The organism is Bradyrhizobium sp. UFLA05-112 (genome assembly GCF_053572325.1).
In genome coordinates, this window is sequence record NZ_JBANBK010000015.1 from 57672 (window position 1) to 115342 (window position 57671).

The window sequence follows — 57671 nt, forward strand, 5'->3', positions numbered from 1 at the left end:
GCTAACGCCTTGCGAGGCCGGTCGTTTAGCAAAGCGATCCTGGGAAGGCAAGCGATGTGGACGAGGTTTTCCAAGGCTTCGTCCGATTTCCGGGAAAAGCAAAAAGCCGCCGGATTCCAGCGGCTTCGTGCGCATTTATCCGGGGAATCCCGGTCCTCTTACAGGCGTCCGCCGTCCCGATCCGGCCCGCCATCCCGGTCGCCGCCGTGGAAGCGGTCCATGCCGCGGTCCATCATGCGATCCATGCCGCGCTCCATGAAGCGGTGGTGCCAGCCGCCTTCGCCGCCGAACGGGCCCTGGTGGCGGGTCAGGACGGCCAGACGCCGCTTCTGACCCTCATCCAGGGTCTTGTAGAGGGGATCGGCGGCATCGGCGATCTTCTTCAGCGCCGCGGACGTCGCGCCCATGTCGTCAGCGCGCTGGCGCAGGCGGGCGACCGGATCATCCGTCCTGTCGGCATCGCCCGGGCCAGCGTTCATTCGCGCATTGGCGCGATCGATGCGTAGCTTGGCGAAGTCGCGCACGGCGGCCTCGACAGGCGGCCACAGCTTCTCCTGGTCGGCATTCAGCTTCAAGCCGGCATGCACCGCCGCGATGCGCGCATCGACCAAGGCGGCACGGTCTTCCGGATTCATGCGCATGTGACGCATGTGGTCGGAGAAGCGATGATATTGCGCGTAGACAGCGCCGGAGCCGGCGATGCTGAGCACCGCGATAGCGGCGATGGCGAACTTCCTCATACGAACCTCCTCTTCCAAGGTTCCCTGAAGATGGGCGCCATTTGCACCGTGTTCAACTTACAACTTCGATAGAGAGGCCAGTCTTACCAAGATGTAATCAAGACATATCCAAACACCGCATTGCAAACACCGCTTCCATTGTCGCAGTTTGAAATCATTCGCAACAATGGTCGCCAAACGAATGAAGGGCTTCCGCGGCGCACGCGGAAGCCCTTCTATAATCGCAGGCTATCTCAGTTCGTCGCGCTCTTCGCTTCCTTCTGGAATTCGTCGATGAGCGGCTGGCCGACGCGGCTCGCGGCATCCTTGTAGACCGGCTCCATCGCCTTGCGCATCGCCTCGTCCTGTTCCGGCGTCAGCGCAATGATCTCGTTCTTGCCGCTCTTCTTGATCTCGGCGAGCGCATCGTCATTCTCCTTCTGCGACTGCGCGTTGTTGAAATCGGTCGCTTCCTTCATCGCCTTGGCAAGCTGGTCGCGGACATCGGTTGGCAGGTCGTCCCAGAACTTCTTGTTCACGATCACGACGTAGCCGATGTAGCCGTGATTGGTCTGGGTGATGAACTTCTGCACCTCGTGCATTTTCTGGGTGTAGATGTTGGACCAGGTATTCTCCTGCCCGTCGACGACGCCGGTCTGGAGTGCTTGATAGACCTCGGAGAACGCCATCACCTGCGGCAGCGATCCCAGCGCCTTGAACTGAGCCTGGAGCACGCGCGAGGACTGGATACGAAATTTCACGCCCTGATAGTCGGCCGGCGTGATCAGCTTCTTGTTGGCACTCATCTGCTTGAAGCCGTTATCCCAATAGGCAAGGCCGGTGATGCCCTTGGCGTCCAGCAGCTTGAGCAGTTTTGCGCCGAGCGGACCCTCCGTCACTTTCCGCAGCGTCTTCAGGTCAGGGAGGATGTAGGGCAGATCGAACACCTCGAACTCGCGGATGCCGAGCGGGCCGAACTTGGAGTTCGACGGCGCCAGCATCTGCACGCTGCCGAGCTGGAGCGCCTCGAGCTCTTCCTTGTCCTTGTAGAGCGTCGAGTTCGGATAGACCTCGACCTTCACCTTGCCGCCGGTATATTTCTCGGCAAGCTCCTTGAACTTCTCGGCCGCCTTGCCCTTCGGCGTATCGGTCGCGACGACGTGGCTGAACTTGATGACGATCGGGTCGGCGGCTGCCGAACCGGCAAGCCCCAGAACCAAAGCCGCGACGGATGCCGCGATCGCGAAGGTGCGCATGATGTCTCCCTTGTTATTGTTTGGGCCGCCCGGTGCGCGGGCGGCCCATCCTTGTGCTGGCTGCATCAATACAGGCCGGCGCACACCGGTGCTATTGGCCGTTAGCAGGGCAGGTATTCGGCGTCATTCCGGGGCAGTTCGAAGAGCCGAACCCGGAATCTCGGGATTCCGGGTTCGTGCTTCGCACGCCCCGGAATGACAAGCCAACGTTCGTCAGCTCGCCGCTGCCGTCTGCACCGTATCGCGCTGGCGCTTCATGACGATCTTATTGAGCGCGCCGAGATAGGCCTTGGCGGAGGCCACCAGCGTGTCCGGATCCGCCGCGCGTGCCGTCATTGATCGGCCGTCATGGGACAGACGGACCGATACTTCGGCCTGCGCGTCGGTGCCTTCGGTGACTGCGTGAACCTGGTACAATTCGAGCTTGGCCTCGTGCGGCACCAGCGCCTTGATGCAGTTGAAGACGGCATCGACCGGACCGTTGCCCTCGGCTTCCTCGATCCTGGTCTGGCCGTCGACATCGAGCTTCATGGTCGCGCGCTGCGGACCATGGGTGCCCGCGATCACGGTCAGCGAGGTCAGCTTGATGCGGTCGTGGGAGGCCGCCATTTCCTCGTCGACCAGCGCCTCGATGTCCTCGTCGTAGATGTCCTTCTTGCGGTCGGCCAGCGCCTTCATCCGCGCAAATGCATCTTCCAGCTGGTTCGGGCCGAGCTTGTAGCCCATCTCCTCCAGCTTGTGCACGAAGGCGTGGCGGCCGGAATGCTTGCCGAGAACCAGCGAGGACTGCTTCAGGCCGACCATCTCCGGCCGCATGATTTCGTAGGTCGAGGCATCCTTCAGCACGCCGTCCTGATGGATGCCGCTCTCATGCGCGAACGCGTTCCGGCCGACGATCGCCTTGTTGTACTGCACCGGGAACGAGGTCGCCGCAGACACCACCTTCGAGGCGCGGGTGAGCTGCGTGGTGTCGATCTTGTTCCAGTACGGGAATTTGTCGTTGCGCACGTTGATCGCCATCACGATCTCCTCGAGTGCGGCGTTGCCAGCGCGCTCGCCGATGCCGTTGATGGTGCACTCGACCTGACGCGCGCCGCCGACGACGCCGGCCAGCGAATTCGCAACGGCCATGCCGAGGTCGTTGTGGCAGTGCACTGAGAACACCGCCTTGTCCGAGTTCGGCACGCGCTCGATGAGCGTCTTCATGAAGTGGGTGTACTCATCGGGCGTGGTGTAGCCAACGGTGTCGGGGATGTTCACCGTGGTGGCGCCGGCCTTGATGACGGCCTCGACGATGCGGCAGAGAAAGTCCATCTCGCTGCGGGTGCCGTCCTCAGCCGACCATTCGACGTCGTCGATCAGATTGCGGGCGCGTGCGACCATGGCGACCGACGTCTCGATCACCTGCTCCGGCGTCTTATTCAACTTCACCCGCATATGCAGCGGCGAGGTCGCGATCACGGTGTGGACGCGGCCGCGCTTTGCAAATTTCACTGCTTCGGCGCAACGATCGATGTCGGCCGGATGCGCGCGCGACAACCCGGCGATGACGGCATTCTTGGAGCGGCGGGCGATCTCGCTGACCGCCTGGAAGTCGCCTTCGGAGGTGATGGGGAAGCCGGCTTCGATCACGTCGACGCCCATATCGTCGAGCAGCTCCGCAACTTCGAGCTTCTCCTCGAACGTCATGGTCGCGCCGGGGCACTGCTCGCCGTCGCGCAGCGTGGTGTCGAAAATAATGACGCGGTCCTTCTCGGACTTGTTCACGGGGGCCATTTCGAAATTTCCTTTAAGGTGGTGCGCCCTTCGATTGGCTCGAGCGCTTGAGGTGTCCGGTGATCTCGTACAACCCCTGAGTGCCCAGGCGCGTTTCGCCCAGCCGGCCCTCAGGGGCAGGTAAGAAGGAGCTCGCCAAGAAGGAGGGTGGGCAGGATCGCGGACCGGGACGCGGCGGTGCCGACGGCCAGAGCCGCCTCCCCCGAGATCCCATTTTTTTGGCCGCGAATCAGCATTGCCAGACCCTTTGAGCCACAAATCCTCGGCCAAAACCGTTGACGGTTCATTGCCGGGAGGCCCGTTGAGGCGTTTCTAGACGAGAAATGGCTGAAACTGCAACGCCAAAAGATGGTCAGGATAACTGACCTGATTGGAGCCTGACCTTGCCCTCGCCGGCTCCGCAGGCGAATGGAGCGAGCTGGCGGAGAAGATGCGGTGGATGCCCTCACCGCGCCCGCACGCGTTCGAACTCCGCCTGCGCCCGCGCGAACTTCTGATTGAACAGCCACATCGCATCGAGGATTTCACGGAAGCTCGCTGACGTTCTTGCCCTGTCTGCGCGTCCATAGGCAAAGATGCTGTTGTTGCGTAAGTATTTCATGACCGTCGGGTCAGAGACTCGGCTCCGAAGTAAGTTGCCCGACTTCAGCGCGGCTCGCGTCGCCGTCGGGATGATCTGGATGAGTTCGAAGAATTTCATCTGGTCGATCGGGTCCGGCAGCGTCTTGGCGATATCGGGGATCGCCGCGAAGAGATCCGCGTGGGCGTTCATGAGGCCGTCACGCACCGCGGTCCAGTGGTTGAGCCGATGGTCGAGGCTGACGCGCGCCTCCTCCTTGTCGTCGCGCGCGATCAGTTTCGGATCAAGTGAGGCGATGGACGGCCTGATCGCTTGCCATCGCTTCCGGCCATTGCGGTCTTCGGACGGGCCGGTCTGAAAGCTGCCGATATAGGTGTTGGAGCGCCCATTGCCGACATTCTGCTTGCCGTTGGTCTCGGCGAAGAACAGCCCCAGGCTGATACGGCCGGCCGCGTCCGCCCCCTTCGTATCCAATCCTTTCGCGCGCGCGATCGCAGTACCGAGATCGACGACGTCCTTGAATGGCGTCGGTGAGGCCTGCGCATTCGCGGGCGGCGCCTCCATGACGTCGAAAAGATTTCTGTACTCGTCGATCAGCGGTTCGATATCAGCGTCGAAATACGCCGCTGGAACCTCGTATTTGTTGGGCCGTCCGATCCGCGACGGAAGTACATCGGTGAGATCCTTGTAAGTGCTCATGACGTCGACGCGCGCCAGGTAAAGGGCTTGTCCCGGCAGGTTCGGAAGCGGCTCGTGCGCGTCGATCTGGCGGCGTCGCTGGCTGAGGATCGCCTTGAAGTCACTCAACGCCCGATTGTAGGCCTCGAGCGCTCCTGACTGCTTCGCGGTAAGCGCGGCTGGCTGCGCGTGCGCCGATGAGCCGACATTCACGACCCCACTCAAGGCGATTGCAACGGCAAGCGCCACGCTTGCGATGATATGGCGTCTCGCTTCCATGTCCGTCTTCAGCTCACGCGCTCAGCCTGTTGGCTTAATCGTAGTCATTGGGAACAAGGCCTTGAAGCGCCACCTCACGACAAGTGTCAGATGTTTGCAACACTGCAAACCTATTTGATCGGCGCCACAATCGCGCCGCAGGAATTTCCAAATCGAAAACGCAAGGTACGCCGGTGAATGCAACATCAGGGGACACTGATGCAAAAACTGCGGGCGATCGACGGCGATGCGGAGCGGGTCGGCTTCACCTTCTCATTTCAGATAGCGGATGGCGGCAAGCGGCGGGCCTGCTGTGTCAGGGTCGACGCCCCGAACTTCCACGACGCATCAGCGCTGTTCCGCGAGCGGTGGCCCGCCATCGAATCGGTGGCGCGCGACAGCATCAGATCCACGGATAGCGGCGACGGCGTCATCGCGCTCGAGCTACCTGTGGCCTGATGAAATCCGCACATCACGGCTTCCGCTGATCAGTTGCCCGCGTCCTTTGTGGCCAAAATCTGGTAGAGGATGATCGCGCCGAAGGTCGCAGTGCCGATGCCGCCCATCGTGAATGCGCCAAACTTCAGCGTGAGATCGCCGGCACCGGCAGTGAGCGCAACGGCGACCGTGATCAGGTTGCGCGGATTGGAGAAGTCGACCTTGTTCTCGACCCAGATTCGCCCGGCCATCGCCGCGATCAGACCGAACAGGACGATCGACAGGCCGCCGATCACGGGACCCGGGATCGACAGAATCAGCGCGCCGAATTTCGGCGAGAAGCCGAGCAGGATCGATACTATCGAGGTCACCGCGAAAAGCATCGTCGAATAGACCTTCGTCGCCGCCATGACGCCGATGTTTTCGGCATAGGTGGTGACGCCGGTGCCCCCGCCGCAGGCGGAGACGATCGTGGCAAGGCTGTCGCCGAGGAACGCGCGGCCGAGATAGCCATCCAGGCTTCGGCCGGTCATCACGCCAATGGCTTTGATGTGGCCGAGATTCTCGGCAACCAGGATGATCGCGACGGGCGCGATCAGGAAGATCGCGTCGGCATGGAAGGTCGGCGTCGTGAATTTGGGCAGGCCTATCCAGGGCGCAGCGGCGAGTTGAGTGAAGTCGACCGGTTTGCCGAGACCCAGGCCATTGGCAAGCAAGAGATAAAGGAGATAGCCGCCAACGGCACCAACGATGATCGGCAGCCGCCGCCACAATCCCGGGGCTGCGACCGCGGTCAGGCCGATGATCAGGACGGTCAATAGTCCGACCCAGGTGTCGAACGCGCCTGCGCTCACGGCCTTCACAGCCACAGGCGCGAGATTGAGACCAATCGCGGCGACCACCGCACCAGTGACGACCGGCGGCATCAGACGCTCGACCCAGCCGACGCCGGCCCACATCACGATCAGCGCGATGATGCCATAGAGCGCGCCAGCGCCGACGATGCCGCCGAGCGCAACGTCGATATTGGGATTCGGTCCCTGCCCGGAATAGCCGGTCGCAGCGATGACGACGGCGATGAAGGCGAAGCTGGAGCCGAGATAGCTCGGCACACGTCCGGCTACGACCACGAAGAAGATCAGCGTGCCGACGCCGGAAAAGAACAGTGCGAGATTTGGGTCGAACCCCATCAGCAACGGCGCGATGATCGTGGCTCCCGACATCGCGACGCCGTGCTGGAGGCTGGCGATGATCGTCTGGCCCCAGGGCAGCCGTTCCTCGGGCAGGATCACGCCCGAGGTCTTCAGCTTCCAGCGTGGAAAGTAGCCGCTACCTTGCTCGTTAGAGCCCGTGGCCGTCGACATGATCCCCCTCCCCGATTGCCGCTTGTGTCACGCGCTGGCGCGCCCTTCGGGTTGACGCGGAGTGTAGCAGACGTCGGGAGTTCTAGCTCGCCCAGTTCTCGCGGAATTCCCCAAACAGCGTAATACCCCCGCAGGCGTAGATGGTCTGACCGGTGATGTAGCTCGACTCGTCCGAGGCGAGGAAGGCGAACACCGCGGCGATCTCGTCGGCCGTTCCAACCCGGCCGAGCGGGATGTGACTCTCGACGTCCGCGCGCTTTTTCGTATCCCCGGTCCAGGCTGCGTTGATCGGCGTGTCGATCGCGCCCGGCCCGACGGCGTTGACGCGAATGCCGCGGCCGGCAAATTCGAGCGCGAGCGTGCGGGTCAGATTCGCCATGCCGCCCTTGCTGATCGAATAGGCGAGATAGCCGGGCTTTGGAACGATCTGATGCACGCTCGAGCAGTTGACGATGGTACCGCCGCCTCCCCGGCTCACGAAATGCGCCAGCGCCTTCTGCGCGCAGAGCACGGCGCCGTTGAGATTGACGTCGATGATGCGCCGATAGGCCTCGATGTCGAGCGCCTCGCTCGGCGATTCCTTCTGGAAGCCGGCATTGTTGACGAGGCAATCGAGCCGCCGCCAGCGCGACAGCACCGTTTCAAACATCCGCGTGATGTCCGCCTCGACAGCGACATTGGCCTGAATGACGACATGATCCCGGTCGCCATGGCCGCGCTCGCGCGAGGCCGCCTGTGCAAGCGCAAGCGTGTTCTCCGCATCCGTACGGTGTTCCAGATAGTTGATGGCAACGGTCGCCCCTTCCTGCGCGAAGCGAACGGCGATCGCACGCCCGATCCCTTGGGACGCGCCGGTTATAAGTGCATATCGTCCAACGAGGCGGGATGCGAACGAGGTCGATGAATCGGATTGCTGCATAGGCGACGCACTCATGGGGGTTCTGTCGAACGGCACATGCCGCCGATCACAAACGCCTCCCGTCTTGCAGCGTTCCAGCGCCGCCCGCAAGGGGCGGCGCCGGCAAAGGCGATGCCGCTTACTGCGTGCGATCCGAGGTCCAGCCCTTGTAGTCGGCGACGTTGTCGCGCGTCACGAGCTTCGACGGCAGCAGTTCGACGGTCGAGGCGGGCTTCTGCCCGCCCAGGATGCCGACGCCGACCTGCACGGCACGGCGTGCCATGAAGAACGGATCCTGCGAGGCCGAAGCCTGGATCTGCGGCGACTGCGGATCTTTCAGCGCGGCCTCGATGTCGGGGGCGCCGTCGACGGCGGTGATGATGATGCCGGAGCGGCTCTGCTGGCGCGCGGCCAGATCAGTGCCGATCGCCTGCGGATCGTTGATCGCGAAGATGGCATCGATCTTCGGGAAGCGGGTCAGGTAGCCTTGCGCCACTGTGAGGCCACCTTCGCGCGAGCCCTTGCCGTCCTGGTCGCTGGACAGAACCTTGATGCCGGGGTTCTTGCCGAACACGGTCTTGCAACCGTTGACGCGGTCGATCACCGCGGAGACCTGCGGCCCGTTCTCGATGATCACGTCGCCTTTGCCGCCGAGCTTGTCGACGATGTACTGGCAGGAGATCTCGCCGGCCTGGACGTTGTTCGTGGTCACCGTGGCGTCGGCGCCTTCTGCCGCGGTATCGACCGCGACGACGATGATGCCGGCGGCCTGCGCTTTCTTGATTGCCGGGCCGATCGCCTTGGGATCGCCGGGGTTCAACAGGATCAGATCGACGCCGGCGGCGATGAAGTTGTCGATCTGGGTCACCTGCTTGCCGAGATCGTATTCGAAGCCGACGGTCGTGACCTTGACGTTGGGATTGGTTTTCTTGGCTTCGAACTCGGCGCCCTTCGACAGCGCGACGAAAAACGGGTTGCCGAGTGAACCGAGCGAGACGCCGATGGATTTGAGCTCCTTCGCCTGCAGCGGCGTGGAGCTCAGGGCAAGCGCCACGGCGGCGCTGGTAAGCGAGATCGTCTTCAACATTGGCTTCCTCCCTGGTCTGATTTGATGTCCCGCGCGGCTGACCAGTTGCCGCAACGGAGTTCCACAGCGCGAGTGGCCGTGCCTTCGCGCACCGATCGTCAGGTGCGCGCCGAGCCTTGAAGGCGGTAACGATCGAGCGCGACGGCGCCGATGATCACCAGTCCCTTGATGACGTATTGCCAGATGTCGGATACGCCGACCAGGATCAGGCCGTTCGACAGCACGGCGATGATCAGCGCGCCGACCAGCGTTCCCCAGATCGAGCCGATGCCGCCGACGAAGGAGGTGCCGCCGAGGATCACGGCCGTGATCGCATCGAGCTCGTAGCTTTGTCCGAGCTGCAAGCCGTTGGCTGCATAGAGCCGCGCCGCCTGCATCGCACCGCCAAGGCCGGCAAACAGTCCCGATACCCCGTAGACGAAGATCAGCACCGCCCAGACCTTGATGCCGGCAAGCCGCGCCGCGCTTTCATTGCCGCCGACCGCGTAGATATGCACGCCGAGCACGGTTCGGCGCAACACCAGCCAGGAAACGAGGATCACGAGCAGCGCAATCACCGATAGCCAGGGAATCGAGATCACGCCGGGAATGAGAGTAAGCGAGCCGTTGCCGATGAAGGCATAGGGAATGGAAGGGTTGAACACGGTGGTGTCGGCGCCGAGCAGGCGCGCCAGACCGCGCACGGCGGTGAGCGAGCCGAGCGTAACGATGAAGGGTGGCAGTCGCAGCAGCGCGATCAGCGCGCCATTGACGACGCCGAAGCCGAGCCCGGTGAGAACGGCGGCCGGCAGCCACAGCGCCCCGAGCTCGGGCAGTTTTGACAGGGTCAGCCCGGCCATCGCGGAGGCCGCCAGGATCGAGCCGACCGACAGGTCGATGCCGCCGGTGAGGATGACGAAGGTCATGCCCGCCGCCAGCACGGTGTTGACCGCGGCCTGCTGCAGCACGATGCCGAGATTTTGGCCAGTGAAGAAACGGCCGTCCGACAGGTAATGAAAGCCGGCGCACAGCAGCAGCAGCACCGGCAGCATGCCGGCCGCCTGGATCAGGAGCCTGACCCGCTGGCGTTTCGTCTCCTGGGCAGCGGCAAGTCCGTTTGCCGTGGCCGCCTTTGTTGGTGAAGATCCCTGATCAGGCATCGAGGTGCTCCATCCCCGTCGCAAGTGCCATGATATCCTCCTCGGTCAGCGGCTGTGTCGCGGTTCGCCTGATCTCGCCTTCGACGTGCCCCAGTCGCATCACGATGACGCGGTCGCAGATGCCGATAATCTCGGGCAGATCGGACGAGATGATGAGGATCGCCGTGCCAGCCTTGGCGAGATTGTCGATGATCGAATAGATTTCGGACTTGGCCCCGACGTCGACGCCGCGCGTCGGCTCATCGAGGATCAGGACTTTGGGGCCGATTGCAAGCAGCCGCGAGAGCAGCACCTTCTGCTGATTTCCGCCGGACAGTCCGCCCGCGGGGACGCCGGCGTTGGCGGCGCGGATGCTTAAGCCCGCGAAAGCCCTGTCGGCGCGCTCACGCGCCTTGTCGCGATCGAGGAACCAGCCGAGCTTCGCATCGCGCCCAAGCACGGCAAGGTTAATGTTATCCTGGCACGACATGTCCAGGAACAGGCCGAGCGCCTTGCGGTCCTCGGTGAGGTAGGCGATGCCGGCCTCGAGCGCCTCGCCGGGTGTGCGGATGTCGATTGGCTGGCCTTCGAGTTCGACACGGCCGGAAATCTTCGGCGCGGCGCCGATGATCAGATGTGCAAGTTCGGTGCGGCCTGCGCCGATCAGGCCGGCCAGTCCCACGACCTCGCCCGCATGCACGGTCAGCGAACAGCCCTTGACGCGCTGCCCGTCGGACATATCGGTCGCGGTGAGTACCGGATGCCCCTTTCCAGCCTCGGGATCGTGGTCCTTCTTGTAGAAAGACGAGACGTCGCGCCCGACCATCATGCGGACGATGCTGTCGGCGCGGATGTCAGACTTGTCGAGCGAGCCGACCAGACGTCCGTCACGGAGCACCGTGACGCGATCGCCGAGCGCATAGACCTCGTCCATACGATGCGAGATATAGATGATGGCAAGCCCTTCGGCGCGCAGTTGCCGGACCAGCGCGAACAGCCGCTCGCTCTCGCCGGCCGACAGCGCGGTCGTCGGCTCATCCATGATCAGGATTTTGGAACGCGCGTGCAGCGCACGCGCGATCTCGACCAGCTGGCGCTGGCCCATGGAAAGATGTGCCACCAGCGTCGACGGGGTGAAGTCGGCGCCCAGCCGCTCCAGGATCGGGCCGACACCGACGCGCATGTCGCTGCGCGCGAGCAATCCAGAACGTGAGACCTCGCGGCCGAGATAAATATTCTCCGCGACGGTCAAGTTGGGGGCCAAGGACAGTTCCTGATAGATGATCGAGATGCCGGCAGCGCGGCCGCCGAGCGGGCCTTCGATCCGTACCGGCTTGCCCTCGATGCGGATCTCGCCGCCGGGATCGGGCCGGTAGGCACCCGATAAAATTTTCATCAGGGTTGATTTTCCGGCACCGTTCTCGCCCATCAGGGCGTGGACCTCGCCCGCATAGACGGTAAGGTCAACGGCGCGCAGCGCCTTGATACCGAAGAAGGATTTGGAGACCCCGCGCATCTCGAGGATCGGATCGTTCATCGTGCCTCCCGGCGCACAATGCGTTTCCCACCCGCGTCTCTTTCGTTGTTAGCGCGGTTCGACCATTAAACAAAAGGCGGCGGCGCAGGGCAATACCGAACCGACAATATCGAAGAGGTGCACATGCGGAACGCACGACGCTAATGGTGCGGCCGGTACAGCTCGCGCCATGCGGGCAGACGTTCGGCGTAGGCATCGGCGAGCGCCCGCTCGGGTTCAAAAGTCTCGACGCGCCGCGGCGACGTGCAGACGGCTGCGATCGCCTCGCCGGTGACAGCAAGGCGCCCCAATCTCGCCGCACCGAACGCGGCGCCGGTCTCGCCTGCTGCAAAGCGGTGGATCGGAATATTCAGCACGTTCGCCAGCACGGCGAGCCAGAAAGCGGACCGCGAGCCGCCGCCAATCACATCGGCCTCCGAAACTACGAGGCCGGCAGCCGCGAGCGCATCGCGGCAATCGGCCAGCGCAAACGCGACGCCTTCAAGAACCGCCTGCACGATATCAGCGCGATCGGTGCCGTGGCTCAGACCATCGAGCATGCCGCGCACATTGGGGTCGTCATGCGGCGTCCGCTCACCGGCAAGGTAAGGCAGGAAACTTATCGGCGACGGTGCCTGCGGGCATGCACCGAGCGGCGCCAGCAGCTCGGCCTCCGGGGCGCCGAGTAGCCGCGCCATCCAGGCAAGGCAGGACGCGGCCGACAGGATCGCGCCGGCCTGAATCCACATCGCGGGGATCGCATGCGCGAAGGTATGCACCACGCGATCCGGGTTCGCGGCAATCCTGTCGGTCGGCGTCAACAGCGCGCCGGATGTGCCCAGCGAGATGAACGCGGTTCCCGGACGGATCGCGCCGATGCCGACCGCACCGGCCGGGTTGTCGCCGGCACCCCCTGCGATCATCGGCCGTTTCACCATGCCCCAGCGTTCGCTGAGCTCGCGCGTCAGGCGCACCGATGGCGCACAGCCTTCGACCAGCCGCGGCATGTGCGCGCGTGACAGGCCCGTTGCGGCAAGGCCCTCATCCGACCAGGCGCGCCGCGCGACGTCGAGCCACAGCGATCCCGAGGCGTCAGAAACGTCCTCGATCGCCTCGCCCGTCAGCACCAGGCGCAGATAGGCCTTCGGCAGCAGCACGAGTTTTGTCGCCGCAAAGATCTCGGGCTCGTTCGCCGCGATCCACAAAAGCTTCGGCGCGGTGAAGCCGGGCATCGCCTTGTTGCCGGTCGTGGCGCGCAAGGTCGGCCAGCGCTCTTCAAGTTGACGGCACTCGGCTGCAGAGCGGCCATCATTCCAGAGAATGCAGGGGCGGAGCGGCTCGAGATTCGCGTCGAGCAGCGTGGCGCCATGCATCTGGCCGGACAGGCCGATGCCCTCGACCGCGGCCAGCTCGCGCGGATGATCCGCCTTCAGCTCATCCAACGTCGCAAACGCCGCCTCGATCCATTTCCGCGGATCCTGCTCGGAATAACCGGGTCGCGGCGAGGCCGTCGCGAGCGACCGGCTCGCGCTTGCGATCACGTGCTGGGTGTCGTCGACGAGGACCGTCTTGACCGCGGAGGTGCCGAGATCGATTCCGAGATACATGATGCTTTCGCCTGACGCGATGACGGCCGGTTAGACCTCTACTCGTCGAAAAAGCCGGGATGCTTGGCGACAAAGGATTGCAGCTCGCGCGAGACGCGGTCAAGATGATCCGCCATCTCACGCCTGGCCTGATCCGGCTTGTGGGCGGCAATCGCGCGATAGATCGCTTCGTGCTCGCGGAACGTCCCCTCGGGCCGCCCGGGCTCGGGAAGCAGAGTCCTGCGTACGCGCTCAAGATGAGTGCGGATCGGATCAAGCACCTCGCCAACCCGCGCAAGATTCAAGGTTTCGGTCATCTGGCGATGAAACCTGGTGTCGAGTTCATGAAAGCCTCCAAGATCACCGCTGGCGATGGCGGCTTTCTGATAGGCGAGATTCTGACCAAGCGCCGCGATCGCCTCGTCCGACATGTCGGCGGCACAGACCTCGACGACCTCCACCTCCAGCGCGCGACGCATCAGCATCCATTGCCGCACATCCTCAAGGTGAATCCGCGCGACATAGGAGCCGCGCTGCGGCTCGACCACGACGAGGCCTTCGAAGGCAAGCCGGTTGATCGCAGTCGTGATCGACAGCCGCGACACGTCGAAGGTCGCGCACCACTCATTCTTGTCGATTGGTGTTTCGGGCGCGAGTTGTCCCGATACGATCGCGCGCTTCAACGCGAGGTACGCCTGATCGACTTTCGACCCGCCTGCCCTGCGCCCTCGCGCTGCAACAGTTCCGCCGCCCCTGAACCCGCCGATTGAATGCATGCTTTGATCCCAGGCTGATTTTCACTTTTTCGGTTGGCGAAGTCCAATTGCGCGGACGAAGGCTTGACGAACGACGACTGATATAACTAGCATATCAGCAAAACAACAACCATCACCCCCTGCGGCTCAATGTTGGTCAAAGACTGAAGAGTCGGGGCTGGGAGGAGCAGCAATGGAAGCACGCGTCGGTGCTCTCGGAGCGCAGGATGAATCACGCGCGTCCTCCCGCGTGATCGAGCTTGGCGCTCGCGCCGGCGCGCCGAGCGGTCACGTCGCTCTCTCCGCCGAACAGGTCTCCAAGTCCTTCGCTGGAGTGAAGGCTCTCCACAATGTCGACTTCGATCTGCGCCCCGGCGAAGTGCACGCACTGATGGGCGAGAACGGCGCCGGCAAGAGCACTCTGATGAAGATCCTCGCCGGCGTGCACACGAGCTATGACGGCACCATTCAGGTCGAGGGCCAGGCGATGTCGTTCGCCGGCGTGCGCGACGCCGAGGAAGCCGGCGTCGCGATCATCCACCAGGAGCTCAATCTCGTCCCCGAGCTGAGCGTGGCCGACAACATCTTTCTTGGTCGCGAGCCACTGATCGCGGGCCTGCTGATCGATCGCCGCCGCATGGTCGAGGCGGCCGAGCGCCTGCTGGCCCGGCTGGGCGTGAGGCTCGACGCGGAGAGTCGCGTTGCCGACTTGCGTGTCGGCGAGCAGCAGCTGGTGGAAATCGCCAAGGCGCTGTCGCTCGATGCCCGTATCCTCATCATGGACGAGCCGACCTCGGCGCTGTCGTCGTCGGAATGCGAGACGCTGTTCAAGATCGTGCAACAGCTCGCAGCCGAGGGCGTCGCGGTCATCTACACCTCGCACCGCATCGAGGAGGTGCTCGAGCTCGCCGACCGCGTCACCGTGCTGCGCGACGGCAGGCGGGTGGTCACGGCCCCAATCGGCGAATTGTCGCGCGGCGCGATCATCTCGGCGATGGTCGGCCGCGACATGGCCGCAAGCGACCGCGGTGCGGCGGCGGCGGATGGCGCGGTCATCCTGTCGGTCAAGGACTTGACGCTCGACACGCTCAGTCCGCGCGGATGGCGCCGGATGCTGCACGGCGTCAGCTTCGAGCTCAGGCGCGGCGAGATTTTGGGTATCGGCGGCCTGCTCGGCTCCGGACGGACCGAGATTCTGGAATCCATCTTCGGCGTCGCGCGCGGCTGGTGCGGCGGCACCATCACGATCGACGATGAGACCGCCGACATCAACGCGCCGGCGGATGCCTATCGCCTCGGCCTTGCGCTCGTCAGCGAGGATCGCAAGGAGCGCGGCCTGCACCTTGCCGCCTCGATCTGCGACAACATCGCGCTGCCGTCGATCGGGGTATTGTCGCAATTCGGCCTGCGCTCCTTCGCACGCGAACGTGCATTGGCTCGCGAGATGGTCGGCCGGTTGTCGGTCCGCTGCACCGGCATTGGACAGGCGGCCGCAACGCTGTCGGGCGGCAACCAGCAGAAGGTCGTGATCGGCAAGTGGCTCGCCACCGAGCCGCGCATTCTGCTGCTCGACGAGCCAACCCGCGGCATCGACATCGGCGCGAAGCAGGAAATCTATCGCCTGATCTTCGATCTCGCCGCACAGGGCCTCGGCATCATCGTGGTGACCTCGGAAATGCCCGAACTTCTCTTGTTGTCCGACCGCATCCTCGTGATGTGCGAGGGACGGCAGACCGGCCTCCTGACGCGCGAGAATGCGACGCAGGAGGCGGTGATGCGCCTTGCCGCACCGGGCATGGCGGCGTGGTCGCAGGAAGAAGCATCATGAAGGCACTCAAACTCCTCTCGCAAACCAAGCTCTATTGGGGGTTGCTATTGATCTGCCTGATCGGCGCCCTCACCTCGCCGCACACCTCGTCCGGCAACAACATCTTCCTGTCCTACGGCAATCTCACCGACGTGCTCCGTCAGGTCTCGATCACCGGACTGGTCGCAACCGGCATGACCATGGTCATCCTGCTCGGTGGCATCGATCTGTCAGTCGGCTCCGTCATGGGTTTTTCGACGGTGATATGCGCAATGCTGCTCACCAAGCCGGGCTGGACGGCGGCCTCGGCGCTGGGCGTGCCGGCGGCCGTGCTCGTCTGCGGCGCGGCCGCCGCGCTGGCTGCGCGCTTCATATTCGCAGGCCTTGCCCGCGGCCGCGATGTCGGCGCCGGGCGGCGCCGCGACATCGCGCTGTCGCGCTGGCACAGCGTCGGCATTCCCACGCTGCTCGGCCTGATCGTCGCGATCGCGATCGCGTGGTGGACCGCGAGCCAGGTGGCCGGCAAGTTCGGCGTGCTCGGCGTGCTCCTGGTGGCGCCTTGCCTCGCATTGCTACTCGGAGCCCTCAACGGGCTCCTGATCGTCGCCGGCCGGATGCAGCCCTTCATCGTGACGCTCGCGATGATGGTCAGCGCACTCGGCATCGCACGATTGACCGCCGGATCGGACAATGCCGTTGTGCCGGTCTACACCGGCACGAACGCCACCGAGGCCTTCGAGCTGCTGCGCTCGATGCTCTGGGGCGTGCTGCCGGTGCCGAGCGTCTTCTTCCTGGCGGCGATCGTCCTGTTCGGCGCGATCCTGCGTTTCACGACGTTCGGCCGCTATGCGTACGCGATCGGCGGGAACGTCGAGGCTGCCAAGCTCTCGGGCATCAAGGTCGCCCAGGTCCAGCTTACGGCCTATCTTCTGTCCGGACTGCTCGCCGGAATCGCCGGCGTGCTGTTCGTCGCACAATACAGGCAAGGCAAGCCCGATGCCGGCGCAGGCCTCGAGCTCGACGCGATCGCTGCGGTGGTGATCGGCGGCACCAGCCTGATGGGCGGTCGTGGCGGCCTCGCCGGCACCTTCGTCGGCGTCCTGATCTTCGGGCTCCTGTCGGACATTCTTCAGCTTCAGAATATCGACTCCAACGTCCAGCTCCTGATGAAGGGCCTGATCATCGTCTGCACCGTGCTGGTGCAGGAACAGAATCTCGGCCAGCTCATCTCGCGATGGCGGTTCAACCGGTCGCGGGACGTCCATGCCGATCCGAAAACAGCCGAAGCCTATCGGCTGCCAAACGCCGCAAAGGCGCAAGCAAAAGCAAGGGAGGATCTCGATGAAGCGTCGTGAATTCTTGAAACTGTCGACCACCATGGCCGGTGCGGCCATGACCGTCTATCTGCCGGCCGGCTGGAGTCCTGCCAAAGCCGCGGGCAAGTGGAAGGTCGGCTTCAGCCAATGCACAACGCTCGAACCATGGCGCGTGCAGTTCAACAAGGACATCCAGGCCGAAGCGAAGAACCAGCCGGACGTCGACCTCGTCATCACCGACGGCCAGGACAAGACCGAGAAGCAGGTCGCCGACTGCGAAAACCTCATCGTGCAGCAGGTCAACGTACTCTTGATCTCGCCCAAGGAGTCCGCGGGACTGACCGGCGTCGTCGAGAAGGCGATCGACGCCAAGATTCCGGTCATCGTGCTCGACCGCAACGTCGACACCAAGCGCATCACCCAGTTCATCGGCGGCGACAATGTCGCGATCGGCAAAGCCGCCGGCGAGCACGCGGTGAAGCTGCTCGGCGGGCCAGGCAAGGCAACCGGCAACGTCGTCGAGATCTGGGGCGGCATGGGCACCCAGCCCGCGCATGACCGGCACGACGGCTTCCATGCCCACACCGACAAGGAGTCGGGCATCAAGTATCTGCTCAACAACCAGTCCGGCGACTGGAAGCAGGACAAGGCCTACAACATCATGACGACCGCGTTGCGCAACAACGAGAAGATCGACCTGGTCTACGGTCACAATGATCCGATGGCCTATGGTGCCTATCTCGCCGCCAAGGACGCCGGCCGCGACAAGGACATCAAGTTCATCATCGGCATCGACGGGCTGCCGGACGAAGGCGTCACCTGGGTCTCCAAGGGTCAGCTGACCGCGACGTTCCTCTATGCGACGCCCGGTGCCGAAGGCCTGCGGCAGGCGGTCAAGCTGCTCAAGGGCGAAAAGCTGGAGCCGGTCATCACGTTGCCGACGATGCTGATCACCAAGGAGAATGCCCCGGAGATCCTGAAGAAGAACGGGCTGCTCTGACCGGCTGGGGCTTTGAGCGCACCAACGGAGTCCGGTTCAAGCCGACTTGAACCGGACTGTGGACTTTACGTCGATATGGACGGCAGCGCCGTGACGTTGGATAGTCGTCAGCCTAAGAAACTGACCTATGTCCCGGGAGGCGTTGCATGCTGAAATCGATCGACCCGTTTCTAAATGCCGATGTTCTTTACGCGCTGCGGTCCATGGGACACGGCGACGACCTCGTGCTCTGCGACACCAATTTTCCGGCCGATGCGGTGGCGCGCCAGACCGTGCTGGGCAAGCTCATTCGCATCGACAATGTCACCACTGCACGCGCCGCGCGCGCGATCCTGTCGGTGCTGCCGCTCGACAGCTTTGTCGACAAACCGGCATCGCGCATGGAGATCGTCGGCCAGCCCAACGAGATTCCGCCCGTGCAGCGCGAGGTGCAGGCCGAAATCGACGCGGCGGAGGGGAAATCCTCCCCTATGGGCTCGATCGAGCGCTTCGCCTTCTACGAGCTCGCAAAAAAATCCTATTGCGTGATCCAGACCGGGGAGCGGCGCTTCTATGGCTGCTTCATCTTCAAGAAGGGCGTCATCCCGCCCGATGCTTGAGCTAACGAGGAAAGGGCTGCGCGGCACGTTCGGCATGAATATGACATCGAGATGATGTCGCGCGCGAGCATCCATCTTGCAGCGCGGCATCGCGAGAATTCTCTTCGTCATTTCTGATTGGTGGCAGGCGGCTTCAACTCCGCGTGCTTTCGTTGACATTGATGGGCGCCGCTGCATACTCGAACGCGGCATCAGTCACCCATCACGACGACACTGAAGTCCACGAGCCTCACGTCCTCGGTGTGCTTCGGCTACTCAGACTTCACATCAAGAAAGTCAACAAGGGAGGGTATCGCGATGAAACAGCAAGACTATGATTGGCTTTCCGCACTCCGTCCGAACCGGCGTACGGTGCTGAAGGGTGCGGCAAGCGCCGCAGCATTGGGCACGAGCGGAGCGCTCGGCACGTTCTCGGAGATTGCGCTAGCACAAAACAATCTTCGCGCGCAGATTGGGCAAATTCCAGGCGTGGGCAAGGGCTCGCCAACCGACGCCGACTGGCAGAAGGTCGGCGAGCTCTGCCTCGGCCCGACCAAGGCGAGCATCAAGGAAGGCGAGTTCAAGGGCGTCGAGCTCTCCTTCATGGGACTGAATAATCAGAACCTGCATAACCTCCTGTTCCGCGGCTTTCTCAAGCCGTGGGAGGCCTATACGGGCGCAAAAATCTCCTGGATCGATCTCGCTCAGGCCGACTACAACCCGCGACTCCAGCAGGCGATCGCGACCGGCACAGTCGATTTCGACATCCTGGAGATGGGCGCGCCGTTCGAAGGCGATGTCTGTGGCAAGGGCCTGGCGTCAGAGATGCCGGACTGGGTCAAGAAGCAGATCGATATCGATGATTATGTCGACTATCTGAAGCCGCCGGTCGGCACATGGAACGGCAAGACCTATCGCGTCACGATCGACGGCGACTGCCACAACTTCAACTATCGCACCGATGTGTTCTCGGACGCAGCGCTCGCCAAGGCCTGGAAGGAAGCCGGCAACACCGGCGAATGGGGCGTGCCAAAAACCTGGCAGCAAGTCCAGGCGGTGACGAAATTCCTCAAGGGAAAGAAGTTCAAGAACCAGAACGTCTATGGCTATCTCGATGCACCAAAACCCTGGGGCGGGTTCGGCTTCTATTTCCTCGGCAGCCGCGCCTCGGCCTATGCCAAGCATCCCGACGACAAGGCCTGGCTGTTCGACATCGACACGCTGAAGCCGCGCATCAACAATCCGGCCTGGGTGCGCGCCATCCAGGACGTGATCGACGCGCTGCCATCCGAGCCGGCCGATCAGCTGAATGCCGACCCGAACACCACCGGCTTCCAGCAATTCCTGGCCGGCATCGGCTCGATGATCCCCTGGTGGGGCGACATCGGCCAGGTGGCGAAGGCGAGCGACACCTCGGTGATCGGCGACGTCGTCGGCTTCGACATCCTGCCCGGCTCGGACGATGTCTACAACGCCAAGACCGGCCAGTGGGACAAGCTTGCGAGCGGTCCGAACCATGCCCCGAACTGCGCCTATCTCGGCTGGGGCATCTATGTGATGGCGCGTGTCAATGGTGACGAGAAGAAGCACAAGGCCGCCTGGAGCGCAGCCGCGCATCTCGGCGGCAAGGACCTCTCGTTCTGGATGGTGCTGTACCCGTCGGGCTTCCAGGCCCACCGGACCAGCCACTTCCAATACGATGAGTGGGTGGCCGCGGGCTACGATCGCAAGTACATCACGTCCTACCTGAACTCGCAGCTCGGCTCCTACAACCACCCGAACCGCGCCGTGGAGCCGCGCATTCCCGGCATCTTCCAGTACTACAGCATTGCGGAAGACGAGCTGACGAAGATCTTCGCTGGCAAGGTCGACGCGCAGACCGGGGCGAACAACATCGCGGCGGCCTGGGAGAAGCTGACCGACCAGATCGGGCGCGAACGGCAGATCGGGCTCTATAAGGCCTCGCTCGGCGTGTAGCGCGCCCACGCAAGATCATCTACCCTCGGCTGGCGCCCCACGGCGCCAGCCGAAAACTTGCCCGGCGCCGGAACCGGCACTGAATGCGACTGATCTCGATGCAGAATTCCGTACCCGTTAGCGATGCGCACCACCAGCCGGCGACGAAGCGCGCTCCCGGCAGCAGGAAAGCCGCCGGCCGCGCGCTGGTTCTGCTGGCCTCGCTCGGCTTCCTGCTCGTCGTCCTCATTCAGGTCTTGCACACGACCGGCACAATTACGGCCGGATTTTCCGATTGGCGGCCGATCCTCATCGCTTATCTCGTCTGGGCCGTCGCTTTTGGCGTCGGACAAATTTTGACCCGTGGCGAGCGTGGCCAGCGCGCGCTGTTCCTGCTGCCGGCGGTGTTCTTCACCGTCGCCGTCGTGATCTTCCCGACGATCTTCGGGATCTACATCGCCTCACTCGACTGGAATCTCAGCTCGATCGAGGGCCCGCGCTTTTCCGGCTTCGACAATCTGAAGGGAATGCTGAACGACACCTACTACTGGAATGCGCTCGGCAACATGGTCTTTTATACCGTCGCGGTGCTCGGCGAGTACGCGATCGCGTTCGGCCTGGCGCTCTTGCTCAGTGCCGAGATCCGCGCGAGAAAATTCTTCCGCGTGGTCTTCCTGTTGCCGATGATGCTCAGCCCCGTCGCAGTGAGCTGGATGATCGGCAAATCGCTGCTGGAATATCGCTTCGGCCCGGCGGCGACGCTGGCGCGCTATCTCGGCTGGGACAACCCGGCATTCTTCGCTTCGCCCTGGATGGCGCGCTTCAGCATCCAGGCGATGGACGCCTGGGTCTCGATCCCCTTCATCATGATCATCCTGCTCGCAGGCCTGCAAGCGATGCCGAAGGAGGTGCAGGAAGCGGCCAAGGTCGACGGCGCAAATGGCTGGCAGTCGTTCTGGCACGTCACCTTCCCGATCATGCTGCCGGTCAGCATCACGGTCCTGATCATCCGTATCATCTTCAAGCTGAAGCTCGCCGACATCGTGATCAACGTGACAGCCGGCGGCCCCGGCGGCGCGACCGACACGGTGTCGAGCTTCATCTACCGCGTCTACCGCGACCGCTCGAACGTCGGATACGGCACGGCGCTCGCCATGGTCTATCTGCTGCTGATCATCGTGCTGCTGACGCTGATGTTGCGCCTTTCGAGGCGCTGGACGCAGAAGGTGGTCTAAAGCGATGAGATTAAGAAGAATCATCATCGCGCTTCAGGTTGTTGTTTTGGCATGATCTTTTCGGAAAACCGCTGCACACTTTTCCGGATCATGCTTTAGGTTCGAAACGGAGTTACACGCTTGTCCATGTCGATCGCGACATCGAAACCCGTTCCAAGACATCCCGCTGGGCCACGTGCCAAGCGCATGCTCGGCCGCACGCTGATCTACGCCGCATTGCTGCTCTGGACCTTCATCTGCCTTTTTCCGATCTACTGGACCGTCACGACCTCGTTCAAATCGGCGGTCGATGTGACGCAGGCGCACCTGATTCCCTGGGTCGATTTCCAGCCGGACTGGAAAGGCTGGCGCTCGCTCGGTCTGTCGCCCGATACGCTGTTCGGGACCTCGACCGCGCGCTCCGAATTCATGAACCGTTTCGTCAACAGCATCCTCACTTCGGTCGGCGCATCGCTGCTGGCGCTCGTGCTCGGATCGCTCGCCGCTTACGGTTTGAGCCGCTTTCGCTACAAGTTCGCCTGGATGCGCAATGACGACATCCTGTTCTTCTTCATGTCGCAGCTGATCCTGCCGCCGGTGGTGCTCGCGCTGCCGTTCCTCGTGCTCTACAAGGCCCTGGCGCTGCTCGACACGACGTTTGGCCTGATCCTGCTCTACACGCTGACTGTGCTGCCGATCGTCATCTGGATCATGCGTGACCAGTTCAACGCGATTCCGATCGAGCTCGATGAGGCCGCCTTCGTGGACGGCTTGTCGACCTGGGGCGCGTTCCTGCGCATCATCTTGCCGCTCGCGGTGCCCGGCATGGTCGCCGCGTTCATCCTCTCGCTGGTGCTGTGCTGGAACGAATATTTCTTTGCCGCTCTACTCACCAGCACCGACGCGAAGACGCTGCCGGTGATGGTGGCGAGCCAGACCGGCTCGCAGGGCATCAACTGGTGGTCGATGGCGGCACTGTCGACGGCGGCGATCGCGCCGCTCGTCGTGGTCGGCATCTTCCTCGAACGCTACATCGTCAGCGGCCTGACGACGGGCGCTGGAAAATAGCGGCTATCAACGCGCTCACGCGGGCACCGGCGCATCCGCGTCGAGCAGGCGCGCAGACTTCAGATCGGCCCAGAGCGCGCTCGGCACCTTGGTCGTAAGCGCTGCCACGTTGCGCTCGACTTCCTCTGGACTATGCGCCCCCAGCACCACGCTCGCTACCGCCGGATGGCCGAGCGCGAATTGCACGGCGGCCGTCGGCAGCGCGACGCCATGGGTCTCGCAAACGCGCTGGATCTCGGCGACCTTCGCCATGATCTCCGGCGGCGCATCCTGATAGTTGTACTTGGCGCCCTTGACCGCACCGGTGGCGAGAATGCCCGAATTGAAGACGCCGCCGAGCAGCACGGCAATTCCCTGGTCAAGCGCCAGCGGCAAGAATTCCTTCAGCGCCGGCTGCTCGAGCAGCGAATAACGCCCGGCCAGCAGCATCACGTCGAACGTGCCGGCTTTGGCAAAGCGCACACACATGTCGGCTTCGTTCACGCCGATCCCTATGCCCGCGACCACACCCTCCGCGCGGAGCTTGTCCAGCGCAACATAAGCGCCGGACATCGCCTCGCGAAACCGGTCCTCGATCGCGGCAGCACCGTGCGTCCAGACGTCGACGTCGTGGATCAGCAGCAGGTCGATCCGGTCGGTGCCGAGCCGCAGCAGCGACTGCTCAACCGACCGCATCGTGCCGTCATAGGAATAGTCGACCACGGGGCGGTGCGGCTGCCCGCCAACAAAGCCCGCCCGATTTTCCGGCTGGCGAAACGGGTCCATCCAGCGACCGACCTTGGTGCAGAGGATGACGTCCTCGCGGGCCACGCGCCGCAGCGCGGTGCCGCAGCGGTGCTCCGACAGCCCGTAGCCATAGAGCGGGGAAGTGTCGAGCAGATTGACGCCAAGCTCGAACGCCCGCTCCGCGGCGGCGATCGCCGTCTGGTCGTCAAGCCTGAGGAAAAGGTCGCCCAGCGGCGCGGTCCCGAAGCCGAGGACTGACACGTCAAGCCCAGCCCGGCCAAGGGTGCGGCGCGGTAGTACTGATTGTGAACCCATGGTGGATGTTGCTCTTTTCTGCGCGGCTTTGCGCCGGTCTCATGTTCGGTCGCGTGCAGCGTATGACTTTGTCGCCGTGTGTCAACGCGCACGAGCGCACGTCACGCGAGAATTCAACTCCGAATTCGTCGGCGTTTCCTGCGAACGCTCTGTCGTCAGCGGATCGACGACGGGCGTGGGAAAGTGGGACGGAGCGGCGAGAGCGACGATGCAACAACACATCGCTCACTCCGACCGCCTGCGCGGCCTCGCTGTGTCGAAGACGCCGGTCTCACAAGGCTTCGATTTCAAGTGGGCGCGGCCTGGAATCCGGACGCGCCAAGGGCATATTGCCCTGGGCAACGGCAAACATCTCCATGGGCTGATCGTAGCCCTTGATAGTTTGCTTGCCGATCGAGACAAGGGTGATGGCATCCCTGACTTTTTCTGCGACGGCTGTGTCGGTCAGGATTTGCGTATCTTTTGCCAGCCCGCATAGCCGAGACGCCAGGTTGACGACATTGCCGAGGGCCGTGTAGTCGAGCCGTCCCTCATAGCCGACGGTTCCGACCGTCGCCGTTCCCATTGCGATACCGACGCCGAAGCCAATCGCGTGACCGGCGGCGCACCATTTTCCGGCAATCGACTGCACCGCGACCTGCAGATCGATCGCGAGCTGAACAGCGTGGTTTGCGGGCTTGTCGCAGGCAACCGGCGCGTTGACGAGAAGCATCACACCGTCTCCGGCGAAGCGGATCAACGTGGCCTCGTGGCGAGTCGTGACAGCTCCCACTGCCGCATAGTATTCGCGCAGGACGGCCATGATGACGTCCGGTTCGGCGCGCGCGGCGAATGCCGTGAAGCCACGCAAGTCACCGAAAACCACGACGACTTCACGCCGCTGTCCTTCGAGCAGTTCGGCGGAATGTTCGACGAGTTCGGCAACTTGGGGCGCAAGAAATTGCTTCAGCCGGTCTATGCGGACGGATTTCTGCTGCGAGATCGCCAGCTCCGACGCCATCTCGTTGAAACGGACCGCCAATTGCTCCAATTCGTCACGACTGGAAATCCCAATGCGGTGGTCGAAATGTCCGGTACCGATCCGCTCGACGCCCTCCTCCAATTGCTTGATCGGACCGGACATCCGGTGGGCCCGCCAGTAGGCCAGCGCGAGCGCGATCAGCACACCGAACGCAATCAGAAGCGACGAGCGCCACAATGCCGCGCGGATCGGTGCGAATGCCTCCAGGACCGGCTGCATCGCAATCACCGTCCAGCCGATATCGGGTGCATGCACCGAGAGTGCGACGACGGGATTACCTTTGTCTCCCGAGATGACGGCACCACTACTCGTGGTGCCAACGAGCTGCTTGATCCGGCCGAAATCAACGGAACCGGCACGGCCGCGCAGGACCAGGCTGATGTCTGGATGGGCGATCAGCTGCCCGGAATCGTCGACGATCATGGCATAGCCGGTCTGACCGATCCTTATCGCGGCAATAACGTCCCAGATCAGCTTCAGGTTGACCTCGGCGATGGCAACCCCAGCGGCCGGAAGGTTTCCGGCGACCGCGATCCTCATATATGGCTCGGACTCGTGCTGATACTGGATGGGACCGTACCAGAGCTTGTTGGCGCGCGCGCCGATCACTGCGGGATCCGCGGATAGGTCGATCCCTCGGCCGGTCTTGTTTAAACGCAGCCTGGACACAAAAACGCGCTCGGTCCCGCTCTCGTCGAGCAGCGAGACGGAGACGATTGCCGGCACCTGCTGCAACAGACGCAACGCGTCGATCCTGTGCCGGTCATCGTCTCCCTGTGCCCACGGAAATTGCACGACCCAGCCCAATTGATCGCTTATTTCATCCGTGAAGGCCTCTATCCTGCCCGCCGCACCACGAGCCTCGGCCTGCAGAACCTCGCTGATATGGCGGCGCTGGTCGCGATAGCCGAACGATGCTTCGATCACCGCCCCAAGGATGAGAGGCACGACGGCTGCCACGAACAGGGTCGCGAAGTACTTGCAAAACAGAGAGCGGTGCGGCCGCTTCGCGTCGCCACGGACAGTCAACGAAGATTGTGCAACGAATTTTGACATAGCGATCTCAGGCAATCACCTTGTTGGCGCGAAACAGGATTGAAGATGTATCCAGCTCTACGCCAAGGTGCCGAGCCGTCTTCAGATTGATCACCAGTTCGAACTTTTCGGGCCGGATGACGGGAAGAACGGCAGGATCTTCGCCGCGCAGGATCCGGTCGGCGTAATTTGCAAGCCACCGATAGGTCGCGCGCTGGTTGGCGCCGTAACTCAAAAGTCCGCCGGCCTCGCAATACTCGGACCAGCCGAACATCGAAGGGAGCCGCTGCGCCAGCGCGAACTCCGCGAGTGTCGTCCGATCAACCATTGTCACAACATCGGGAAACACGAGGATGGCGTCGGCTTCCGAGCCAGCCGCAACCTCGAGCGCATTGTTAAGCTCGCGCGCGCCGGAGAAGGGAATATAGACCGGCAGGATGTCCAGCCCTGCGCATGTCTGTTGGGTCGCGCGCCACTCCGAGGGTTCCCCCGGATGGTCCGTGTTCGAGAGAACGGCGAGCCTGCGAATTCTGGGATAGATATCCTTGAGCAGCTCAACGCGCTTTCCCGCTAGCTCAAGCGAGAGGAACGTGCTGCCGGTGAAATTGGTGCCAGGTTGCGCCAGGCTTTTGACCACCCCCAAAGCCACCGGGTCGCCGCTGAGAGCAAACAGGATGGGGATGTCCTTGACGGTAGCCATGGCACGCGTTGCCGGGCCACTGGAAACCGCAAGGTCGACCTCACCGCGTCTCAGTTGCGAAATGATCTGGCGCAGAGCCGAAGGAGTTCCATAGTGCTTCTCGAGGGTGACGTTCTTGCCTTCGACATAACCCAGGGCGCCCAGCCCCTCGCGAAAACCGTCCAGGAACGGATCCGGTTCGGAGCCCGTGGAGATCCAGAGGATGCGATAGACCTTCCGTGCCTCTTGCGCGCGCGCAATCGCAGGACAAGCTACTGCGCCGGCGACAAGCCGAATAAAGTCCCTTCGTTTCATGGCGACCACCGCTACGACCAAGCTGTACGGAACAGGCCATCCAGTGGTCTTAATTTGCACTTGGACTTCCAAGGTCCGCCGTGGCTAGGGGACCGACAGGGGTATTGATCCCAGTTCTCTCGCGCCCTGGATGCTGAACTGCCAAAGGAGCGATCTCTGTCGTTAGTCGATAGAACCGTCCCAAGAGACTGGCCGTTCATGTATTTTTGGCTTTAGAAGCGCTTGATTTTTTCTTGAGGTCGGTATTTCCCGGAACCAACACGTCAATAAGGCTTACTCGCTCTCTCGCGTGCCTACCGGTGCACAAATGTCTCGCCGACGGTGCGAATTCACCGACGAAAATCGTTCGCATCAATGTCATGCTGCATTTCACGCCCGTTGATCATGAAGGAGAACGGCCGCACTCGTAACTCGAGGCCGGTCGGACTAACCTGCGGCCGCTCGGCCGGAATCAACCGGCCGGCGGAACCCCCACCCGGAGGAAGCGATGACACGCCAACTGTGCGATTCCGAGCAGCGCGATCCAGACACCACGCTTTCACGACGATCACTCGTCCAAGGCCTTGCGATCGCTGCAGGCGCAACGATGACGGGTGCCGGCGCCGCACTGGCGCAGAACGCGCCGGCGGCACCGCCGACGACGATCACAAATCCGCCCCGTGACTTCAGCTCGCGTGGCGCGCCGACCACCTATTTCTGGGACCCCGACATCATCGCGGTCGATCCGTCCTTCAACGACCTCGCGCAACCGAACACGGCGATCAAGCGGCTTCATACCGGACTGCTCTGGGCCGAAGGGCCGGCGTGGAACTCGCAAGGCCGCTACCTCCTGTGGAGCGACATTCCCAACAACCGGCAGATGCGCTGGAGCGAGGATGATGGTCATGTCAGCGTATTCCGCACGCCGTCCAACTACAGCAACGGCAACTCCTTCGACTTCCAGGGCCGCCAGCTCTCCTGCGAGCATCTGACCCGTCGCGTCACCCGCTACGAGCATGACGGTACCGCCACGGTGCTCGCCGACTCCTATCAGGGCAAGAAGCTGAACTCGCCGAACGACATCGTCGCGCATCCCGACGGCAGCTACTGGTTCACCGACCCCCCCTATGGCGGCCAGCTCTATGAGGGCGAGCCGGATGGTCCGGGCGGTCCGAGCAACGCCGCCGGCAAGCTCAATCCGCGGATCGGCCAGCCGGCCGGCTTCGCGCCGGGCAAGCGCGAGCTGCCGACCAATTGCTATCGCATCGACCCCAGTGGCCGCATCGACCTCGTGGTCAGCGAGGACCAGGTGCCCGATCCCAACGGTCTCTGCTTCTCGCCCGACTTCAAGAAGCTCTACGTCGTCTCGACCGGCAAGGGTCCAGGCGATACGGGCGCCGGTGGCAAGGGCGACGTGCACGTCTTCGACGTCGGCAGCGACAACAAGCTCTCCAATCAAAAGCTGTTCAGCGACTTCACGATCGACGGCGTGAAGTGCGGGCCGGACGGCGTGCGCTGTGACGTCAATGGCAATGTCTGGGCCTCCAGCAACGCCGGCCGCGCCGTCGGCTATAGCGGCGTGACGGTGTGGTCGCCGGAAGGCAAACTGCTCGGCCGCATCCGCCTGCCGGAGGTGTGCGGCAACGTGTGCTTTGGCGGCCCCAAGCGCAACCGCCTGTTCATGGCCGCGAGCCAGTCGCTCTACGCCGTGTACACAGCGACGCAAGGCGCCGGGCCGGGCTGAGACAGCGCGAGCCGGATCACGACGAGGCGCCGGCGTGCCCCGCCGGCGCCGAATTGTTTTGATAGTCGCCTTGGTGCGTGACGGGATTGCCAGGGAAAGACACCATGCGCGTTGTCATCTGCGGCGGCGGCGTGATCGGCGCCTGCGCCGCCTATTTCCTCAGCCGCCGCGGCGCCGAAGTCGTCGTCGTCGAGCGGACCGAAGTAGCCGCCGCGGCATCCGGCAAGGCCGGGGGATTCCTCGCGCTCGACTGGTGCGCCGGAACGCCGCTCGATGCGCTGGTGCGGCGCAGCTTTGCGCTCCACGCGCAACTACCGCACGAGATCACAGGCGATTGGGCCTACCGCCGCATGACCGCCTATGGCGGCTTCGTTGCCAGCGATGACGCGCAGCGTGACGCACCATCCGCGCTCGGCTGGCTGTCCAACGGCGTCGTCATCGCGCACCGGCTCGGCACGACGGATACGACGGCCATCGTTCATCCGCGCAAATTCACCTCGGCGATGATGAACGCGGCGCTCGCGCAAGGCGCCGAGCTGCGCCGGGGACGTGTCAACGGCGTCGCGCGCGATGCGGGCGGAACGACCGTGAAGGGCGTCGAGATCGATGGCGGCGTCGTCGAGGCGGATGCCGTTGTCATCGCCATGGGACCATGGTCGCTGCTGGCGACCCAATGGATGCGACTGCCCGCCGTGTACGGGCAGCGAAGTCCAAGCATCGTGTACGACACCGGCACGGACGTTCCGGCCGATGCATTATTCCTGGAGTATGAGCAAAACGGCAGCACAATATCGATCGAGGTTTTTCCGCGCGCGGACGGCAGCACCCTGATCACAGCGTTCTCTGACGTCGCGCCGCTACCGGTTGACCCCGCGGCCGTAACGCCGGATCAGGATGCGATCGATCGCCTGCAAGCGATCGCTGAACGGTTGTCACCGCTGTTTCGCAGTGAGAGGATCATTACCCGGCAGGCCTGCTTCCGTCCGGTCACGCAGGACGGCCTGCCGCTGATCGGTGGCGTGCCGAACAGCGAGGGACTCTACGTTGCGACCGGACATAATGTCTGGGGCATCCTCAATGCGCCCGCAACCGGCGAAGCGATGGCAGAATTGATGACTGAGGGCGCAACGCGCAGCGTCGATCTGATGGCGTTCGATCCCGCCCGGCTTCGACCGCTCGATCCCTCGCTGCTGCAAGCACGTTGATCGCTAGATGCTCAGGCCGGCACAGATTGGCCGGAGAAAGCGGCCTCCGCCTCATCTCGCAGCCGGTCCGGCGTCTCCAGATAGCGCGGAGAATAATGAAACGTGGTCATCCGCTTCACGCCCGCCTCGCGTGCGAGGTAGCCGGCCTGCGCCGCCGTCAGGTGACGGCGCACAGATGCGAGTTGCGCGTCGTCGCCGGCGAAGGCTGCCTCGATGAACAGGTGATCGGCGCCGCGCGCGAGCGCGACGATCTTCTCCGCGTTGGCCGGAGTGAAGGCGGCGTCGGTCACGTAGGCGACGCGCTGCCCGGGCGCGAGCTTGAGCGCGTGCCGGGTCAGCTCGCCGAGCCGGATCGTCTGGCCGCTATCGACCACGATCAACGTGTCCGGCTGCGCGCCCATCCGCACCGCGCTCTTGGCCGCATTGAGCCACGGACCGACCTGAAGGCCGAGTTCGGCGAGGCCGGCTGTCCAGACATTGACGCGCAGGGTTTCCTGCAACGCAAACCCAAGGCAGGGAATCCCGTGATCGAGGGTTGTCGCCTCGATCCGTAGATCGCCGTCCGCAAACACCAGACCCGGCGCAACGGATGGCGCTTCAATCGGCGCGCTACGAAACTGCCGCCTCGCAGAGAAGCCTACCCAGTCGCCGAGCCGGCCGTCGCAGAATTCGGCCGCGGCGACCTCGAAATCCGGCGACTCCTCGTTCAGCAGATTCCAGCTATACGAGGCCAGCTTGCCGGCGATGCCCGCGACGAGACCAGGCGGCCCGATCACGCGCAAACGGCCCGGCTGATGATGCCTGACCCGCAGCAACTGATCGAAGCCGGCAAAGTGATCCATGTGACGATGGCTGACGAAGACGTTGCTGATGCGCAGCAATTCCCGATTGGCCAGGGAAGATAGATCGCCAAGGTCGAACAACATGGCGCGCCGCCCGAACCTGAAATCGACCAGCACTCCGGGATCGGCGAATGGCTCGTTGACGAGGCGGCATTGAACGAGTTGAGCCATCAATAGGACCTTCCTGCGCAGCGCGACGTTATCCCGACGATGTCAGCCAGGCGACCGCCTTCGCGTCGATCGCTCGTTGTCGCGTCGCGGGCACACCGGCGCATGGCGGACGCGAACGCATGCCCGCCAGCGGATTCTGCATGACTGCAACGATCGTGGTGCACTCTATTTGCGCAGCGCTAGACTTTAGTCCGGCTCTCACAATCCTGAATGCAGTTTCACTTGCCGAGATTGTCGTCGCCGTTATAGTCGCGCCCAATAGCTCAAAAGAGGCTTGTTTAAGAGGAGAGAAACAGAATGAATAACATACTCCCTGGTGCATTGCGGATATTCCTCGGTGCGGCAGCATTCGGCGTGCTGATGACCGGATCAGGCGCGGCACTTGCAGCAGATCCCATCAAGATCGGTGTGATCGCGGAAGCGCAGGCGATCGCCGGCGCGTCGATCCCGCAGGCTGCGCAGCTTGCCGCCGACGAGATCAATGCCAAGGGTGGCGTAGACGGCCGCAAGATCGAGATCATCTCCTACGACAACCACTCCTCATCCGCGGACTCGGTGCGCGCATTCCAGCGCGCGGTCAACGAGGACAAGGTCAACGCCGTCATCGCAAGCTATATCAGCGAAGTGGTGCTGGCGCTGGAGCCCTGGGCTTCGCGCCTGAAGACGCCGTTCGTCACGCCGGGTGCCGCCTCCAACGAGATCAGCAAGAGCGTTCACGCCGACTACGAGAAGAACAAGTACACCTTCCACGGCTATCTGACCTCGGCTGCCCTGGCGCTCTCGGTCTGCGACGCCGCCAAGGACCTGTTGGTCGACAAGATGCACATGAAGTCGGCGGTCATCATGAGCGAGGACGCCGCCTGGACCAAGCCGCTCGACGTCGGCTACGAAGAGTGCCTGCCCAAGATCGGGCTGAAGGTGCTCGACCACATCCGCTTCTCGCCCGATACCACGGACTTCACGCCGATCTTCAACAAGATCGAGAGCGCCAAGCCCGACGTGATCATCACCGGCATCTCGCATGTCGGCGTACAGCCGACGGTGCAGTGGAAGAACCAGCAGGTGCCGATTCCAATGTTCGGCATCTCCTCGCAGGCGACCAACGAGACATTCGGCAAGGACACCAACCAGGCCGCCGAGGGCGTGCTCTACCAGGGCGTCTCCGGCCCCGGCGTGGCGGTGACACCGAAGTCGGTGCCGTTCGCGGACGGTTTCCGGAAGAAGTACGGCAACTATCCGTCCTATGCCGGCTACACCGCCTATGACGAGGTCTACTACATCGCCGACGCCGTGAAACGGGCGGGCTCGACCGATGCCGACAAGCTGGTCGACGCGCTGGAGAAGACCGATTGGGAAGGCACCATCGGCCGCGTCCAGTTCTATGGCAAGGACGATCCGTTCACCCACTCCATCAAATATGGCAAGGGCCTGATCACCGGCCTGATGCTGCAATGGCAGGACGGCAAGCAGATTGCGGTCTGGCCGAAGGACGTCGCCAAGACCGACGTCAAGTTCCCGAGTTTCATCAAGCTCACGACCAACTAGTCGGAACTGCTCCCGGGCCACCTCCCGGGAGCTTTCACATGCGGCGTACGCAGCACCTTCTCTCCAAAGAGGCAGTGAGACTGCCTCTCGTAGATCAGATTGCCAGTCATAGATGCGAGCATTCCAGATTCTGATCGATGGCTTCGCCATCAGCGCCCTCTACGCTCTCGGAGCCACCGGATTCACGCTGATCTTCGGCGTCTCCGGCGTGCTCAACCTCTCCCACGGGGCCATCATGGTGGCCGCAGCAGTGGCGGCCTGGGCCGCCGCCAGCATCCTGCATGTCGACACCTATTTCGGCGCCCTGATCGGCGTGGCCGTCGCTCTCGTCACCGCCTTCGCCACCTACTTCGCAGTGGTGAAGCCAATCCAGGATTCCCGCCGCATCCCCAATGAGGAAAAGGAGATCTTCGTACTCACCGGCACGCTGCTCTGGGGCATCATGATCCAGGAGCTGATCGCCTATTTCTTCACCAACAACGCCAAGACCGTGCTGCCGATCGTCGAGGGCGTCGTCGACATTCTCGGTGTGCGCACGCCGCGCAACGAGATCTTCACCGCGGTGGTGTGCTGCCTCGTCATCGCGCTCCTGTGGCTGCTGGTGAACCGCACCCGCACCGGCAAGGCGGTGCTGGCCGCATCGATGAATCCGCGCGGCGTCACCCTGCTCGGCCTCGAGCTCACCAACATCTACATCGTCGTGTGGGCGATCTACGGCATCCTCGCCGGGATCGCCGGCGTGCTGCTCGGGATGTTCTTGGGAGTCAGTTCCTACAGCGTCGGGCCGCTGACGGCGAGCGCGTTCTCGATCGTCGTGCTCGGCGGCCTCGGCAGCGTCTCCGGGTCGCTGATCGCGGCATTCGTGGTCGGCTATCTCGAAACCATCACGGCCTATCTGGTCTCGCCCGCCTATCGCACCATTCCGGCCCTTCTGCTTTTGGTGGTCGTCATGTACATCCGGCCCCAGGGCCTTCTGGGGAGGCGCTGAGATGTCCGGATTTTTCACCTCACGCCTGTTCTTCGTTTCGCTCGCGCTCGTCCTGATCGCAGCAACGCTGCCGCTCTACGTCTCCGGCTATGTGCTCGGGCTACTCACCGTCGCGTTCTATTTCGGCGTCTTCGCGATGGCCTGGGACCTGTTGTTCGGCTTCGCTGGCGAGGTCAACTTCGGACCGACGTTCCTAATCGGCGTCGGCGCCTACACCGCCGGCATTCTCAACAACCAGTTCGGCTGGTCGGTCTATCTCTGCATCGTGCTCGGCGCGCTCGCCTCCGTCATCGCCGGCCTCGTACTGGCGCTGCCGGCCCTCAGGGTGCGGGGTCCGTATTTCGGCCTGACGACGCTGGTTGCGGTGCTCATGCTCCAGAACTTCATCGTGGTATTCGCCGATCTCACCGGCGGCGAGATCGGGCTGACCATTCCCGATGTCATCACCATCGACGCGGGCGCCAATTACTGGATCGCGCTCGGCTTCATGACGATCTCGGCGGCGATCCTCTACGGGCTGTCGCAATCGCCGATCGGGCTCGTGCTGCAGGCAAGTGGCCAGGACCCGGTGCAGGCCGGCGCCCTCGGCTTCAACATCGTCAAGCACAAGCTGGCCGCGTTCGTCGTCAGCGCGTTTTTCTCGGGACTGTCAGGCGCGCTGCTGGTGTTCTATTTCGGCACGGCCTCGGTCGGCACCGTGGTCGACGTCGCGGTCGGCGTCAATGTCATCGTCTCGGCCGTGCTCGGCGGCCGGCGCACCGTGCTCGGCGCGGCATTAGGCGCGATCTTCCTGATCGTCGCGGGCGAGTTCTTGAGGCCGACTGGCGAGCTCGCGACCTTCATCGTCTCGGCAGTCGCGCTGCTTGTGGTGCTTTTCTTCCCCGGCGGTTTCCTCGGAGCGGCCCTGTCACGCGAGGCGCGTTCATAATGGATCAGACCGTCACCACCACATCCGTTCTCGCCGTTCGTGGCCTGACCAAGCGGTTCGGCGGTCTGACGGCCGTGAAGAATCTCAGCTTCGACCTGCGTGGCGGCGAGATTTTTGGCCTGATCGGGCCAAACGGTTCGGGCAAGTCCACCGCGATGAAGAGCGTGATGGGCATCGAGCGCCCGAGCGCGGGCGAAGTGATCTTCGAAGGCGCGAACGTCGCCGGCCTTCCCGCGCACAAGATCGCGCGCAAGGGCTTTGGCATGGTGTTCCAGCACTCGCGGCCGCTGAACCGGCAGACCGTGCTGGAGAACATCATGGTCGCGTTGTTGCCGGACAGCCTGTTCATGCTGTTTCCGGACAAGGCGCTGGTTGAGCGGGCCAAATGGATCGCCGACCGCGTCGGACTTGGCGCCGTGATGAATCGCCGGCCGCCGACGCTGCCTTTTGCCGATCTGCGCCGGCTCGAGCTTGCCAAGGCGATCGCCCGCGACCCGAAGGTGGTGCTGGTCGACGAGCCCTTCGCCGGGCTGACGCGGGCCGAGGTCGACGTCTTCTCCAACCTGATCCGCAGCTTTCGCGCTGAAGGCCGCGCGGTGATGCTGGTGGATCACAACGTCAAGGGCGTCGCCGCGCTCGTCGACCGCGTGCTCGCGATGTATCTCGGCGAGGAGATCGTCACCGGCAAGGCCGACGAGGTGATGAAGAACGAGACCGTGCGGCGGGTCTATCTCGGCGGCGCCATCGAGACCCATGCGCGGCCCGAGACCACCTTCAAGGACAAGGTGCCGCTGCTGCAGGTGGAAAACGTCAGCGTTCATTATGGCAAGGCGCAGGCGCTGGAGAACGTCTCGATCCACGTCCACGAGGGCGAGTTCGTCTCCATCGTCGGCCTGAACGGCGCCGGCAAGACCACGCTGTTCAACACAATCTCCGGCTTCCTGCCCTATGACGGCGAGATCCTGCGCAGCGGGGAAAAGCTGCGTGGCACGAGCGCGGCAAAAATCGCGCGCAGCGGGCTCGTGCAGTGCCCGGAATCGCGCGAGCTATTCGGCGAGATGACGGTGCGGGAAAACCTCGATCTCGGCGGCCAGCATCTCACCGACGAGGCTCGCGCGGCGCAGCTTGCGTGGCTTTTCGAGCTGTTCCCGATTCTGAAAGAACGCCAGGGCCAGTTGGCGCAGACGCTCTCCGGCGGCGAGCAGCAGATGCTCGCGATCGGCCGCGCGCTGATGATGCAGCCGCAAATCCTGATCCTGGACGAGCCGACCCTGGGGCTCGCGCCCGTCATCCTCGAGCAATTGTCCAAGGCACTGGAGAAGCTGCGGCAGACCACGTCGATCACCGTGCTGCTCGGCGAGCAGAACGTGACCTTCGCCCTTCCCCACGCCGACCGCGTCTATGTGCTCGAGCATGCGCGGATTGTCTGGGAAGGAGATCCTGGACGGTTCGCGGCGGAAGCCGGCGCCGGATATCTGTGACGATTGCCATAACGGTAACAAGCAAAGGGAGACGACCATGCGACTACCGACGTGTCCGAGCAATGCCCTCCTTCTCGCTTCTGCGCTGGCGCTGTGCCTCGCAGCGCCCGCTTATGCGCAGTCCAATGATCCCATCAAGATCGGCGTCATCGCCGAGGTACAGTCGATCGCGGGTGCGGCGACGCCGGGCGGCGCGCAGATCGCCGCTGACGAGATAAATGCCAAGGGCGGTGTGCTCGGCCGCAAGATCGAGATCGTCACCTACGACAACAAGAGCTCTTCGGCCGATTCCGTCCGCGCGTTCCAGCGTGCGGTGAGCGAGGACAAGGTTTCCGCGGTGATCGCAAGCTATATCAGCGAGGTCGTGCTGGCGCTCGAGCCGTGGGCGGCACGGCTGAAGATGCCGTTGATCACGCCGGGCGCTGCGTCGAACGAGATCACCAAGGCGATCCATAATGACTACGACAAGAACAAATATACATTCCACGGCTACCTGACCTCTGCCGCGCAGGCGCAGCTCGTCTGTGATGCCGCAAAGGATCTGCTCGTCGACCAGCTCAAGTTCAAGACGGTCGCGATCATGAGCGAGGATGCTGCCTGGACCAAGCCGCTCGACGTCGGTTACGAAGCCTGTCTGCCCAAGGCCGGCCTGAAGGTCGTCGAGCATGTACGCTTCTCGCCTGACACCACCGACTTCACGCCGATCTTCAACAACATGGAGAGCAAGAAGCCGGACGTGATCGTGACCGGCATCTCGCATGTCGGCGTGCAGCCGACGGTGCAGTGGAAGAACCAGCAGGTGCCGATCCCGATGTTCGGCATCAGCGCGCAGGCCTTGAGCCCGACCTTCTGGAATGACACCAACGGCGCGGCCGACGGCGTGCCATCGCTGGCGGTCGCAACGCCCGACGTCGCGGTGACGCCGAGGACGAAACCGTTCGCGGCGGCCTTCAAGGCCAAGTTCGGCACGCCGCCGGCCTATACCGGCTATACCGCCTATGACGAGGTCTACATCATCACGGATGCAATCAAGCGCGCCGGCTCGACCGATCCGGACAAGATGGTTGCCGAGCTGGAGAAGACCGACTTCGAGGGCACGATCGGTCGCATCCAGTTCTATGGCAAGAGCGACGAGTTCACCCACGGCATCAAGTCGGGCCCCGGTGCGGTGACCGGCCTGGTCTTCCAGTGGCAGGACGGCAAGCAGATCACGGTCTGGCCGCAGAAGATCGCGGAAGGGAAGCTCAAGTTTCCCAACTTCGTGAAACTGTCGCAGTAACGGCTGTACCCACTCAAACACGTCATGCCCGGGCTCGTCCCGGGCATTTGCATTCTTTTCTCAGCACGTTGCTCCGATGAAGCGCCACTTGCAAATTTCGCAGGGTCGATCAGAGTGACCGTCAACAGCACGCAGGCGTCTCAGAACCTGCGGCGCGCAGTGCGCTATGGCTAGGGGACGCGCCCGACGACTAGGCGCGTCCCAAGTTATCATCGCGGAGGACCCATGCTCCCCTATGTCACCCACGACCCGCGGTTCGAGCGGCTCGTCATCGGTCATGTCAATATCGAAAAGCTTTTCACTGGCTGCCGCTGGGCCGAAGGCCCAGCCTATTTCCCGGCCGGTCGCTACCTCGTCTGGTCCGACATTCCCAACAACCGGATGATGCGGTTTGACGAGACCGATGCATCGGTGTCGGTGTTCCGCTCGCCCAGCTTCAACTCCAACGGCAATACGACCGATCGCCAGGGACGGCTGGTCAGCTGCGAGCATTTCATGAGGCGCGTCACCCGCACCGAGCACGACGGCTCGGTCACCGTGCTGGCCGACCAGTTCGATGGCCGCCGGCTCAACTCGCCCAACGACGTCGTGGTCAAGTCCGACGACTCGATCTGGTTCTCCGATCCGACCTACGGCATCGACAGCGACTACGAGGGGCAGCAGAGCCCGTCCGAGATCGGCGCCAGCAACGTCTACCGGATCGACGGCAGCACCGGCGCCATCACGCGCGTCGTGTCCGACCGGGTGCAACCCAACGGACTGGCCTTCTCGCCCGACGAGACGCGGCTCTACGTCGCCGACACCGGCGCCACGCATGTCCCCGGGCTGCCCGCGACGATCTGGTCCTACAAGGTGGAGGGACAGCAGACGTCCGGAGACGCCACACTGTTCGCCACCTGTCAGGAGGGTCTCTACGACGGCTTCCGCTGCGACATCCACGGCAATATCTGGACGTCGGCAGGCCGCAGCGTGTTCTGTTACGCGCCTGATGGCACGCATATCGGCACGGTTCCGGTCGGTGAAATCGTCGCCAACGTGTGCTTCGGCGGCCCGCGCCGCAACCGGCTCTACATCTGCGGCCAGACTTCGCTCTACTCGATCTATCTCAACACGCGCGCGGCAGTTTAGGGAGTGCCGCGAAGCTCGGCGCAACCACACAAAAAAATATCGAAAACAACCCCATGCAAAGTAGCCGGTGGCGAACGGCGTGATGATTTACGATTTTGCGAAATCATTTGACACGTCGGGCAAAGGGGCATGATGCCATCATCGGGCCGTGGGATCAGACGTAGCTTGGGGTTGCAGGGAGAAGGCTGTTCTCCTCGCTGTTCAGGCTGTCCGCGACGGCTTGTGGCCGCCATTCGCGCGAGCGGTGTTACACGGCTACTCGCGCTGCATAGTGCGAGGCATCGTGTCTGCCGGCTTGATGCGCGTCGGCGTGCGGAGCGCTCGCGCGCTCTTTGATGTGGTCCGCAACAAACTCTGCATCTCGTCCGACGCCGACAAACCGGCCCGAGCCCCAGGTGTGGAGCCATGGCAATCCGATGACATAGGCGCCGTCGACCGACGTGATGCCTCGCTTGTGGGTTGGATAACCGGTGCCATCGAACATCGGCAGGTCGACCCACGACCAATCGGACCGGAAGCCGGTCGTCCAGATGATGCTGGTGATGCCGCTCTCTGCGAGATCGAGCTCCGTCGGCGCCGCAATGGGAGACCACACGGGTTCATAGTGAGGCGTCACAGGCGCCGCGATTTTATTCTTGGCGATGTGTTCGTCGATCAGTCGGCAGATGCCATTGTACACCCGATCGGCATTGTCGAGATTGGCCTGAAGATCATCGCCAAGCTGCAAGGATGTCCCGTGGCCGTCCCCGAGACGACCGTAGAGCTTCATACCCTCGAGGGCGAATTTGCGCAGGTCGATGTCGCGGCCCCCGTCCCGTCCGGTCAAATAGTGGTTGGCGTTCTTGCGAACCCCGTCTTTGAGCGAATGCTGATCGACCGGCAGGTTATACTGGCCGAGATCGTCAAGCCAGTCGACCGCATCGCGGCCGCGATAGAAGCGCGGGCATCGCGGCGCGCTGCCGACGGCCAGATGCACCTTGCGGCCGCCCAGATGCAGGTCTTCGGCGATCTGACAGCCCGATTGCCCGCTTCCCACCACGAGGATCTCGCCCGGTGGCAACTGAACCGGTTTGCGGTAGGCCGATGAATGGATCTGCGTGATAGCTGGATCGAGGCGCTGCGCAAACGGCGGCACTTTCGGGATGTGATAGCCGCTGACGGCCAGCACGACGTGGTCAGCGGCGATCTCGCCGGCGTTCGTCTCGAGCCTGAATCCGCGACCTGCCTGCCTCAGCCGCGTGACGGCGACACCTTCGCGGATCGGCGCACCGATGTGTTTCGCAAAATCCTCGATATAGGAGACGATCTCGTCGCGCAGCATGAAACCGTGCGGATCCTTGCCGGTGTAAGGAAAGCCGGGAAGCTGGCACTGCCAGTTCGGCGTCACGAGGCAGAACGCGTCCCAGCGCTGCGTCTTCCAGGAATGGGCGATGGTGTTCTTCTCCAACACGACATGCCCGATGCCGTGCTTCTTGAGCTGCGCGCTCATCGCAAGGCCGGCCTGGCCGCCGCCGATCACGACGACCGGATAGTGAGTATGAAGGTCAGACATGATCAGCTCCTGCTATTCTTCGAACGAGACGATGGTGACGGACGCTCCGGGCGTGGCCTCGAACCGGGTTGCCATTGCTTCGATGTGGGCCAGCTGCCCGAGCGCGCGCGAGCAGAGAAAGCCGTACCTCTCGCGGACGCGCTCAGCCGCGATGGTCAGCGCGGTGCGGCTGCGCTCGCGGAATTCGGCGAGCGTATAGGTCGCGCCCGGGACGAAATGATCCTTGATGACGAGCGAGGGCGAATAGCAGGCCTCAATTCGCGCATCGGGCCAACGCACGTTGAAGTGCATCTCAGGCATAGTGCACCTCGCACATGTCCTGATAGGTCGGCACGTGAGCCTTGGCGGTACGGCTCCAGTCATGACGCCGGACGAGTCTGGTGCCGTTCGCGATCAGACGCGAGCGAAGGGGGTCCGTGAGCGCACTGAGGACAGCGTCCGCGATCGAGCCCGCGTGATGCGGATCGCACCAGGCGACGTCGTCGGGGCCAAGATATTCCGTGAATGGCTCAATGTGCGACACCACCGCCGGCACGCCGCTGGCCATCGCTTCCAGCACCGCCAGGCCAAAGCCTTCGCGCAAGGACGGAAACACCAACGCATCGGCAAGGCGATAGAGCGACGGCATTTCGGCATCCATCAAGGGGCCGGTCTCGATCACGGCGTCCGCCGGCAATCCGGCATCCCGCAGCCGTGACTTGAACTGTTGCCGGTAGAGGCCATGGTCGAGAAGCGAAGCGCCGCCCGCGATGACGACCTGCGCGGACCGGTGCACGGCGTGCACCTGCCGGAAGGCATCGAGAATGCCGAGCGTATTCTTGCGCTGCTCGACGCCGCCGATCGAGAGCAGGATCGGGGCTCCGCGAAGGCCGAGCCGGGCGCGCAGCACCTCGTCGGCGGATGCCGACGCGGCCGAATAGCACACCGTGTCGACACCGTTGCCGACCAGCGTCGCCGTACGGGACATCTCTGTCTTCAGTTGCTCCTGCCAAAATCGGCTGACGACGAACAGGCCGTCGGCGCGGACGATCGAGCGACGGTCGAGCTCGCAGAGCCGTTCGTCCCCGAACGCATCGATGTGATGGACCGTACGCACATAGCGCCGGATCAGGCCGCGCTGCTTCAGCGTCGCGAGCGCATTGCCGGAGATGCCGTCCTGGGCGTGGAAGACGTCATACTGCCGATGCGCCAAATCCTCGAAATGCCTGACATAGTCCGCAATGCGCGTTTCGACCATCGCAACGACGTCGCCCGAGACGGGCGATGCAGGCACTGAGCACGTCGAGGCGACGGTGCGGCGGAAGAAGCCTCTGCCTGTGGGGTCGGGTGCGTGCACGACCGGCCTATGGCCGAGCTGCGCCAGAGCGTCCGCAAGCGCGAGCGCGTGGACCACGCCACCCCGTGGATTGATCGAGTGCGTGAGGATCGCGATGCGAAGCTGGGACGAACCGCCACTCATGCCACGCTCCGTTGCGGGCTGCTCTGGCGAGGCGCACAGCCGATCAGCGGCTGCTCCGAAAAATCCCAGACCGTTGCGCGGCCGGAAGCCGTGTGAATGTCGACGGTCGCTCCAGCAGCAACCTCCCCGATGTCCGCTGCCGCGATGCCGCGTCGCTGAAAGCGCGAGATCGTCTCATCGACGTATTCGGGCTTCACCGACAGGAGATAGCCGAAGCTGGGGAACGTCAGCAGCCAGCGTTCGAGCGGTGCACCGGCGGGAATCGGAATCGCATCAACATCCAGCGTGATGGCGACCTGCGAGCACTCGGCGAGCATCGCCGCGGTCCCGACGATACCGCCCTGGCTGATGTCCTTGGCGGCGAGCGCGAGCCCGGACTCGGCGATGGACGGAAGGATTTCCAGATCGCCGCGGAGCCGCTCCGCGGGCGCGTCGGTCGCAGCTTCCCAATTCGCGAATGGCTCGCGATAACGGCCGCGCAGATCGATCGCCGCGATGAGCTTGTCACCGGCCCGAGCGTCGAAGCTGGTGAGAACCCTTTTGGCACGGCCGAGAATTGCGACGGCAAACTGACTTTGGCTGCTGCGCACATTGGTGTGCCCGCCGATGACGGGTACGCCAAAGGTTTTTGCGGCGGCCTTCAATCCTTCGAGAATGGGCGCTGCCTTGTCCGCACCATTGGACCAGATCGCGTTGACGATCGCGGTCGGCCGTCCGCCCATCGCGGCGACGTCGGAAATGTTGACCATGGCGCCGCACCAGCCGGCGAACCAGGGATCGGCGGCAACGAATTCGTTCATGAAGCCTTCGATGGCGAACAGAGTGTAGCCGTCGCCATCCGGGATGGCCGCACAGTCATCACCCACCGCGATGGCGTCGCTGCCCGACAGATCGAGCGCGGCCGCGACGGCCGCAATGTCGGCCTTCGCCGCGATGCCGCGACTTCGGCGGAGCCTTTCGGCAAGACTTTTGAGTGCGGCATCCGTCAGCATGATCAGGCCGCCAGTCTTGCAAGCGACAGGAAGCCGGTCTCGGGCGTCCGGAACGGCGGATAGTGATCGAGGTCGGCTTCCATCCGATGGTGCGGCCGGCCATGGAGCTCGAATTCGCCCAGCGAATGCCAGTGCATGTGCTGGAACAAAAGCGCGTTCTGGCTCTGCACATTCGCAAGGAAGCGCCGGCAGCCACGCGCGTGCGCAGAGGAGACGGCGAGCCGGATCAGGCCAGCCCCGACGGCACTGAGCCGGCGATAGTTCTTTTCGACGGCAAGCCGGGAGCCCCACCAGACATCCGCTTCGTGTTCGTCGGCGTGAATGCGCACGGTGCCGACGACATCATCCTCGACCACACCAAGCAGTGACACGGCGACGAGCGGAATGGCGACGTCGTCGACCGGGTCGCGATCATCGCCTGAAAAGACGTGCTGCTCTTCGCAGAAGACCTTGCGCCGCAAAGCGGTAGCGGCAGCGAGCTCCCAGGTTTCGGTTACGAACTTGACCTGGAATTCGGGTGCGATGAACGGTTTGAACGGCTCGAATATCATGCGCTTGCTCCGCGCTCATAGGTTGATAGTGCCGAGCAGGCTCCGCATTTGCCGCAGCCTGCCTTGATGTCGATTGCGCGCAAACCGCCCACGCGCAGCATTTCGGCGAGCGGGCGCAGGATCTCGTGCATGAACGCCGGAGACGGCGTCGGATGGCTCTCCAGCGGCGTGCCGGCGATCGGCACGAACGGGACGACGAAGGGATAGACGCCGATATCGATGAGCCGGCGCGATAGCGCGAGAATTTCAGAAGGCTCATCGCCAAGCCCGGCGAGGATGTAGGTCGAGACCTGGCCGCGCCCGAAGACCGGGACGGCAGCAGCGAAAGCGTCCATATAGGCCTCGATCGACACCTGCGCCTTGCCCGGCATGATCCTCTGGCGCACGTCAGGCCCGATGACTTCCAGATGCATGCCGAGCGCGTCGACGCCTGCATCCTTCATGCGCTGGAACCAGGCGATATCATCCGGCGGCTCGCATTGCGCCTGGATCGGCAGGTCAACGGCGGCTTTTATGGCCTGCGCACTTTCCGCAAGGATGCCGGCGCCGCGGTCGGACGTATGTGGCGTACCCGTCGTCATGACCATGTGGCGAACACCGTCGAGCTCGACAGCCACCTTTGCGACTTCTGCAAGCTGCGCCGGTGTCTTGCGCTCGACCGTGCGTCCCGCCGCGAGCGACTGGCCGATGGCGCAGAACTGGCAGGTCTTGGTGCGACTCTGGTAACGAATGCAGGTTTGCAGCACGGTCGTGGCGAGCACGTCGCGCCCGTGCAGCGTCGCGATCTTCCAGAAGGGAATGCCGTCCTCGGTCACGCGGTCGTAGAATTTTGGCCGCAGCGGAAACGAGACGTCTGCGAGCGCCACGCCGTCGCGCGAGATGCGGCTGCGCCCGGCCTCGTCCGGCCGCTCGACGAGATAGGGACTCTCGAAGGCCGGCGCATTGTGGACCGGAATCATCACGGTCGCGCCGTCGATCGTGAACGGCGTATGGTCCGACGGCCCGGCACCGCCGCGGCGGCCGGTGGCCCCGGTCTTGGGATCAGCGAGCCGGACTCCGAAGGACTGCAATTCGTTGATCAGCTGCTCGGTCGGGATCGCCTTGGGTTGCGGCATCTGCGGTCTCATCTGATTGGTCTCCCGGAATGGGCATGAGGCGGTTCGGGTGAAGGCCGTGCATGGGGCGCGCGGGGCGGTCGTTCAGCACCAGCGACAAAAGCTCCGGCCGGGCGTAGTGCCCGACCGAGTCCATCATCCGTTTGCGCTTGGTGATCAGCGCGAGATCGAGATCGGCGACGAGGATCCCCTCGCCGCTGGTTAGCGGCGGCACCAGATGATTGCCTTCCGGCGATACGATCGCGGTCATGCAGCCGCCGCGGAGGCCTTTGCGCAGGCCTTCCTCGGGCGAGATTTTCGCAATCTGCTCCTCGGTCAGCCATCCGGTGGCGTTGACGACGAAGCATCCGCTTTCCAGCGCGTGATGCCGGATTGTCACCTCGATCTGGTCGGCAAAGACCTGACCGACCAGCGATCCCGGAAACTGCGCGGCGTGGATTTCTTCATGCTGGGCCATCAGCGCGTAGCGGGCCAGCGGATTATAGTGCTCCCAGCAGGCCAGCGCGCCGACACGGCCAACCGCAGTCTCGATCACCTTCAACCCCGCGCCATCGCCCTGCCCCCAGATCATGCGCTCGTGGAACGTCGGGGTGATCTTGCGGCGCTTGAGCAGCAGGGCGCCGTTCGCATCGAACACGAGCTGGGTGTTGTAGAGCGAACCGTGATCGCGCTCGTTGACGCCGAGCACCACCACCATGCCGTGACGCCTGGCCGCCTGTCCCACCGCATCCGTGACGGGACCGGGCACGACGACGGCGTTGTCGTAGAGCTGGATATGCTCGGCGCCGCTCAGGACCGGCGGACGAACGAAGGAGAAATACGGGTACCAGGGAACGAACGTCTCCGGAAAAACGGCGAACTCGACTCCTTTGCCGGCGGCCTCTGCGATGGCGGCCAGAATCCGGTCAACCGTTCCGGTCGGCGTGTCCAGATCCGGCGCGATCTGAATCGCGCCAGCTCGGACCGTACGTTTCGCTGTCACTGTGCTTCCTCCCTCGTCCGTCGTGTGGGCCAACCGAGGTCAGACGGTCCAGGTGTGGATCATGAACGCGTCGTCCCTGCGATGAAGCAGGATGAGATCGAGCACATCGAGCGGATTGATCGGACGGATGCCGGGAATGAGCGACGGCTCGCCATGGCCGTAAAGCGCTTGCAGCGCGAACCGGCAGGCATAGACCTTGCCGCCTTCATCCATGAACTTTGCAAGCTGATTGTTGAAGTTCTGCGCGCCGGGAAACGCTTCGTCACCGATCTTCGGGAAGCCACGCTGAATGCCGAGCGTGACGCCGGGACCATAAAGCAGAACCGAGGTCTCGAAGCCCTTCCGCTTCAGGCGCAGCGCCTGGAGAATGTTGACGAGACCGATGGAGCCCTCGAACGCGACGGTGTGGAAGGTGACCAGCGCCTTCTCACCCGGCTTTGCTTTGATGTCCTCGAAAACCTTCTCTTCGTAATCGACAAGAAAGTCGCCCTTCTGTCGCGCGGGCATGTTCACTGCTGGCATAGACACCTCCTGTTCACGTCCGGGCCTCCCGGATCGAGATCAGGTTTTTGCAATCAATGTGCCAAGCGACGTTCTGCATTACAAATCATCACAACATACAATTTGCATCCAATTATGCAGTCATGGTTGACTGGAGACCTGACTGGATTTGGATATGCCTCCACTGCGCGTGAAAAAACTGCCTGAAAAATGCTGTGCAGCGCGCTTGATCGTTGTGCAATCCATTCCGCGGAGCGGAGACCTCAGGCGATGCGGAGGTGCGACGCAATTGCGTTGAAACTTGCAACAATATACAGTCAATTCTACTGACGTAATCTCCTGGGACTGAACGCAATGGCCGATTGGCGACCCGATCTATCGAACAGCGACAAGCCTCGCTATCTCGCAATCGCAGACGCAATCGCCGATGATATTGCCGCCGGACGGCTTGTGATCGGTGACCGTTTGCCGCCGCAACGAAAATTGGCGAAGCGCCTCGATGTTGATTTCACCACCGTTGCGCGCGGCTATGTCGAAGCCCAGAAGCGCGGGCTGATCGAATCGAAGGTCGGACAGGGAACCTTCGTTCGCGACAAGCCGCGACCGCGGCGCTCGGCGGCGACGAGCTTCCCGCCCCGTCCGGTCGACCTGTCGATGAACCTGCCCCCCGAGCCCGATGATCCCGAATTGATCGAGCGCATGCAGGCCGGCGCCGAATATGTGCTGCGCGACATCGTACCGCTCCTACGCTATCAGGGTTTTGGCGGCACGCAGGCCGACAAGGATGCCGCATCGAGCTGGCTCGGCCGCCGTGCGCTAGTGCCGGCACAGAGCCGCATCTTCGTCTCGCCGGGGGCGCATCCGGCGCTGCTCGGCATCCTCTCGATCCTTGCGAAAGCGGGCGAGGTGGTGCTGTGCGAGGCCATCACCTATCCCGGCATCAGGTCCATCGCCGCGCAGCTCGGCATCACCCTCGTCGGCCTGCCGATGGACGCTGACGGCATCGATCCGGAGGTGCTGACTAACGCGTGCAAGAAACTGAAGCCCAAGGCCATCTACCTCAATCCGACGCTGCAGAATCCTACGACCCTGACGATTCCTGATCCGCGGCGGCGCGAGATCGTGGCGATCGCGCGGCGATTCAAGCTGCCGATCATCGAGGATGATGCCTATGGCTTCATTCCCGAGCACGGCCACGGCCACGCGCCTTTTGCCGCGATCGCGCCCGATCTGACCTGGCACGTCGCGGGACTGGCGAAATGCATCGGAGCGGGCTTGCGAGCCGCCTACGTCGTCGTGCCCGATACGCGCTCGGCCTGGCCGTTTGCCTCTGCGCTGAGATCGGCGACCGTGATGGCATCGCCGCTGACCGTGGCGATCGCCACGCGGTGGATCGAGGACGGCACCGCGGACACGATGTTGCGCTTCATCCGCGCCGAGACCTCGGCGCGACAGAAGCTCGCCGCCGAAATCCTGCCCAAGGGGTCCTATCGTGGCGATCCCCTAAGCTTCAACCTGTGGGTTGCGCTGCCCGAACCATGGAATCGGTCGGCTTTCGTGGAGCATATGCGGCAGACCGGCATCGGTGTCGTCGCAAGCGATGCCTTCATCGTGAGCGATCCGCCTCCCGAGGCCGTGAGAATATGCATCGGCGGTCCCGCGACCCGGGCCCAGATCAGGGTCGCACTCGAGTACACCGCTCATGCGCTCGTCGAAACGCCGGCTCTGGCGTCGTCGTTTCTCTGATCCGAGACTAGCTCGTAACCCGTTCGCCGCGCCCATAGACCAGCAGCATGAAGATGATGACGAGGCCATAGATCACCTGCCGGCCGGCCTCGGGCATGTCCATGATCGAAAGCACGCTGTTGAGCAGCACGATCAGCACGACGCCGATCAGCGTGCCGAGATAGCGGCCGCGGCCGCCCAAAATGTTGGTGCCGCCGATCACCACCGCCGCGATCGCCGGCAATAGATAGGCATCGCCCATGCCCTGATAGGCTTTCGTGGAATAGCCAGCGAGCAGCACACCGGCGAGCGCAGCCGCACCGCCGCAGATGACGAAGCAGATCACGGTGACGCGGCGCGTGTCGACGCCGGCCAGGTATGCGGCCGCTTCCTTGTTGCCGATGGCATAGATGTAGCGGCCGAGCGCGGTGCGCTGGAGCATGATTGCGACCAGCACGGAAACCGCGGCCCAAACGAACAGGGCGTTGGGAATCCCGAGCGTGCGGTCGGCGGCGAGCGACCGCATCAAATCGGTGGCGGCCGTCTGCGGCGCGTAGCCGCCGGTATGGGCAACCATCAGGCCGCGCATCACCGCATTGACACCGAGCGTGAAGATCATCGAGGGCACGCGCAAGTAAGCAACGCCGATGCCGTTGACGAGCCCGACCAGAAGCCCGATCCCGAGCCCGACGGGAATGGCGAGCGGTCCGCCGATCGACGTCGCCATCATGGCGGCGGCTGCCAGCGTCCATGGCACCGACAGGTCGATCTGGGCGATCAGGATCACGATCATCATGCCGGCCGCCACGATGCCGAGGAAGGCACCGATCTGGAGCTGCTGCAACAGATAGGTCGGCGACAGCAGCGGCGCGCTGCCGAAACGGGCAAACGTATAGACGGTCCCCGCCACGAGGATGACGAGGATGAACAGCGCCGCAATCAGGATCGGGCGGTCGTCGCGCGAGAGGCTGAGAGAGGCCGACGTCATCGAAAGAGCTCCAGCGTGTTCCTGACGCGCAAGACGCCGAGCGCGCCGATGCTCACCGCCGCCAGCAGGATCAGGCCCTCGAACAGCGGTTGCAGCAGGGGCGCGATGTCGAAGATGCGAAACAAGAAGGAGATCACGCGCAGGATCATCGCCCCGAAGATCGAGCCGATCGCGCTGCCGGTGCCGCCGAGTAGCGAGGTGCCGCCGATCACGACGGAGGCGATGGAGTTGAGCGTATAGGCGCCGGCCTGCGGGATGTCGGCATTGCCCGAGGAGGTCTGGATCGCCAGGAAAAGACCGCCGCAGCCGGCGAAGAAGCCGGCGAGCGTGAAGGCCGCGATCTTGGCGCGGTCGATCGGCAGTCCTGACATGTAGGCTGCGCCTTCGGCCGAGCCGACCGCATAAACGGCGCGGCCGAGAACGGAGCGGCGGAACGGCACCCAGACGAGGAGCGCGATCAGGACGAGCAGCACGAACGGCACCGGAATCCACGCCACCGGCGCAAACCAGCTTGCGGCACCATCGTCGAAGATATGCACGGTCGCGGCGAAATCGCCGAGCGAATTGGTCAGCGCCCAGTTGAGATCCTCGTCGATCTTGCCGCCCGGCGTCGGCCGCAGGAACAGCGCGATGCCGATATAGACCGCACCGGTCGCGAGCGTGGCGATGATCGGCTGGATGCGTCCATAAACGACGACGCAGCCGTTGACGAAACCGGCCAGCGCGCCGATGGCGAGGCACACGACGATCCCGAGCAGGATGCCGCTGATGCCTCCGGGAAATGTGCCGAGGAAGAGATGCAGGCCGAAGATATCCAGATGCAGCGGCGTGCCTCCCGCCGTGCCCGTGAGCAGATAGCTCGCGAAGCATCCCACCATGGTCATGACGGCGCCGACCGAGAGATCGAGCCCCGACGCCAGCACGGGGACGGTCTGGGCCATGGCCAGCATGGCGAGCGCAAAGATCTCGTCGCCGTTCTGCACCAGCACGGCCGAGGAGAAGCCCTTGGGGTGCGCAAGGTTGTAGAGGACATAGAGGACGCAGAACAACAGGACAGCGGTGACGATGCCGACGTTCTGACGGGCGCGGATGGCAACATCGTCAAGCATGGACGGCCCCAGTGCCAGCCGGCGCTGCGGCGTCGATGTTCAACGCGCTCGCTATGATATTCGTCTCGGTGAGCTCGCTGCCCTCGAGCTCGCGCACGATACGGCCGTCATACATGATCGCCACCCTGTCGCAACAGCCGATCAGCTCGTCATAGTCGGTCGAGTAGAACAGGATGGCGGCGCCCTGGTCGGCGAGCTCGCGCATCAACCGGTAGAGCTCCTGCTTGGTGCCGACGTCGATGCCGCGGGTGGGATCGTTGAGCAGGATGATGCGCGGCTCGGTCATCAGCCACTTGGCGAGCACCACCTTCTGCTGGTTTCCGCCAGAAAGCGTCGAGACCGCATCGCCGGGCGCGCCGATCTTGATCTGGAGCCGCGCGATGGCGCGCTTGACAGCTTCGTTCTCCTTGGCACGGTCGACCAGAGGCCCGGTCGAGATTGCGTCGAGCGAGGCGACCACCAGATTGTCTGATATCGACATCGGCAGCATCAGGCCTTCGGTCTTGCGATCCTCGGGCACCAGCGCGATGCCGACCGACTTCGCAGCCGCGGGTGAGCCCGGCCGCACCTCGCGGTCTTCGACCGTGATGCGCCCGGAAATGCCGCGCAGCACGCCGAACAATGCGAGCAGCAGGGATTTCTGGCCCTGGCCGTCGAGGCCGCCGAGACCGACGATCTCGCCGGCGCCGACGCGCAGCGAGATGCGATCGAGACGACCTTCCCAGGACAGGTTGTCGAGCGCCAGCATCGGCTTCACCGAGGTACGGGCCGGCTTGGCAGGATATTGAGTCGCGATGTCGCGACCGATCATGAGCTGAACGATCTCAGCGGTCGAGCGCCTGCCCTTGTCGAAGGTTTCGATATGGCGTCCGTTGCGAAACACCGAGGCACGGTCGGCGAGCGCCTCGACCTCGTGCATGCGATGCGAGATGTAGAGAATGGCAACGCCCTCGGACTTGAGCCGCGCCAGCATCGCATAGACCTTCTCGACGTCGGCGCTGGTGAGAGCCGAGGTCGCCTCGTCCAGGATCAAAAGCTGCGGCTTCTTGCCGAGTGCCTTGGCGATCTCGACGATCTGACGGCGCGACAGCGGCAGGTCACGGACGCGCATCAAGGGGTTGACGTCCTCGCACCCGATCTCGGCCAGCAGCTCCTCGGCGCGGCGGCGCTGCGCCCGCGCGTCGATCAGGCCGAACCGGCGCGGCGGCGAGGCGATCGAGATGTTGTCCGCGACCGAGAGGTCGGGCATCAGCGACAGTTCCTGGAAGATGCAGACCACACCGGCGGCATTGGCAGCCGACGGCGTCGCGAAGCTCACGTCATGTCCGGCGAGGCGCATGCGGCCGCTGTCAGGCTGCACCACACCGGCGATGATCTTGATCAGCGTCGATTTGCCGGCGCCGTTCTCACCCAGCACGGCGTGGATCTTACCGCGTTCACAGGCGAAGTCGACGCCCTCCAGCGCCCGCACGCCGGCGTAGCGTTTGGAAATGCCGGACAGTTCGAGAAAGGCCGCTTGCGACGGGACCGCATCCGACATGGCGCGTGCTCACACAGCCGCGGCCCGGCCGAGGCCGGGCCGCAAGCAAGGCATCTCCAACTCGGTCACTGGGTGTTCTTTTCGCTTTGCGACATGATCTCCGGCGCGGTGAAATTCACGCCGCAGGGCGTGAACTGGTTCGGCGCGAAGAAGTTCGCGTTGAGCTCGGGCCAGTAGTTGGTGCCGGGCTTGAGATCCTTGTAGGTCGCGACCGGAATCGGGATCGAGATCAGTTGCGGCATGGGATTGCCCTGAAGTGCCGAGATCGCCGCCTTCATGGCGATGACGACCAGCGCCGGCGACTGACCATAGGACATGCCCTTGAGGCCATCCTTGGCGTGGTCGGCGATCTGCTTGCGAAACTCGTTCTCGCCCTCGCCCGACATCGGCACGAAGGGATGCTTGGCCGACATCATCGCCTGCACAGTACCGTCGGAGCCGCCTTGCGTGAACACGCCGTCGAAATGGCCGTGCACTGCAAGCGCGTCCGCCGTCACCTTCTGCGAGGTGCCGGTATCCCAATTGCCGACCACTTCGGTGATCTTGAAGCTGTTGCCGGGCGCTTCCATCACCTCGCGGAAGCCAATATGGCGGTCACGGTCGACCGAATTGCCGGGCAGGCCACGGACCTCCAGGATGTCGCCGGACTTCTTGCCGCTTTCATCCATGATCCATTTCGCCGACATACGGCCCATTTCCTTCTGGTCCTCGTTGACCATCATCACCTTGTCGGTGTCGAGAATGTTGTCGAAGGGGACGACCACCACGTTGTTCTTGTCGGCGAGACGGATGATGCGGTCGAAGCCGTCGGGCGCCACCGCGATGGTGACGATGCCGTCAAAGCCCTGATTGATGAAGTCCTCCATCGCGCCGAGTTGCGCTGCAACATCGGTGCCGGTCGAGACCACCTTGAATTCCTTGATGTTCTCCTTGATGCCGGGCTGTTCGGCAAAAGCCTTCGCCGTCTTCACCATCTGGATGCGCCAGGTGTTGCCGACGAAGCCGTTGACGAGGGCGATCTTGTAGGGCCCCGGCTTCTTATCCCACTGGAAGAACTTGGTCTGGCTGGACCAAGGCTTGAAACATCCTGGATCGGCGCCCGGACCGGACACGACCTTGGGACCTGCCAAAGCACTGACCGGGGATAGCAGGAGACCGGCGCAAGCCAGCCCTGCAAGACGATGCGTCCATTCCATGTCCCTTCTCCTTGAGCGTTTTGCGTTTCCAACCCTTAAAGTGGCCGACGGGCCATGCTGGGAATTGGGCTTCCCATGCAATTTGCCCGGCTAGGATGGCATGCAATCTGCGATGCGCACAAGCCGAAGGCCCATCGTCGCCCTCGGCTCGCGCCGAACAAGCCAGCAAAAATCCATCACAAAAACGGGAGGCAATGCGGCCTCGTGCAGCGCGCGTGAGGACGCACCGATAGCGGCGCAAAAAAGAATGATACTCAGGGGAAAATGCACGTGGCGCCGTCGGCCTGCTGATCGGCCATGTCCACCCGCCTCGATCTGGTCAGGCGGGGCTGCTTGACGGCCTTAAGCGAACCCGAGCGATTGCGTGCCGATCATCCCGGCGAGTACGACCTGCACAATCGCGCTGAGCTTGTAGACGAGAGCAGGACGCCCGATTCCGTCACACCCGCGGCCGAGCGAGACGCCGAGCGCAATCCAGGCCGCGCCGATCGTGACGATCTGGGCCGCCAGCAAGACGAGCCATGGCATGAGATCAAAAGCGCCGAGCTCGAGCGGCAGCAGGGTGGACGCAAAGATGATCGCCTTGGGATTGAGCAGGGTCGTGATCAGCACGCGCTGAAACGTCACCGGCGCACGGCCGCCGCTGTCATCGGTGCCGTGACGCCACAGCAGCACGGCAAGATGAATCAGATAGAGCGCGACCACGATGCGCAACATGGTGCCGAGCATCGGCACCGCGATCATCAGCGGGCCCAGCAGCGCGCGCAGTGCCAGGATCGCCAGCAGGTAACCCGCGAGTTCGGCCACCAACAGATGAAGCGAGCGCGACCAGCCAACCGACGCACCGGAGGTGGCGAGCAGCGTGTTGGTCGGGCCAGGAATTGCCAGCAGCGAGACTGTGGCAGCAACGAAGGGGACGACATCCATGGCGCCTTGTTAATTGGGCTGGCGAATGGGCACCTTGATCTCGATCATGACCGCCGGCAGGTCCGAATTGCCTAGTGCGGCGCATGTTGACTTTCCACCATCCCCTCCAAATACTCGGCAAAAACAAGCATAAAGCCGCTCAAACGACGGTTCGAAGGGAGGATAGGATGCCGACTTCACGCAGGACGCTGCTGAAGACCTCGGCGGCTGCCGCCGCCGCACTCAGCCTCGATTGGAGACGCGCCCAAGCACAAGCTGAAACTTTGCGCATCGGTGTGATCTACGATCTGACTGGCCCGTTTGCGGCGGGCGGCTCGGTTGCGTCCTCGATCGGGGCACAGATCGCGATCGACCTCGTCAACGAGAAGGGCGGGATCGGCGGCAAGACCAAGATCGTCCCTGTGGCCGCGGACTCCCAGAGCAAGCCCGACGTCGCGATCAACGAGGCCACACGCCTGATCGACCAGGAGAAGGTCGACATCCTCATCGGAGTCTATGCAAGTGCACACGCGGTGCCGCTCGCCGCAAAGGTCGAGCAGCAGAAGAAGATCCTCTGGATCACGACCGCGGTCTCGACCGCCGTGTTCAAGGACAAGAACCTGCAATACGTTTTCCGCGCGCAGATTCACTCCGACCAGTATGGCCAGGCCTTCGCGGGTTTCCTCGCCGAGCATGCAAAAGGCAAGCTCGGCATGGATCCGAAGGACGTCAAGGTCGCGCTGATCCACGAGGACGGCCCCTATGGAGTGGGCGTGGCCGCCGCCGACGAGACCTATGCCAAGGAAGCCGGGATGTCGGTGGTGCTGCGCGAGGGCTATTCGGCCTCGGCGCCGGACCTCTCGGTGCTCGTGACGAAGATCAAGCGCGCCAAGGCCGACGTGATCTCGCATGCCGGATACAATCCCGACATCACGCTGTTCCTGCGCCAGGCGCGCGAGAGCGGGCTGCGCTTCAAGATGCTGTTCGGCGCCGGAGCCGGCTACAGCCAGCTCGACAAGTTGCGCACGACGTTTGGTGCGGACATCGACAATTTTTGCAACATCGACCCGGTGCCCGCGCAGTTGCTCGATCCGTCGAAGCTCGCCCCCGGCATGGGCGATCTCATCAAGACCATGGTTTCGCGCTATCAGGCGAAGACCGGCGCGACCGACGTGCCGCCGCACTGCTCGATGGGTTTCAACCAGACCTGGGTGCTGCTCAACAACGTGCTGCCGGTGGCGAAGGAAAAATACGGCAGCTTCGAGCCCGATGCGATCCGCAAGGCCGCGCTCGACGTCGACATCCCCGCGGGCGGCACCATCCAGGGCTATGGCGTGAAATTCTTTCCGCCGGGCACGCCGCTCTCCGGCCAGAACGAGCGTTCGACACCGGTCGTGATGCAAAATGCCGGCGAGCACATCTCGGTGGTGTGGCCGACGAGCATCAGAACGCAGGACCCGGTCTTCCCGCTGCCGAAGGGTTCGACCTACGCGGCATCGTGAATTGACCGCAACGCTGCACTCGCTCGCTCGCTTGCGGAGAGGATTGGGGAGTCTCCACGGGGACGGTGACAGTTGGATTCGCGGAGAGTCCCCCTCACCCGGATCGCATCTTTCGATGCGATCCAAACCGCTCCCCGCAAGCCGGGTGAGGTGACATTGCGGCGCCGCCAGAGCATCACAACACCACCCGCCTGCCCTCCTCCGCCGCCCAGTAGCCGGCGTAGTTCACCTTGATCGTCTCATAGGCGAGCGCGAGATCCGACAGCGGCTGGCGACCGGTCGCCACGCACTCCATGAAGTCCTGGATCTCCTGCAAATAGCCGCGCGTCCATTCCTCTTCGAGGCAGACATATTGCCAGCCGGTCTTGCGGTCGACCTTTTCGGTGATGTAGACGGAGGCGAGCTTCTCCTCGCTGGTCTGGTAGCTCATCAGATGCGTGTTCGGCGTGATGTTGGCGAACAGCGAGCCGCCGCTGGTGTAGGTCTCGATCAGGTTGCGCACGCCGCCCATGATCATGTCGCCGGAAAACACCGTCGCCTTGGTGCCGTCGGAGAAGGTGATGGTGAGCGTGCCCCAGTCCTCGACATCGACCGGATTGGCCTTGAGGTAGGTGCGCTCCTCCGACCTGAGACCGGCGGTGACGTTACCGACGTCGCAGGTGACGCTCGCGACACGTATCGTCTCGCCACGCGCCTTTGCCTCGACCTGCTTCAGGTACAGCACAGCGGAAAGCGGATGGCAGCCCATGCGGATCAGCGAGCCGCCGCCGGTCATGGCCCATTGCGCGGCGTGCGCGGCATGCGAGCCGGAATGGCTCTCCTCGCCTTTCATGAACAGGATCTTGTCCTTCGTCGCCCTGATGATCTCCGCGATCTTGGTCACCGCCGGCGCGTAGACCCAGTCCTCGGCATACATGAAGAGCTTGCCGGTTTGCTGTATCGCGTCGCGCGTGGCCTCCATCTCCTCCAGCACGCGCTCGTACATCAATGCCTTCGGCACGTGCTTCCCGATCGGCGGCCTGTCGCCCTCGCGGCCGAAATAGCCGGCAAAGGGTTTTTCGCAGATCACATGCTTGCCGGCTTGCATGGCCGCAACGATCATCGTCGCGTGCAGATTGGGCGGCGTGCAGATGTCGACGACGTCGATATCGGCATCTGCAATCAGGTCGGAGAAGCGGCGATAGCTGCGCGGAATCTGGTGACGGCGGGCGAATTCGACGACGTGGTCACCGCGCGCGGCAACAGCCACAACCTCGACATCCACGCCATAGACGCGCCGCAACGCATACATGTGCAGCTCCGACACGAAGCCGCAGCCTACGAGCCCCACCCTGATCTTCGCCATTGCGCCCCCCCCCTCGGCATGTGTTTGGGCGGCATTATAGCGAGCTTGTGGGCAGACGTATGCCTATTGCACTGAGACCCGCACCACACCTGCGCTCATCATACCGAGCGCGCGAGCGGCAGGGACGGAGAGATCGACGATGCGGCCACGGATGAACGGACCGCGATCGTTGACGCGGCATTGGATAGAGCGCGCGCCATAGGACACCGTGAGCATGCTGCCGAACGGCCGCGTCCGGTGGGCACAGGTCAACTCGCCGTTCCTGGCGGCTTTTCCGTATCCGTAATATGAGGCAAGTCCGTTTTCGGCATGCGCTAGAGAAAAGGTAGCAAGACAGAACAATAAAATCGTCAGCGCTCGCACGGCACCCCTCCGGGTTGGCCCTGCCCGGCGCTGCAAACGTGAATCTGTTCCCTGAAGTTCCAGGACTACTGCCGGTGCAAGACCGACAGTGTCATCACACATTGTTACATTTTGTGAAAAACCAGCGTGCGCAGCTCGATGCTTTCGCGCGGGGGCGCATCGGCCGGCGTGGTCGGATCGACGAAGGCGGTGTGCGGCCCGAAGCGGGTTCGGCCGTTGGTCTCGGAATCATAGCACTTCAAGAGCAGCGCTTCGTCTGGCGTCATCTCCGGGAAATAGAACCAGCGATGGTTCGGATTGTACTTCACCGAATAGGTTTCACCGCGGCGGTTGGGATAGATCAGGTCGGAGGCGACGAGATCGTCGGGCGCAACGGTCGTGCCGTCGGCCATTGCGAGCGGAGAATCGCGCAAGGGACCACGGATCGGCCGCCAGAGATTGATGACCTGCACGCGGCCCTTGAGAAGCTCCTCGGCCTCTTCCGGCAGATGCTCGCGCACACGGTTGGCGCCCGAGGTGATGGTCTGGTCGACATGGACGCGCGTTGCGGGCTGGCGCGGACCTGCACCGCGGATATCGGCGGCGCCATCGATACGCTTGCGCACGGTGTGATCGAAGATGACGACGCGATCGGCCTTCAGCGTCGCGCGGAGAAAAGCTTCGACGGCGGGATAGTAGATCGTCCTCACCTCTTCGTCGTTGTAAAAATCCTTCACGCGCGTCGGATGCCGCACCAGCGCAAAGCCTTCGCGGTCGAGCGAGAAGTTGTCCGCGATCAGACGCCCGTCGAAGATCGGAACCTGATGCGGCTCAGGCAGTGAGGTGGTTTTAGGCTCGCCAGGAGGCGGATCAAACGCGTAGGTGCGGGGTTTGCCGGATGTGGGCGCGAGATAGTTGAGCTCGGCTGTGACGAAGGGAAGCGATTCGATTTTTGTTTCTTGCAGGCCCATGGCCGGTCTCCCGATGTGGTCGTCTGGTTGATTTTTGATGGGAGCTATCGTGCGGCAAGGGGCACGGAGCAAATAGCAATGCAGCTGTTACCGGGAATGCAGAACGCAGAAGGAATATTTCGACAATGGCAGCCGAGACGGAAACCTCGTTCTCACCTCACGAATGCTTGAGTATTTGTGACGTCTCGTACCCCGGATGCAGCGCATCACGCAGTGGCGCGCTGCTCAGCCGGGGCCCATGTTGCCGAGAGCGCTCCGTGCGGCGTGGGTCCCGGCTCTGCGGCGCAGCGCTGCGCGCTGCACCGCGTCCGGGACACGAGAAACAGCCTACAATCCCGCTTTCGCGATCGCGTCCGAGAAGCTGCGATCGACGATCTCCGCCGCGTCGAGCTTCTGCTTGATCAGGCCCCAGCGGAAATAGAGATCGATCGTGCCCTGCTCATCCGTGACCATGCTGTCGTCGATCGGCGTGACGCGGATTTTTGCGCGCGAGAGCCAGTTGAGCGGCACCGCGGTCGGGATGTTCATCAGTTTGCCCCAGGTCTC

The 57671-nt window shown here is 63.4% G+C and carries 50 protein-coding genes (1 of these 50 only partly in view); 18 read left to right on the forward strand and 32 right to left on the reverse strand.

All coding sequences use genetic code 11. The features are described from left to right. Window positions 1-158: 158 nt before the first annotated feature. The 4 genes from SO180_RS11615 to SO180_RS11630 all read right to left on the reverse strand — a co-directional run bounded on the left by SO180_RS11615 (window position 159) and on the right by SO180_RS11630 (window position 5288). The gene (locus tag SO180_RS11615; RefSeq protein ID WP_449378950.1) at window positions 159-740 is read right to left on the reverse strand and encodes a Spy/CpxP family protein refolding chaperone; all 582 of its coding nucleotides are present in this window, start codon (window positions 738-740) and stop codon (window positions 159-161) included. Window positions 741-973: 233 nt separating this feature from the next. Further along, window positions 974-1975: a TRAP transporter substrate-binding protein gene (locus tag SO180_RS11620; RefSeq protein WP_449378951.1), complete on the reverse strand. Its 1002-nt coding sequence runs from the start codon at window positions 1973-1975 to the stop codon at window positions 974-976. Window positions 1976-2188: 213 nt separating this feature from the next. After that, a complete protein-coding gene (locus SO180_RS11625) occupies window positions 2189-3751 on the reverse strand; it encodes a 2-isopropylmalate synthase (RefSeq protein WP_449378952.1) in 1563 nt (520 codons plus the stop codon). A gap of 445 nt (window positions 3752-4196) precedes the next feature. Next, the gene (locus tag SO180_RS11630) at window positions 4197-5288 is read right to left on the reverse strand and encodes a hypothetical protein (RefSeq protein ID WP_449378953.1); all 1092 of its coding nucleotides are present in this window, start codon (window positions 5286-5288) and stop codon (window positions 4197-4199) included. 198 nt (window positions 5289-5486) lie between these two features. Here SO180_RS11630 and SO180_RS11635 point away from each other — a divergent pair, with 198 nt between their 5' ends. Further along, a complete protein-coding gene (locus SO180_RS11635; protein ID WP_449378954.1) occupies window positions 5487-5726 on the forward strand; it encodes a hypothetical protein in 240 nt (79 codons plus the stop codon). 29 nt (window positions 5727-5755) lie between these two features. Here the strand turns inward: SO180_RS11635 and SO180_RS11640 are convergent, their stop codons facing one another. The 7 genes from SO180_RS11640 to SO180_RS11670 form a co-directional block, all read right to left on the reverse strand. Then, window positions 5756-7069, reverse strand: coding sequence for a solute carrier family 23 protein (locus SO180_RS11640; RefSeq protein WP_449378955.1), 1314 nt, complete (start codon window positions 7067-7069; stop codon window positions 5756-5758). 82 nt (window positions 7070-7151) lie between these two features. Beyond that, on the reverse strand, window positions 7152-7988 hold the full coding sequence (locus SO180_RS11645; protein ID WP_449379006.1) for an SDR family oxidoreductase: 837 nt from the start codon (window positions 7986-7988) through the stop codon (window positions 7152-7154). Window positions 7989-8106: 118 nt separating this feature from the next. Continuing rightward, a complete protein-coding gene (locus SO180_RS11650; RefSeq protein WP_449378956.1) occupies window positions 8107-9054 on the reverse strand; it encodes an ABC transporter substrate-binding protein in 948 nt (315 codons plus the stop codon). 98 nt (window positions 9055-9152) lie between these two features. Further along, on the reverse strand, window positions 9153-10193 hold the full coding sequence (locus SO180_RS11655; RefSeq protein ID WP_449378957.1) for an ABC transporter permease subunit: 1041 nt from the start codon (window positions 10191-10193) through the stop codon (window positions 9153-9155). Then, window positions 10186-11709, reverse strand: coding sequence for a sugar ABC transporter ATP-binding protein (locus SO180_RS11660; protein WP_449378958.1), 1524 nt, complete (start codon window positions 11707-11709; stop codon window positions 10186-10188). The genes SO180_RS11655 and SO180_RS11660 overlap by 8 nt, the downstream gene beginning before the upstream one ends. Window positions 11710-11849: 140 nt before the next feature. Next, window positions 11850-13295, reverse strand: coding sequence for a xylulokinase (xylB, locus tag SO180_RS11665; RefSeq protein WP_449378959.1), 1446 nt, complete (start codon window positions 13293-13295; stop codon window positions 11850-11852). Between the two features lie 38 nt (window positions 13296-13333). Further along, window positions 13334-14050 (reverse strand): GntR family transcriptional regulator, encoded by a 717-nt coding sequence (locus tag SO180_RS11670; RefSeq protein ID WP_449378960.1) that lies wholly within the window; start codon window positions 14048-14050, stop codon window positions 13334-13336. A gap of 172 nt (window positions 14051-14222) precedes the next feature. On the opposite strand from SO180_RS11670, the gene SO180_RS11675 reads away from it, so the two are divergent. From SO180_RS11675 to SO180_RS11705, 7 genes are all read left to right on the forward strand, one after another. Next, window positions 14223-15857, forward strand: a complete 1635-nt coding sequence (locus SO180_RS11675) for a sugar ABC transporter ATP-binding protein (RefSeq protein WP_449378961.1) — start codon at window positions 14223-14225, stop codon at window positions 15855-15857. Then, entirely contained in the window at window positions 15854-17191 is a 1338-nt protein-coding gene (locus SO180_RS11680) for an ABC transporter permease (RefSeq protein ID WP_449378962.1), read from the forward strand. Before SO180_RS11675 ends, SO180_RS11680 begins: the two co-directional genes overlap by 4 nt. A gap of 37 nt (window positions 17192-17228) precedes the next feature. Next, window positions 17229-18152, forward strand: a complete 924-nt coding sequence (locus SO180_RS11685; protein WP_449379007.1) for a substrate-binding domain-containing protein — start codon at window positions 17229-17231, stop codon at window positions 18150-18152. Between the two features lie 146 nt (window positions 18153-18298). Next, on the forward strand, window positions 18299-18751 hold the full coding sequence (locus tag SO180_RS11690) for an RbsD/FucU family protein (RefSeq protein WP_449378963.1): 453 nt from the start codon (window positions 18299-18301) through the stop codon (window positions 18749-18751). Window positions 18752-19048: 297 nt separating this feature from the next. Continuing rightward, window positions 19049-20707, forward strand: coding sequence for a type 2 periplasmic-binding domain-containing protein (locus tag SO180_RS11695; protein WP_449378964.1), 1659 nt, complete (start codon window positions 19049-19051; stop codon window positions 20705-20707). A gap of 98 nt (window positions 20708-20805) precedes the next feature. Then, a complete protein-coding gene (locus SO180_RS11700) occupies window positions 20806-21921 on the forward strand; it encodes a carbohydrate ABC transporter permease (protein WP_449379008.1) in 1116 nt (371 codons plus the stop codon). A gap of 186 nt (window positions 21922-22107) precedes the next feature. Continuing rightward, complete coding sequence (locus tag SO180_RS11705; protein ID WP_449379009.1) at window positions 22108-22968, forward strand: carbohydrate ABC transporter permease; 861 nt, start codon at window positions 22108-22110, stop codon at window positions 22966-22968. 15 nt (window positions 22969-22983) lie between these two features. On the opposite strand, the gene SO180_RS11710 is transcribed toward SO180_RS11705, so the two are convergent. The 3 genes from SO180_RS11710 to SO180_RS11720 all read right to left on the reverse strand — a co-directional run bounded on the left by SO180_RS11710 (window position 22984) and on the right by SO180_RS11720 (window position 27059). Then, window positions 22984-24009 (reverse strand): aldo/keto reductase, encoded by a 1026-nt coding sequence (locus SO180_RS11710; protein WP_449378965.1) that lies wholly within the window; start codon window positions 24007-24009, stop codon window positions 22984-22986. Between the two features lie 271 nt (window positions 24010-24280). Then, window positions 24281-26086, reverse strand: coding sequence for an adenylate/guanylate cyclase domain-containing protein (locus SO180_RS11715; RefSeq protein WP_449378966.1), 1806 nt, complete (start codon window positions 26084-26086; stop codon window positions 24281-24283). 7 nt (window positions 26087-26093) lie between these two features. Then, complete coding sequence (locus SO180_RS11720) at window positions 26094-27059, reverse strand: ABC transporter substrate-binding protein (RefSeq protein WP_449378967.1); 966 nt, start codon at window positions 27057-27059, stop codon at window positions 26094-26096. Between the two features lie 487 nt (window positions 27060-27546). Between SO180_RS11720 and SO180_RS11725 the strand changes: the two genes are divergently transcribed. Both SO180_RS11725 and SO180_RS11730 read left to right on the forward strand, forming a co-directional pair. Beyond that, window positions 27547-28782: an SMP-30/gluconolactonase/LRE family protein gene (locus tag SO180_RS11725; RefSeq protein ID WP_449378968.1), complete on the forward strand. Its 1236-nt coding sequence runs from the start codon at window positions 27547-27549 to the stop codon at window positions 28780-28782. 104 nt (window positions 28783-28886) lie between these two features. Continuing rightward, window positions 28887-29987 (forward strand): NAD(P)/FAD-dependent oxidoreductase, encoded by a 1101-nt coding sequence (locus SO180_RS11730; RefSeq protein ID WP_449378969.1) that lies wholly within the window; start codon window positions 28887-28889, stop codon window positions 29985-29987. An 11-nt stretch (window positions 29988-29998) separates the two neighbouring features. Here the strand turns inward: SO180_RS11730 and SO180_RS11735 are convergent, their stop codons facing one another. Next, on the reverse strand, window positions 29999-31000 hold the full coding sequence (locus SO180_RS11735; protein ID WP_449378970.1) for a ribonuclease Z: 1002 nt from the start codon (window positions 30998-31000) through the stop codon (window positions 29999-30001). Between the two features lie 360 nt (window positions 31001-31360). Here SO180_RS11735 and SO180_RS11740 point away from each other — a divergent pair, with 360 nt between their 5' ends. From SO180_RS11740 to SO180_RS11765, 6 genes are all read left to right on the forward strand, one after another. Further along, entirely contained in the window at window positions 31361-32545 is a 1185-nt protein-coding gene (locus SO180_RS11740; RefSeq protein ID WP_449379010.1) for an ABC transporter substrate-binding protein, read from the forward strand. Between the two features lie 112 nt (window positions 32546-32657). Next, on the forward strand, window positions 32658-33533 hold the full coding sequence (locus SO180_RS11745; protein ID WP_449378971.1) for a branched-chain amino acid ABC transporter permease: 876 nt from the start codon (window positions 32658-32660) through the stop codon (window positions 33531-33533). A gap of 1 nt (window position 33534) precedes the next feature. Continuing rightward, window positions 33535-34461 carry a branched-chain amino acid ABC transporter permease gene (locus tag SO180_RS11750; protein WP_449378972.1) on the forward strand — a complete coding sequence of 309 codons (927 nt, stop codon included), beginning with the start codon at window positions 33535-33537 and terminating at the stop codon, window positions 34459-34461. Further along, entirely contained in the window at window positions 34461-35942 is a 1482-nt protein-coding gene (locus SO180_RS11755) for an ATP-binding cassette domain-containing protein (RefSeq protein WP_449378973.1), read from the forward strand. Before SO180_RS11750 ends, SO180_RS11755 begins: the two co-directional genes overlap by 1 nt. Window positions 35943-35979: 37 nt before the next feature. Then, window positions 35980-37221, forward strand: coding sequence for an ABC transporter substrate-binding protein (locus SO180_RS11760; RefSeq protein ID WP_449378974.1), 1242 nt, complete (start codon window positions 35980-35982; stop codon window positions 37219-37221). Window positions 37222-37446: 225 nt separating this feature from the next. Continuing rightward, window positions 37447-38349, forward strand: coding sequence for an SMP-30/gluconolactonase/LRE family protein (locus SO180_RS11765; RefSeq protein ID WP_449378975.1), 903 nt, complete (start codon window positions 37447-37449; stop codon window positions 38347-38349). Window positions 38350-38596: 247 nt separating this feature from the next. On the opposite strand, the gene SO180_RS11770 is transcribed toward SO180_RS11765, so the two are convergent. The 8 genes from SO180_RS11770 to SO180_RS11805 are packed head-to-tail and all read right to left on the reverse strand — an operon-like array spanning window position 38597 to window position 45522. Beyond that, window positions 38597-39901, reverse strand: a complete 1305-nt coding sequence (locus SO180_RS11770; RefSeq protein WP_449378976.1) for an MSMEG_0569 family flavin-dependent oxidoreductase — start codon at window positions 39899-39901, stop codon at window positions 38597-38599. 12 nt (window positions 39902-39913) lie between these two features. Further along, entirely contained in the window at window positions 39914-40201 is a 288-nt protein-coding gene (locus tag SO180_RS11775; protein ID WP_449378977.1) for an MSMEG_0570 family nitrogen starvation response protein, read from the reverse strand. Next, window positions 40194-41360 carry an MSMEG_0565 family glycosyltransferase gene (locus tag SO180_RS11780; protein ID WP_449378978.1) on the reverse strand — a complete coding sequence of 389 codons (1167 nt, stop codon included), beginning with the start codon at window positions 41358-41360 and terminating at the stop codon, window positions 40194-40196. The genes SO180_RS11775 and SO180_RS11780 overlap by 8 nt, the downstream gene beginning before the upstream one ends. Continuing rightward, a complete protein-coding gene (locus SO180_RS11785) occupies window positions 41357-42352 on the reverse strand; it encodes a sll0787 family AIR synthase-like protein (RefSeq protein WP_449378979.1) in 996 nt (331 codons plus the stop codon). Before SO180_RS11785 ends, SO180_RS11780 begins: the two co-directional genes overlap by 4 nt. A gap of 2 nt (window positions 42353-42354) precedes the next feature. Further along, window positions 42355-42903: an MSMEG_0567/Sll0786 family nitrogen starvation N-acetyltransferase gene (locus SO180_RS11790; protein WP_449378980.1), complete on the reverse strand. Its 549-nt coding sequence runs from the start codon at window positions 42901-42903 to the stop codon at window positions 42355-42357. After that, a complete protein-coding gene (locus SO180_RS11795) occupies window positions 42900-44030 on the reverse strand; it encodes an MSMEG_0568 family radical SAM protein (RefSeq protein ID WP_449378981.1) in 1131 nt (376 codons plus the stop codon). Before SO180_RS11795 ends, SO180_RS11790 begins: the two co-directional genes overlap by 4 nt. After that, window positions 43945-45000: a Nit6803 family nitrilase gene (locus tag SO180_RS11800; protein WP_449378982.1), complete on the reverse strand. Its 1056-nt coding sequence runs from the start codon at window positions 44998-45000 to the stop codon at window positions 43945-43947. Before SO180_RS11800 ends, SO180_RS11795 begins: the two co-directional genes overlap by 86 nt. Before the next feature lie 39 nt (window positions 45001-45039). Further along, complete coding sequence (locus SO180_RS11805; RefSeq protein WP_449378983.1) at window positions 45040-45522, reverse strand: MSMEG_0572/Sll0783 family nitrogen starvation response protein; 483 nt, start codon at window positions 45520-45522, stop codon at window positions 45040-45042. Window positions 45523-45855: 333 nt separating this feature from the next. On the opposite strand from SO180_RS11805, the gene SO180_RS11810 reads away from it, so the two are divergent. Next, complete coding sequence (locus SO180_RS11810; protein WP_449378984.1) at window positions 45856-47247, forward strand: aminotransferase-like domain-containing protein; 1392 nt, start codon at window positions 45856-45858, stop codon at window positions 47245-47247. A 7-nt stretch (window positions 47248-47254) separates the two neighbouring features. Here SO180_RS11810 and SO180_RS11815 read toward each other — a convergent pair whose 3' ends face one another. The 5 genes from SO180_RS11815 to SO180_RS11835 all read right to left on the reverse strand — a co-directional run bounded on the left by SO180_RS11815 (window position 47255) and on the right by SO180_RS11835 (window position 52986). Next, window positions 47255-48214, reverse strand: a complete 960-nt coding sequence (locus tag SO180_RS11815; RefSeq protein WP_449378985.1) for an ABC transporter permease — start codon at window positions 48212-48214, stop codon at window positions 47255-47257. Then, the gene (locus tag SO180_RS11820; protein WP_449378986.1) at window positions 48211-49323 is read right to left on the reverse strand and encodes an ABC transporter permease; all 1113 of its coding nucleotides are present in this window, start codon (window positions 49321-49323) and stop codon (window positions 48211-48213) included. The genes SO180_RS11815 and SO180_RS11820 overlap by 4 nt, the downstream gene beginning before the upstream one ends. Then, window positions 49316-50863: a sugar ABC transporter ATP-binding protein gene (locus SO180_RS11825; RefSeq protein WP_449378987.1), complete on the reverse strand. Its 1548-nt coding sequence runs from the start codon at window positions 50861-50863 to the stop codon at window positions 49316-49318. The genes SO180_RS11820 and SO180_RS11825 overlap by 8 nt, the downstream gene beginning before the upstream one ends. A gap of 65 nt (window positions 50864-50928) precedes the next feature. Then, window positions 50929-52059, reverse strand: coding sequence for a sugar ABC transporter substrate-binding protein (locus tag SO180_RS11830; RefSeq protein ID WP_449378988.1), 1131 nt, complete (start codon window positions 52057-52059; stop codon window positions 50929-50931). Window positions 52060-52401: 342 nt separating this feature from the next. Beyond that, window positions 52402-52986, reverse strand: coding sequence for a LysE family translocator (locus SO180_RS11835; protein ID WP_449378989.1), 585 nt, complete (start codon window positions 52984-52986; stop codon window positions 52402-52404). 167 nt (window positions 52987-53153) lie between these two features. Between SO180_RS11835 and SO180_RS11840 the strand changes: the two genes are divergently transcribed. Then, a complete protein-coding gene (locus tag SO180_RS11840) occupies window positions 53154-54467 on the forward strand; it encodes an ABC transporter substrate-binding protein (protein ID WP_449378990.1) in 1314 nt (437 codons plus the stop codon). A 175-nt stretch (window positions 54468-54642) separates the two neighbouring features. On the opposite strand, the gene SO180_RS11845 is transcribed toward SO180_RS11840, so the two are convergent. From SO180_RS11845 to SO180_RS11860, 4 genes are all read right to left on the reverse strand, one after another. Beyond that, window positions 54643-55812 (reverse strand): Gfo/Idh/MocA family protein, encoded by a 1170-nt coding sequence (locus tag SO180_RS11845; protein WP_449378991.1) that lies wholly within the window; start codon window positions 55810-55812, stop codon window positions 54643-54645. A gap of 63 nt (window positions 55813-55875) precedes the next feature. Beyond that, on the reverse strand, window positions 55876-56175 hold the full coding sequence (locus SO180_RS11850; RefSeq protein ID WP_449378992.1) for a septal ring lytic transglycosylase RlpA family protein: 300 nt from the start codon (window positions 56173-56175) through the stop codon (window positions 55876-55878). A gap of 104 nt (window positions 56176-56279) precedes the next feature. Next, on the reverse strand, window positions 56280-57125 hold the full coding sequence (locus SO180_RS11855; RefSeq protein WP_449378993.1) for a CmcJ/NvfI family oxidoreductase: 846 nt from the start codon (window positions 57123-57125) through the stop codon (window positions 56280-56282). Between the two features lie 327 nt (window positions 57126-57452). After that, window positions 57453-57671, reverse strand: partial view of an ABC transporter substrate-binding protein gene (locus tag SO180_RS11860; RefSeq protein ID WP_449378994.1) — the final stretch only. Its footprint extends 720 nt past the window's final position; 219 of the gene's 939 nt are visible here — the last part of the coding sequence; its start codon lies beyond the right edge, outside the window; it ends in the stop codon at window positions 57453-57455.

What these genes read in the sequence shown, in the direction of transcription:
- xylB (WP_449378959.1), bottom strand. Translation starts at nt 13,295, where the DNA reads ATGTATCTCGGAATCGATCTCGGCACCTCCGCGGTCAAGACGGTCCTC.
- SO180_RS11650 (WP_449378956.1), bottom strand. Translation starts at nt 9,054, where the DNA reads ATGTTGAAGACGATCTCGCTTACCAGCGCCGCCGTGGCGCTTGCCCTG.
- SO180_RS11810 (WP_449378984.1), top strand. Translation starts at nt 45,856, where the DNA reads ATGGCCGATTGGCGACCCGATCTATCGAACAGCGACAAGCCTCGCTAT.
- SO180_RS11805 (WP_449378983.1), bottom strand. Translation starts at nt 45,522, where the DNA reads ATGCCAGCAGTGAACATGCCCGCGCGACAGAAGGGCGACTTTCTTGTC.
- SO180_RS11645 (WP_449379006.1), bottom strand. Translation starts at nt 7,988, where the DNA reads ATGCAGCAATCCGATTCATCGACCTCGTTCGCATCCCGCCTCGTTGGA.
- SO180_RS11705 (WP_449379009.1), top strand. Translation starts at nt 22,108, where the DNA reads ATGCTCGGCCGCACGCTGATCTACGCCGCATTGCTGCTCTGGACCTTC.
- SO180_RS11835 (WP_449378989.1), bottom strand. Translation starts at nt 52,986, where the DNA reads ATGGATGTCGTCCCCTTCGTTGCTGCCACAGTCTCGCTGCTGGCAATT.
- SO180_RS11795 (WP_449378981.1), bottom strand. Translation starts at nt 44,030, where the DNA reads ATGAGACCGCAGATGCCGCAACCCAAGGCGATCCCGACCGAGCAGCTG.
- SO180_RS11640 (WP_449378955.1), bottom strand. Translation starts at nt 7,069, where the DNA reads ATGTCGACGGCCACGGGCTCTAACGAGCAAGGTAGCGGCTACTTTCCA.
- SO180_RS11785 (WP_449378979.1), bottom strand. Translation starts at nt 42,352, where the DNA reads ATGCTGACGGATGCCGCACTCAAAAGTCTTGCCGAAAGGCTCCGCCGA.
- SO180_RS11670 (WP_449378960.1), bottom strand. Translation starts at nt 14,050, where the DNA reads ATGCATTCAATCGGCGGGTTCAGGGGCGGCGGAACTGTTGCAGCGCGA.
- SO180_RS11710 (WP_449378965.1), bottom strand. Translation starts at nt 24,009, where the DNA reads ATGGGTTCACAATCAGTACTACCGCGCCGCACCCTTGGCCGGGCTGGG.
- SO180_RS11615 (WP_449378950.1), bottom strand. Translation starts at nt 740, where the DNA reads ATGAGGAAGTTCGCCATCGCCGCTATCGCGGTGCTCAGCATCGCCGGC.
- SO180_RS11815 (WP_449378985.1), bottom strand. Translation starts at nt 48,214, where the DNA reads ATGACGTCGGCCTCTCTCAGCCTCTCGCGCGACGACCGCCCGATCCTG.
- SO180_RS11820 (WP_449378986.1), bottom strand. Translation starts at nt 49,323, where the DNA reads ATGCTTGACGATGTTGCCATCCGCGCCCGTCAGAACGTCGGCATCGTC.
- SO180_RS11620 (WP_449378951.1), bottom strand. Translation starts at nt 1,975, where the DNA reads ATGCGCACCTTCGCGATCGCGGCATCCGTCGCGGCTTTGGTTCTGGGG.
- SO180_RS11635 (WP_449378954.1), top strand. Translation starts at nt 5,487, where the DNA reads ATGCAAAAACTGCGGGCGATCGACGGCGATGCGGAGCGGGTCGGCTTC.
- SO180_RS11700 (WP_449379008.1), top strand. Translation starts at nt 20,806, where the DNA reads ATGCAGAATTCCGTACCCGTTAGCGATGCGCACCACCAGCCGGCGACG.
- SO180_RS11790 (WP_449378980.1), bottom strand. Translation starts at nt 42,903, where the DNA reads ATGATATTCGAGCCGTTCAAACCGTTCATCGCACCCGAATTCCAGGTC.
- SO180_RS11825 (WP_449378987.1), bottom strand. Translation starts at nt 50,863, where the DNA reads ATGTCGGATGCGGTCCCGTCGCAAGCGGCCTTTCTCGAACTGTCCGGC.
- SO180_RS11830 (WP_449378988.1), bottom strand. Translation starts at nt 52,059, where the DNA reads ATGGAATGGACGCATCGTCTTGCAGGGCTGGCTTGCGCCGGTCTCCTG.
- SO180_RS11760 (WP_449378974.1), top strand. Translation starts at nt 35,980, where the DNA reads ATGCGACTACCGACGTGTCCGAGCAATGCCCTCCTTCTCGCTTCTGCG.
- SO180_RS11630 (WP_449378953.1), bottom strand. Translation starts at nt 5,288, where the DNA reads ATGGAAGCGAGACGCCATATCATCGCAAGCGTGGCGCTTGCCGTTGCA.
- SO180_RS11775 (WP_449378977.1), bottom strand. Translation starts at nt 40,201, where the DNA reads ATGCCTGAGATGCACTTCAACGTGCGTTGGCCCGATGCGCGAATTGAG.
- SO180_RS11690 (WP_449378963.1), top strand. Translation starts at nt 18,299, where the DNA reads ATGCTGAAATCGATCGACCCGTTTCTAAATGCCGATGTTCTTTACGCG.
- SO180_RS11845 (WP_449378991.1), bottom strand. Translation starts at nt 55,812, where the DNA reads ATGGCGAAGATCAGGGTGGGGCTCGTAGGCTGCGGCTTCGTGTCGGAG.
- SO180_RS11765 (WP_449378975.1), top strand. Translation starts at nt 37,447, where the DNA reads ATGCTCCCCTATGTCACCCACGACCCGCGGTTCGAGCGGCTCGTCATC.
- SO180_RS11855 (WP_449378993.1), bottom strand. Translation starts at nt 57,125, where the DNA reads ATGGGCCTGCAAGAAACAAAAATCGAATCGCTTCCCTTCGTCACAGCC.
- SO180_RS11735 (WP_449378970.1), bottom strand. Translation starts at nt 31,000, where the DNA reads ATGGCTCAACTCGTTCAATGCCGCCTCGTCAACGAGCCATTCGCCGAT.
- SO180_RS11730 (WP_449378969.1), top strand. Translation starts at nt 28,887, where the DNA reads ATGCGCGTTGTCATCTGCGGCGGCGGCGTGATCGGCGCCTGCGCCGCC.
- SO180_RS11750 (WP_449378972.1), top strand. Translation starts at nt 33,535, where the DNA reads ATGTCCGGATTTTTCACCTCACGCCTGTTCTTCGTTTCGCTCGCGCTC.
- SO180_RS11770 (WP_449378976.1), bottom strand. Translation starts at nt 39,901, where the DNA reads ATGTCTGACCTTCATACTCACTATCCGGTCGTCGTGATCGGCGGCGGC.
- SO180_RS11745 (WP_449378971.1), top strand. Translation starts at nt 32,658, where the DNA reads ATGCGAGCATTCCAGATTCTGATCGATGGCTTCGCCATCAGCGCCCTC.
- SO180_RS11740 (WP_449379010.1), top strand. Translation starts at nt 31,361, where the DNA reads ATGACCGGATCAGGCGCGGCACTTGCAGCAGATCCCATCAAGATCGGT.
- SO180_RS11680 (WP_449378962.1), top strand. Translation starts at nt 15,854, where the DNA reads ATGAAGGCACTCAAACTCCTCTCGCAAACCAAGCTCTATTGGGGGTTG.
- SO180_RS11715 (WP_449378966.1), bottom strand. Translation starts at nt 26,086, where the DNA reads ATGTCAAAATTCGTTGCACAATCTTCGTTGACTGTCCGTGGCGACGCG.
- SO180_RS11780 (WP_449378978.1), bottom strand. Translation starts at nt 41,360, where the DNA reads ATGAGTGGCGGTTCGTCCCAGCTTCGCATCGCGATCCTCACGCACTCG.
- SO180_RS11720 (WP_449378967.1), bottom strand. Translation starts at nt 27,059, where the DNA reads ATGAAACGAAGGGACTTTATTCGGCTTGTCGCCGGCGCAGTAGCTTGT.
- SO180_RS11655 (WP_449378957.1), bottom strand. Translation starts at nt 10,193, where the DNA reads ATGCCTGATCAGGGATCTTCACCAACAAAGGCGGCCACGGCAAACGGA.
- SO180_RS11755 (WP_449378973.1), top strand. Translation starts at nt 34,461, where the DNA reads ATGGATCAGACCGTCACCACCACATCCGTTCTCGCCGTTCGTGGCCTG.
- SO180_RS11840 (WP_449378990.1), top strand. Translation starts at nt 53,154, where the DNA reads ATGCCGACTTCACGCAGGACGCTGCTGAAGACCTCGGCGGCTGCCGCC.
- SO180_RS11625 (WP_449378952.1), bottom strand. Translation starts at nt 3,751, where the DNA reads ATGGCCCCCGTGAACAAGTCCGAGAAGGACCGCGTCATTATTTTCGAC.
- SO180_RS11725 (WP_449378968.1), top strand. Translation starts at nt 27,547, where the DNA reads ATGACACGCCAACTGTGCGATTCCGAGCAGCGCGATCCAGACACCACG.
- SO180_RS11685 (WP_449379007.1), top strand. Translation starts at nt 17,229, where the DNA reads ATGACCGTCTATCTGCCGGCCGGCTGGAGTCCTGCCAAAGCCGCGGGC.
- SO180_RS11675 (WP_449378961.1), top strand. Translation starts at nt 14,223, where the DNA reads ATGGAAGCACGCGTCGGTGCTCTCGGAGCGCAGGATGAATCACGCGCG.
- SO180_RS11660 (WP_449378958.1), bottom strand. Translation starts at nt 11,709, where the DNA reads ATGAACGATCCGATCCTCGAGATGCGCGGGGTCTCCAAATCCTTCTTC.
- SO180_RS11695 (WP_449378964.1), top strand. Translation starts at nt 19,049, where the DNA reads ATGAAACAGCAAGACTATGATTGGCTTTCCGCACTCCGTCCGAACCGG.